The organism is Xenorhabdus yunnanensis, from assembly GCF_028598805.1.
Taxonomy (GTDB): Bacteria; Pseudomonadota; Gammaproteobacteria; order Enterobacterales; family Enterobacteriaceae; genus Xenorhabdus; species Xenorhabdus yunnanensis.
This window is the reverse complement of record NZ_JAQRFI010000004.1, coordinates 57,672-115,342: the sequence shown is the minus strand read 5'-3', so window position 1 is coordinate 115,342 and position 57,671 is coordinate 57,672. Positions and strand designations below refer to the sequence as shown.

Genomic DNA, 57,671 nt, shown 5'->3' with positions numbered 1-57,671 from the left:
AGAATAGCAAATTACGCCCATTTAAGCCGTTGGATGAGAAAAGTGAAAATTCTGGTTGATGAAAATATGCCTTATGCTGAACAACTCTTTCAGCAATTGGGCGAAGTACAGGCAATTCCCGGTCGTCCGGTACCCGAGGGAGTTTTGGAAGATGCTGATGCCTTTATGGTTCGATCTGTCACTAAAGTCAATGAATCCTTGTTGCAAGGCAGTTCGGTGAAATTTGTGGGAACTGCCACTGCGGGAATGGATCATGTTGATCAGCAGTGGTTGTCTCAGGCAGAGATTGGCTTTTCCGCCGCTCCCGGGTGTAACGCAATTGCCGTGGTTGAATATGTCTTTTCGGCGCTGATGCTATTGGCTGAGCAAGATCAGTTTCAACTCAAAGATAAAACCGTCGGTATTGTCGGTGTCGGCAATGTCGGCGGGCGCTTGGCTGTCCGACTGGCCGCTTTGGGCGTGAAGACTTTACTGTGCGATCCTCCCCGCGCAGATTGTGGTGATGAAGGGGAGTTTTGGCCTTTAGAAAAATTGGTGAAAGAAGCGGATATTCTGACTTTTCATACACCTCTTAATCAATCTGGTCCATATCAGACCTATCATTTGGCTGATGCAGAATTACTTTCTGCATTACCGGACAACCGAATTTTAATTAATGCCAGCCGCGGTGAAGTGGTTGATAATCAAGCATTACTTTCCGTATTGCAAAATGGGAAAAAATTACGTGTAGTGCTTGATGTTTGGGAACCAGAGCCTAACCTTTCTTTACCCCTGTTGGCTTTAGTTGATATTGGTACTCCTCATATTGCTGGTTATACCCTGGAAGGTAAAGCTCGTGGTACAACTCAGGTTTTTGAGGCTTATTGTGAGTTCTTGGGACAACCTCGCAAGACGGAGTTAACTGATCTATTGTCAACACCTGATTTTAGTCAGGTTACGGTGCAGGGAGAAGTGACACAAAGCGTCCTCAAGCGTTTGATGCATTTAGTGTATGATGTGCGCCGTGATGATGCACCTTTACGTCAGGTTGCGGATCAGAAGGGCGCTTTTGATCAGTTACGCAAGCACTATCCAGAACGTCGGGAATGGTCTTCCTTGATTGTGCATTGTGATTCAGAAGAAAGCGCTCAATTACTGTCCAGAATTGGATTTAATGCAAAAGTAATTTAATACAGGCAGAGCTCTGCCTGTCAGCAAAATAAGAGATGTGGAGAAAACCAACATGTCAGAAGGTTGGAATATTGCGCTTTTGGGTGCAACAGGCGCAGTAGGTGAAGCGATATTGGCGTTATTACAGGAACGTCAATTTCCGGTTGGTGAACTGCATCTTCTTGCCAGTGAACAAAGTATCGGAAAGATTCAGCGTTTTAACGGAAAAAACATTACTGTTCGTGATGTGGCAGAATTTGACTGGTCACAAGTACAACTCGCTTTTTTTGCTGCGACGATGGAAATAACAGCACAGCATATTGAAAAAGCAACAGAATCTGGTTGCCTGGTGATCGATAGCAGTGGCTTGTTTGCGGCAGAGCCAGATGTGCCTTTGGTTGTTCCTGGCGTTAACCCATACGCATTGGCTGAATATCGTAACCGTAACATCATTGCTGTGGCAGATAGTTCAACAAGTCAGGTTCTGACTGCCATTAAGCCATTGATCGATGCGGCTGGAATTGCCCGTTTACATTTGACCAATATATTGCCAGTTTCCGTCCATGGCAAAGCAGCCATTGATGAACTGGCAGGGCAGAGTGCTCGTTTATTAAATGGCATTCCGCCGGATGAAGGATTTTTCAACAAACAATTGGCTTTTAACTTACTGCCTTTATTGCCCGATGCAGAAGGTACGGTGCGTGAAGAACGTCGTATTGTCGATCAAGTTCGCAGAATATTGCAGGATGAAGGGTTGCCGGTTTCCGTAAGCTGTGTCCAGTCTTCCGTTTTCTATGGCATTGGACAGATGGTGAGTGTAGAAACACTGCGTCCGGTTGGCATAGAAGAAGCTCGCGGTGAATTTGAACGTCTTGAAGAAATTCGGGTCTCAGAAGAGAGTGATTATCCGACTCAGGTAACTGATGCTTCAGGTAGTGATGTTTTAAGCATAGGTTGTCTGCGCAATGATTACGGTATGCCAGAAATGCTGCAATTTTGGTCGGTTGCCGATAATATCCGTTTTGGGGGCGCATTAATGGCGATTGAAATCGCAGAAAAACTGATGCAGGAGCAATTTTACTAATGTCTGATACAGAGCTGAGTCAGTCTGTGCCAGAGGCAAAGAAAGTGAAAATTGCACTGGGGATTGAATATGACGGCAGTCGATATTATGGTTGGCAGCGTCAGCAAGAAGTGAAAAGTGTACAGGAATGTTTGGAAAAAGCCCTGTCGAAAGTAGCTAATGAGCCAATTTCAGTTTTCTGTGCGGGTAGAACGGATGCAGGAGTACACGCGACCGGGCAGGTAGTCCATTTTGAAACCTCGGCACAACGTAAAGATGCTGCATGGACAATGGGAGTAAATACTTATTTACCTCCAGCTATTGCGGTACGTTGGATCAAAACGGTGGATGATGAATTTCATGCTCGTTTCAGTGCAACAGCTCGCCGTTATCGTTATGTAATTTTCAATCATCGCTATCGTCCAGCGGTATTGGCGCAGGGTGTCACGCATTTTCATTATCCATTGGATGAGCAAAAAATGCATGAAGCGGCGCAGAGCTTGTTGGGAGAAAATGATTTCACTTCCTTCAGAGCGGTGCAGTGCCAGTCCAATTCACCGTGGCGCAATATGATGCATATTAATGTTAGTCGGCACGGGCATTATATTGTCGTGGACATTAAGGCGAATGCCTTCGTTCATCACATGGTACGTAATATTGTTGGCAGTTTGCTGGAGATTGGCTGCGGCAATCAGGACATTGGCTGGATGGCTGAATTATTAGCACTAAAAGACAGGACAAAAGCGGCAGCAACAGCTAAATCCGAGGGTTTATATTTAGTTGCGGTGGATTATCCTGCGTGTTTTGGTTTACCTGAACCCATTATGGGGCCACTATTTCTGGGAAATGATTTAGTTTCTGGAAAGTGATTTAATCTGACATTTTCGAATAATGACAGGGATGTTTGGTCATAACGAGGAATATTATGGAGTTTTTGACTCATTTTGTTGACTTTGCGAAATTCATTGTCGATTTTATTTTACACATTGATGCTCACTTAAAGGAATTGGTTAGGGACTATGGTAGTTGGGTATATGGCATTTTATTCCTGATCGTATTTTGCGAGACGGGTTTAGTGGTTACGCCATTTTTACCGGGAGATTCCTTGCTATTTGTGGCTGGCGCACTATCTGCGTTAGGTTCCAATGATCTTAATGTACATATCATGGCAGCCTTGATGATTACAGCCGCGATTATTGGTGATGCTGTAAACTATACCATCGGTAGAATTTTTGGTGAGAAACTATTTACCAATCCAAATTCAAAAATTTTTCGTCGTAGTTATTTAGATAAGACTCATGGGTTTTATGAAAAACATGGCGGGAAAGCAATAATTTTGGCTCGGTTTGTGCCAATTATTAGAACGTTTGCACCGTTTGTTGCAGGGATGGGGAAAATGTCTTACCGTCACTTTGCTGCTTATAATGTAATCGGTGCATTTATTTGGGTGCTATTATTCACTTATGCGGGTTATTTATTCGGTGATATGCCAATTATACAGGATAATCTGAAATTATTGATTGTTGCGATAATCTTTATTTCTATTCTGCCTGGCGTTATAGAAGTTTGGCGTCATCGCCGTGCTGCATCAAAAAAAGCGGCAGGTAGTGCAGTAGATAGCTAAACAGTAGATAGATAAACAGTAGATAGCTAAGTAGATAACCGTAAACAGGTTTGAGCAGTTTTTTATCCACACTGCAATAGCATTATGGTTTAATGGCACGTAAAACAAAAGCTGGCAGCAGCCAGGTTCAGACGGAAAGGTTCATTAATGAGCTGGATAGAAAAAATTCTAAATAAAAGCAAAATTATGCAAACTCGTAAGGCAAGCATACCTGAAGGAGTTTGGACAAAATGCGATAGTTGTGGTCAGGTACTTTATCGTGCTGAATTAGAGCGTAATCTTGAAGTGTGTCCGAAATGTGACCATCACATGCGCATTTCAGCCCGTAATAGATTGAATTCATTTTTGGATGAAGGCACTGGCACAGAATTAGGCAGTGAGCTGGAACCTAAAGATATCCTGAAATTCCGCGATACCAAAAAATACAAAGATCGCTTAACAGCGGCTCAGAAGCAGACGCAAGAAAAAGATGCGCTGATCGTGATGAAAGGTAAGCTGCATGATATGCCAGTTGTGGCAGGCTCCTTTGAATTTAATTTTATGGGCGGCTCAATGGGTTCTGTTGTTGGTGCCCGTTTTGTCCGTGCTGTTGAGCAAGCTCTGGAAGATAGCTGCCCATTCGTCTGTTTTACTTCAAGTGGTGGGGCACGTATGCAAGAAGCCCTGATGTCATTGATGCAAATGGCAAAAACCAGTGCTGCGCTGGCAAAAATGCAAGATCGTGGTTTGCCTTATATCTGCGTTCTGACCAATCCAACAATGGGTGGCGTGACGGCAAGTCTGGGAATGCTTGGTGATATCAATATTGCTGAGCCTAAGGCATTGATTGGCTTTGCCGGCCCTCGCGTAATTGAACAAACCGTGCGTGAAAAACTGCCGGAAGGTTTCCAGCGCAGTGAATTCTTATTGACGAAAGGTGCGATTGACATGATTGTACCTCGTCCAGAAATGCGTGATAAAGTTGCCAGCCTGCTTGCAATGTTGACCCACAAGCCGCAGCTGGGCACAAAAGCGGAGTCAGTAGAAGAAATTGTTATTGAATCTGCTGATGTCGAAGCTGAGATAAACATCAATCCTAATAAAGAAGATGTCTGATATTTTGCAAATTCCTCAAGCCACGTCGCCACTGATGACGTGGCTTTCCTACTTAGAGAACCTGCATACCAAAGCCATTGATATGGGGCTTGAGCGTGTAGGTAAACTTGGTCGCCAATTAGGCTTATTGAACCCTGCACCCAAAATCATCACAGTGTCAGGCACCAATGGCAAGGGGACTACTTGCCATACCCTTGAGTCTATTTTTCTGGCAGCAGGGCTTAAGGTCGGTGTGTACAGTTCCCCACATTTGGTTCGCTATACCGAAAGAGTTCGTATTCAGGGTAAAGAACTAACGGAACAAGATTTCTGTCGTGTATTCGCAGCGATTGAAGCCCAGCGTGGCGATATCTCATTAACCTATTTTGAATACGGAACATTGGCAGCATTACAGCTTTTTAAAGAAGCTGATCTTGATGTTGTGATTTTGGAAGTCGGGTTAGGCGGTCGTTTGGATGCCACCAATATCGTCGATGCTGATATTGCCGCAATCACCAGCATTGCACTGGATCATACGGATTGGCTGGGAGCTGATCGCGAACATATTGGTCGTGAAAAAGCGGGTATTTTTCGTCGTGAGCATTTTGCGGTGGTGGGGGAACATGATATGCCTCATTCAATTGCTGATGTTGTGGATGAACTGGGTGCGAAGCTCTTTCGTCGTGGTGTTGATTGGCATTTCTCACAGAATGAAAATAGCTGGAATTGGTTAAGCGGCAATCAAAAATTCAATGAATTGCCTTTACCCAATCTGCCATTGGCGAATGCAGCGACTGCGATGGGAGTGATCCACTGCTTGTTGCAGCAGGATGACAAAGTCAGCCGAGCCATTAATGAGCAGGCAATCCATGCAGGACTGAAAAATGCCCAATTACCGGGACGTTTCCAAATTGTCAGGGAAAATCCGCTAATCATTTTGGATGTGGCCCATAATTCACATGCTGCGGGCTATCTGGTGCAAAAATTGGCAGAACGGCCTCGTTCACCAGACAGTAAAATTCGTGGTGTGGTTGGCATGTTGGGAGACAAAGATATTGCGGGTACGCTTGCTTGTCTTTCTCAACAGATTGATGAATGGTACTGCGCATCATTACATGAACTGAGGGGAGCATCAGCTGAAGTATTGTCTGGGCATCTTATGCACGCCCGTACATTCTCCGACGTGGAAACAGCGTGGCGACAGGCAATAGAAGACGCATCAGTGCAAGATATCATAGTGGTTTGTGGCTCTTTCCATACTGTCGCACATGTCATGGAGACACTGGAGGAGGGCAAGGAAGATGGCCAGTAAATTTCAAAATCGCTTGGTTGGAACTTTCGTTCTTGTCGCATTGAGCGTGGTTGTTTTGCCTATAATTTTTGATGGCGATAAGAAATATAACGAAAGTAAATTTGCTTCGGTTCCTTTGGTGCCAAAATCCGATAATGGTGAGGATATTAGTTCGATTTCACCATTGACACAAAACGCGCCGCCTACACCGCCTGTAAATGCTGTGGAAGCGATGCAATTACAGGAACAAAAGTCAGATACAGACGTGTTGCCTGAGCCAACGGTGAAACCTGAAGTACCTCCCCAGCGGAAAGTGGAAACTAAACCACCAGCTAAAGTTGAACCTCGTATTGAAAATCAGCCAGAAACTAAATCGAAGTCAGCAGTACAAGCCCCTCAGGCAACAGCATATGTTGTTCAACTTGGCGCATTAAAAAATGCGGGTAAAGTTGACGAGATAGTAGCAAAGTTGCGTCTTTCGGGGCATCAGGTATATACAGTTCCTTCTTCTCCGGTACAGGGACAGCTAACACGGATCTATGTTGGGCCGAATGCATCAAGGCAAAAACTGGAATCCGTTTTATCCGAATTAAGGAAAATCACGGGGTTACAAGGACAGATCAAAAACTATAAGCCATAATCGGATTGGCGCTTTATGGGGAGCTGAAAGCTTCCTGTGATCATACCAAAAGCTCTACCATGGAGCTTAAAAGGGTTAAATATGACAGGTGATTTTCCATTGTGGAGACAGCAGTTAAAGATTGACCCATCACAGCGAATGCAGTTTATTTACCTGCCGAAAATTATTTTCAATAGAGTGATAAATCTACTACGCAAACGTTTTCGTTTTCTGTTAGAATGCGCCCGACCTGAATGTTGGGAGCCTGTTTTTGGATTAAAATATGGTCTGGATTGATTATACGATTATTGCCATCATTGGTTTCTCGGCACTGGTTAGCTTGATTCGTGGTTTTGTTCGCGAAGCGCTCTCCCTGATAACGTGGGGCTGTGCTTTCTTTGTTGCAAGCCGTTTCTATACTTATCTGGCGGCATATTTTACCCGCCTTGAAGATGAACTGGTACGTAATGGAGTAGCGATTGCTATCTTATTCATTGCAACACTGATTGTTGGTGCGATAGTAAACTATGTCATTGGTTCACTTGTTCAGCGAACAGGCCTGTCAGGTACTGATCGGGTTCTGGGGATCTGTTTTGGGGCCTTGCGCGGTGTCTTGATTGTCTCTGCTATTCTGTTTGTTGCGGACTCTTTCACGCCACTTCCCAAAAGTCAGGATTGGCAACAATCACAACTGATCCCACAATTCAGTCAAATCATCAGGTGGTTTTTTGACTACCTACAAAGTGCGTCGAGTTTCCTGCCGGAGAGATAACGCTCTCCGCTTAGCTGATGAGGAAAGGCTACATGTGCGGTATTGTCGGTATCGTCGGTTTTACACCGGTTAACCAATCGATTTATGATGCATTAACGGTGCTTCAGCACCGTGGACAAGATGCAGCAGGTATTGCAACTATTGATGGTAACAATGGGTTTCGCTTACGTAAGGCTAATGGTTTGGTCAAAGATGTGTTTGAAACACGGCACATGTTACGTTTACAGGGAACCATCGGGATTGGACATGTTCGTTATCCTACGGCGGGCAGTTCCAGTGCATCCGAAGCGCAACCTTTTTATGTAAATTCTCCTTTTGGTATCACGTTGGCGCATAATGGCAATCTGACAAACGCACATGAATTAAAAAAAATGCTGTTTGAAAATGCCCGCCGTCATGTCAACACGACCTCAGATTCTGAAATCCTACTGAATATTTTTGCTAATGAATTAACCCAATTTCCACATTTTCCATTAGCGCCTGACGATATTTTTTCGGCAGTCTCAAAAATGCACAAAAGAATTCGCGGCGCTTATGCTTGTGTTGCCATGATTATTGGGCATGGATTGGTTGCTTTTCGTGATCCACATGGCATTCGCCCTCTGGTGTTGGGCAAGAAAACACTGGAAGATGGCCGCTATGAATATATGGTGGCATCAGAAAGTGTGGCGCTGGACACATTGGGTTATGAGTTCTTGCGTGATGTGGCTTCTGGTGAGGCAATTTATATCACTGAAAACGGGCAATTGTTTACTCGCCAGTGTGCAGAAACTCCTTCATTGACCCCTTGTTTGTTCGAATTTGTTTATCTTGCTCGTCCGGATTCCTTTATTGACAAGGTTTCGGTATATAACGCACGTTTGCGGATGGGGAGGAAGTTGGGGGAAAAAATTGCCCGTGAATGGGAAGATTTGCACATTGATGTCGTCATTCCCGTACCGGAAACATCTTGTGACATCGCACTGGAAATCGCCCACATTCTGGATAAACCCTATCGTCAGGGATTTGTCAAAAATCGTTACGTCGGGCGTACTTTTATCATGCCAGGTCAGCATGAACGACGTAAATCGGTTCGTCGCAAACTGAATGCCAATCGTGCTGAATTCAGGGGTAAAAATGTCTTACTGGTGGATGATTCCATTGTGCGTGGAACCACTTCTGAACAAATTGTTGAATTGGCCCGTGAAGCAGGAGCCAAGAAAGTCTATTTTGCTTCGGCAGCACCGGAAGTTCGCTTTCCGAATGTTTATGGTATTGATATGCCGAATGCCAATGAGCTGATTGCCCACGGCCGGGAAGTGGATGAAATTCGCCAGATCATTGGTGCTGATGCTTTGATATATCAAAACCTCCAAGATCTTGTTCAGGCTGTACGGGAAGAAAACCCTGATATTGAAAAATTCGAATGCTCCGTATTCGATGGTATCTATGTCACGAAAGATATTGACCAGATTTACCTCGACTATCTGGAAAACTTGCGTAAAGACGATGCAATGAAAGTGCTTGGGCAGGGCGAAATAGAGAATCTGGAAATATATAATGAAGGATAATATTTTTATTATCATTCAGTTATAGCTAAATCAGCATAACTTGACGTAGTCTAAATACATTATAAGCAATGATACCTTGTCATTTGAATTCAGATGCTATGTCGTATTATGTTGGTTCTGCTATATAGCCAGAATCTCAGAGGAAAACATGAAAAAATTGATTGTCGGGCTGACCGGAGCAAGTGGTGCGATTTATGGTGTCAGGTTACTGCAAGTTTTGCAGCCAGTAGAAGGCATTGAAACGCATTTGGTGATCAGCCAATCAGCCCGGCAGACTCTGGCATTGGAGACGGACTATCCTCTGCGGGATGTACAGGCGTTGGCTGATGTTGTGCATGACAATCGTGATATTGCTGCATCCATTTCCTCTGGGTCCTTTAAAACATTGGGCATGGTAATTTTGCCTTGTTCGATAAAAACCCTATCAGGTATTGTGCATAGTTACACTGATGGCTTAATTACCCGTGCCGCCGATGTTGTTCTGAAAGAGAATCGCAAGTTAGTGCTGGGGGTGAGAGAAACCCCCTTGCACTTGGGGCACTTGAGGTTAATGACGCAGGCCGCAGAAATTGGGGCGGTGATAATGCCGCCTGTTCCCGCATTTTATCATCGTCCTGAACATATTCAGGATATCATCGACCAGACGGTTAATCGTGTGCTGGATCAGTTCGATATTGACTTGCCAGAAGATCTATTTAGCCGTTGGCAGGGTGCTAAACCCATTGGGTATAGCACTTAGCCTTAGCAATCTTAGATGAAAGAACATTTAATCCATTAGCGTGATTTCTATTCTATTAATCCCTTTTCCTTTGTTCTTTCTTGAAAGTTTGACCTTTCCGATTTCTTTAGTATTGGAAACATGGGTGCCGCAACATAACATTTTTATGTTACGGCATTGCCAATACCTTAGCCCATCCTCTGCCGTAAAGGTGATTTCATTTTCTTGGGAAATGAAGTTATTGACTTGCTCTTCAAGGGAAGCGAGTAATTCAGCAGTAACACTTTCTGACATTTTATAATCAGTTCTATCTTTCTCCATATTAACAAAAGAGCCTTCTACTGATAAAAAACGGCTCATTTGCCTCATAAAATATTCAACAACATGGCTTGCAGAGTGTAAGCGCATAGTTCTGAGCCGATTTTCTTCATTAATGGAGGCTATAACCTGTTGTCCTACTTCGAACCCGGAAGTATCAACATAGTGCTTTATCGGAGAAGTAAAAGACAGTTTGTTACTTTCATTTTGTTCCTCTTCAACACTAACAGCAGTCACAGCTATGCCATTGATCTCGCCCGTATCGTAATTTTGGTTTCCTGATAATGGATAAAATAACGTTTTATCTAAAACAATATAATCTTCACCAACCTCGATAACATTAGCGTTAAACGTACAGTCATAAGGAGCATCATCAAAAAGTCTTTTTGTCTGCAACATCATAGCCTCCGAAAATTAAAGCGATTATTAAAGCGAATAGAAAAAAGGAATAAGAAATGGCACAAGAATCGTGATGATGCCGCCAGAGAGTAATGCAACGGGAACGTAAGAAATACCACAGTGTTTTTCTATAATAGGAAGGGTAACATCCATTGCGGTTGCACCGGCGACACCAATTGCAATATTGCCATTCCCTATACGCGAAAGTGTCGGTATCAGAAGTAATGCAATGACTTCACGAAATAAATCACACAGGAAAGCAACAGAGCCTAGCAATGGATCATTCATTTTGGTGAAGAGAATACCTGACAGGGTATACCAACCAAAACCCGAACTTACAGCTAAACTTTGAGTAAGAGATAATGGAATAAAAAAAGAAATTAGTGCTGCGCCTATATAAGATGCTGCAATAGTAAAAAATGTCATTACGATATTGTAACGATTAAAAAATATTTCTTTCAAACTCAATCCCGACAAGGAGAGTTTCATAGCAATAACAAATATCAGAAGATATAACAATAAAGATATGACTATATCATAATCTATCTCTGGCGTTATTTTATAGTAACCAAGAAAGAAACCTATTATTACCAGACTTGCAAGTAAGATAGGGTCCTTAATATATCCCATGATATCAAAATCATCTTTTTGATTATTACTGGTTGTTACTTTATTTTTTTCATTACCGGCTGTTTTGATATGAAAAAACTTTAAAACAATCACTATAGATAAGGATGAGGCGAAAGCTATACTTATAGCATTAATACCAACATCAGTTAGCTTGCTTATAATTCCAGGTATTGCGCCAATCGTTATCCCCATTAGAATTAATAGTGAGTAAAGGCATAGGTTAGAGACAAGATCAATTAACCTTATGTTTTTATGCTTAAAAAACTTATTAAAATTGAATCCGACAACAAATGCTATCAGTATTGGCAACAGATTAGAGATGGCAATATTCATTACTTAATCCAAAAAACCAGTTGAGAAAAGATCTTCAAAATTTTCAGCTCTACGAATTTGTATAATAGAGCCACTTTTGTCCAGAATATATTCAGCAGGGCGTCGACGAAGATTGAAGTTTGAACTCATGGAGTAGCCATAAGCACCAACATCATTAATGCAAATAAGATCTCCTTTTTTTGTTTTTGGTAAAGGCCTTTCACGAGTAAATACATCTCCTGATTGGCACAGGTTTCCTACAACATCGTATTTTTCTATATCATATTGTTCTATATCATATTGTTCTATATGCTTTTCTTTGGAGCTGATGTTTTCAATGTGATGCCATGCATTATAGTAGAAACACCGAGGAAAATGGTTATATCCAGTATCTAATCCCATAAAATTTCGATTTCCGAAACTTTTCAGGGAGCATACTTTAGCAACCAGCTTACCTGCATTTGCAACAAAGAATCTGCCCGGCTCAATAATGAATTTTGTTTTATCGGATATATTAAAATTTTTTCTAAGCGAGTCCAAAGAGCTTCTTATTGAACGGAGATCATATTGTTCATAGGATTTATAATCATAACCGAAACCACCGCCAAAATTCAGATGAGAAAGGGAATCAAGTTGTATCGATAACTCCATTAAAAACTCAGCATTCTCAATATACATTTTTGTAGACATCTCACCTGATCCAGTATGAGAATGCAAGCCGCTGATTTTTATTTTCTTGGAGTTACAAATTTTCTGGGCATGGTTGATTTCTGAAGGTGATATGCCAAATTTAGACATCTCACCATTAGTAATAACTTTACTTGAGTGACCCGCACCAATCCCGGTATTTACCCGCAAAGTAATCGATTTTTCTAATGAAGATGTCTCTATATCATCTAAAGCATCAAGAGAACCAATGGACACATTTACATTTTTCTGAAAAGCAAACTCAATTTCATTTTTTGTCAGGCAATCCGCATTGTAATGTATTTTATGAGAGGGAATATTGCACCTTAATGCAAGCTCTATTTCTTCTATAGAACATGCATCAACACCAATGCCATATGAATAAATCAGTTTTACAATGTAAGGATTAGAGTTTGCTTTCATTGCATAAAGAATTTCATAATTGGAAGAGTTGAATTCCTTTTTTAATTCATTGATATTTTTGATTATTTTATTTTCACTGTATAGATAGAACGGCGTGCCATTATCTCTGGCTATTTTTTCTTCAACATTTGCTTTTTTCATTTTTAATATCCTGTTGTTGAAATTTAGATATATAGCGTTCACCTGAATCTGGAGAAATACACATTATTTTACACTTAGGGTTTTTATGTATTTCTTTTATAGCGGCGGCTACAACAGCCCCACTAGATAAACCTATATCAATAGAATCATGATATCTTGTGAGGCGACAGGCGGAGAATGCTTCTTCGTCAGAAATTGCATATATATCATCAACAGCATCTTTTTTTATTATTCCTGGAATAAAGTTAGAACCAATGCCTTCGATACTCCAAGGCACGGGGTGATATTCTACACCTGAAAAATATTGTTGATATATAGAACCAATGGGATCGGCAACAATAAATCGTGCTTGGCTTCCTTTTTCACGAAAGTATTTATGTATTCCCATCAATGTTCCGCCAGAGCCAACACCACATACTATAGCATCAGCATTTAGCCCTCCCTGAAGCCACAGTTCTGGCGCAGTGGAAGAATAGTGTGCCATAACATTTGAATAGTTAAAAAATTGGTTGCAAAAATATCTACCTTTTTGATTTGCATATCTTTTTGCAACTTCAACATAATTATCTTCTGAATTCGCTCCTGCATCTGATGGCATGATAATTATATTAGCACCATAGTATTTAAGTAAAAGTAGTTTTTCTTTACTGATCCTGTCATGGGTTACTATAGTGACTTTATACCCTTTTAAGTGACCAATCCAAGCAATTCCTATTCCTGTATTTCCTGAGGTTGCTTCGACCAACTCATCTCCTGGGGTGAGTTTTCCTGATAACTCTGCATCAGTAATTATTTTCAGTGCCACTCTATCTTTTATAGATCCCCCTGGATTATAAGATTCCAGCTTAATTCTAATATCACTATCGGGATATACAGAAGTGAGAATATTAACTACTGGGGTAGTTCCGATTAAATTTAATATCCCAACATTATTTTTCTTGCAAGTAATATTCATGTTAACTCCTCTTGGGAGCAGGTTTTTTTCACAATGATAATATATAAATAACCTTTAGTTATAAAGACATAATTTTTGTTTGCTCGCGGTATTGTTATCATCAATTAGTTATAATAACCACGTTTCTTATATAATGTGTGATTTTTAATTGTGTTTATTTATTTTTTGTTTCTTTGTTCTGTTTTTTGTCTTTTTTCTGATTTTATAAAATTACTTATAATTCTGGTGAAATAAGTAGGGAAGCTTATTTGATTGGTTTTTTAACAATAAAGTTAAATAATTAAACTAAGTGCAAGGCTGAATGATTTAATAATAAAAATCGTCAGATATATAGTTTTATTGGTCTATTAAGAAATATACCCAATGGATTTCAAGATACGTCGCGGCGGCAAGGGAGCGAATCCCCGGGAGCATAGATAACTATGTGACCGGGGTGAGTGAGCGCAGCCAACAAAGAGGCAACTTGAAAGACGAAGGGTATAGCAAGAAGGTTACAGGACATTATTTTTTGCCTTTATTACATCCTGCAAGGCTTCCTCTAGTTGAAAGTAACGGAAACCAAATCCGGCTTCTTCCAGCCTTTTCGGAATGGCTTGTTGACCACCCAAAACTAATTCCGCTGCTTCCCCCATCATTATTTTTAATACAAATTCAGGAATGCGTATGAAGGCAGGGCGGTGTAATACACTGGCAAGTGCGGAACTGAACAATTCATTATGAACAGGATAAGGAGATGTCATATTAAAGGGGCCATGTAGTTCAGGCGATATCAGTAAGTAATAGATACCATTGACCATATCATCAATGTGTATCCACGGCATATATTGCTTGCCATTGCCGATTGCTCCACCTAAACCTAACCGGAACAGTGGTAGCATTTTTTGCAGTGCACCACCTTTTGGGGCCAACACAATGCCTGTACGTAACAAGCATACGCGGGTTTTGTCGCTTCTGGCTTGTAACGCAATCTGCTCCCAACGCTCACAAAGCTGATGGGCAAACTCATTGTGAGGAGAATCATCTTCGGTAACTACTGATTGTCCCTGATCACCATAATAGCCAACGGCTGAACCGGAAATAAATACAGATGGAGGAGAGTTACTGGCTTTAATTAGCTTACTCAACTGTTCAGTGAGTTGCCAGCGGCTTTGACAAAGTATTTCTTTTTGCTTCGCTGTCCATCGCTTATTGATAATAGGTTCGCCAGCAAGATTGATAACGGCATCAAAGCCGTTCAGATCGTGCAGGTCATTTAGCGTCGCCCAACATTCAACGCGATCAGAAAACAGAGAATACACCTTTTGTGGTGAACGACTCAAAATGGTGATGGAGTGGGAGAGCGAGAGCAATTGGCAGGTCAAGCGATGACCAATCAATCCTGTTCCTCCCGTAATTAAGATACGCATAGCCACCCCCTACGACAAAAATAGATAATTGCGTACTGACTATAACAAGGGATGGCTTAAGTGGTAGCGAAATATGCTGCTATTTGTTACCAATATCAAGTTTTTTGGTGAAATATTTTTCCATTAACTGAATTTTTTACATATATCGAAGTCAGGCATCCTTATAGGCTGCTTGGGTCGCAGGGCGTCGACTGATCTTATCCAACCATTTTGCAACCGCGGGATAATCCTGCAAATCGACTTTTTGGTGTTCATGGCATTTAGCCCATGGATAAGTGGCAATATCCGCGATGCTATATTCGTTTCCTCCGAGATAGGCAGTTTTTTCCAGTCGGGTATTTAGCACCTTGTATAAACGTTTTGTTTCTTCTACATAGCGCTTAATGGCGTAAGGTACAACTTCCGGAGCATAGCGATTGAAGTGGTGATTTTGACCGAGCATTGGGCCAAAGCCAGCAACTTGCCAAAACAGCCATTGCAATTGTTCTGTACGTTCACGCAAATCTTTGCTTAATAGCTGGCCTGTTTTGTTTGCCAGATAAAATAAAATGGCCCCTGATTCGAAGATGGAGATTGGTTCACCTCCGTCGACGGGTTGATGATCGACAATAGCCGGGATCTTGTTATTGGGTGCAATGGCAAGAAATTCAGGTTTGAACTGCTCTCCAGCGCTGATATTGATGGGGTGGATTGTGTAAGGTATACCGGCTTCTTCGAGAAAGTGGGTAATTTTATAGCCATTTGGAGTTGGGGCATAATATAGATCTATCATATAATCTCCAGTAATAATAACTCATTGAAAAATATAGCGGTATTACATTACCATCGTTTGTCTGTAAAATGTCACAAATTTCTTGTGTTAGTGTTGGTGAATTTATTTCAGTCAATTATGGTAACTCTTATCTGTTTTTAGCCTCCTTAATCGGAGCATCACAGCAAAAACTGGCATGTAACTCATTGATAAAAGGTTTTTAGGATGGTGCAAGAAAAATCAGCAAGTATTGAATGGATTGACATCGTCAATGAAGACAATGAAGTGATTGCGCAGTCGACTCGTCAGCAGATGAGAGCGCAGAACTTGAGGCATCGGGCTACTTATATTGTAGTGCATGATGGTATGGGAAAAATTCTGGTTCAGCATCGTACAGAAACAAAAGACTTTTATCCGGGAAAATTGGATGCAACGGCAGGTGGTGTCGTTATGACGGGAGAAACTTTGCTTGATGCAGCTCGCCGGGAAGCCGAAGAGGAACTGGGGATTGCAGGTGTTCCTTTTGCTGAACATGGCATTTTTTATTATGAAGAGAAGAATTGTCGTATATGGGGTGGCCTGTTCAGTTGTGTTACTCATGGACCATTTGCATTGCAGGAAGACGAAGTAACCACAGTTTACTGGTTAACGCCAGAAGAAATCACAGCCCGTTGTGATGAGTTTACTTCGGATTCTTTGAAGGCACTGTCTCTTTGGTTAGCGCGTAACAAGCAGACGGAGCTATCCTAGCATTTTTCTCTTACTTCTCTATCTCCCTGGATATAAGCCCCTTTATGGGGCTTTCTGATTTTTACTTTATCGATTCTGATAAAGAGAATAATAAGTTATTAATCTGGTGCTTTGTCTCTATTTAATGATTGGCAGAAAAATCTTCCAAGATGAACTTAACATGATAACTTTCTGCTTTTTCAAACCGCACATAAGAAGGTTTGGTTTCATCATAAGTGACGATATCAAGATCTGTACCATTGTATCTAAAATAGACAGAACCTTGAGTGACTGGAACATTATGCTGATCAAAAATAACAACGGAGGTTACATATTGTTGACCATCTTTGGGAATTAAACCAACGATCTCATAGTCTCCATCTGAATAGCAATTCACGGGATCAGGGATGGTATAAGTTCGAATATTAGCTCTAAATACCTGATCAACGCCTGATTCGTTAATCAATTTTACCGCCAGTAAATCACGGTTTGTTGGTGATACAATAAACTTCGATAACCCACTAATATCATTGATATCTGGTTGACTTGTATCCCATTCACGGTAAATTTGCCCGGATTGGCTATCACTGCCATGTCGCCAAGCAAAAACGATAGAACCTGTTCCAATTTCAACAGAAAGAAACTTATCATTTAATGGTGTGCCTATTAAATTTACTTCAGTATTATTTTCCGGATATTCATAAGACGCTCCACTATAATCCTTTTTAGTATAAAATATAGCACCATTGGCTAATTTACCTTTAGACATGGTCAGTGTTTTCCTTGTTTTTAGTTAAGAAAGTGAATGGCTAAGATAAAGGACTTAATTTATATGTCAATATAATGGGTGGCTCTTATATTAAGCCTGTTATTTAAAATTTATTTATTTGATTTTATATTCTTTGTGATTAATAAATGATGCCATTTTAATTTGAAATATTTATTCTTATTGTCTTTTTATAACTGCCTTTACATTTAAATAATTAGTTAAATAAATAATTGTGTTTGAGTCTGTTTTAATGGGTTATCTAGTGCTTAAATAATTAATATAAAGTAGAATAAATATAAAGAATATTATTTTTTAAAATGAGTTAAATGCAAATTTTGGATAATAAGAGCACCCGTATAAATGGGCGCTCTTAAATATCTTAATCGTCTCTTTTGCTTGTTATTTCATCAAGCAGTGCTTTGCCGACAGATTGAATGCCGGGTTGTTGCATGATGGAAATATGAGTACCCGTGACATCAATAATGGTTAACTGTGATTGTGGAACGACTTTATCCCAGCCAAGGCTGACACTATGTTCAGTATCTGCTTCTTGCCCCGTTGCCCTGAATAGGGCGATGTGAGTACCCGCAGGGTATACCGATGGTGCATGATAGTTAGCCGCAACAGAGATATTGTGATACAGCAACAGATGTTGTCTGACATTTTCAGGAGTAATACCATTCGGTAGTAGATCGTTCTCTTGTGCCAGTATAAATAACGCATTGAAGTCACGTTTAAGCACCAGTTCATCGATTTCTTTTTGCAAATTGCCGGGGAGATTCTCAGGTAAGCTCTCCATGAAAAGGATCGTTTCATCAAAAACAAATCCAGCGTCTTTCTCTTCCTGCGTGTAGGTAGTTTCATAGCTGGCATAGGTGTCAAGAAGCCCGACAAGACAAACGGTTTCACCTTCTGTAATCAATTGGCAGGCCATTTCATAGGCAATAGATCCCCCGACAGACCAGCCAGCAAGGCAGTAAGGCCCTTGAATCTGTGCCTGACGGATACATTCAACATACCCTTTAGCCCGGTCTTTCAAGCTGATTGGGCTATTCTCTTCTTCCGGTACAACATTGGCGACGAATCCATAAATTGGCATCTCTTTGTCGTCAATATAAGGAGCGAGATCGTAAGCATAATCAATATTTCCCTCGACGGGGTGAACCAGAAACAGCGCAGGTTTGGCATTGTCTTGAAGATTATTTTCGCGATCACCTTTACGAATAGTCACTAAATTCGTCTGTTGAATGAGAGCGTTATCTGACAGAATAAATGCGACAAATTCACTGATGGTTGGATATGCAAGAAAATCGCGCATTGCAACATTAATACCCAAGGCTTGGCGCAGCCGCACAACCATTTGTAAGGTTAACAAAGAGTGACCACCCAACTCAAAGAAGTGATCATGACGCCCGACGCGCCCTACACCGAGGCACTCTTGCCACACTTCAGCCACAATATTCTCCATTTCTCCGATTGGAGCCTCATATCCTTGCGTGATGATGGCGGACTCATCCGGTGCAGGCAGAGCTTTGCGATCCAGTTTGCCGTTGGCGGACATCGGAAAGGCATCCAATATAACAAACGCGCTGGGGAGCATGTTCTCCATCAGGCGTGTGCTCAGTTGTTCGCGCAGTCGGGAAGGGGTGAGAGTAATGTCTGATTGTGGAATGACATAAGCGACCAAACGTTTGTCACCACTCTGTTCTTCTCGGGCGATAACGACCGCATCACTGACGCCTTCACAGGTTGCCAGTTGTGCTTCGATTTCTCCCAATTCAACGCGGAATCCACGGATCTTAACCTGAAAGTCATTACGTCCCAGATACTCAATCATGCCATTAGGCAGCCAGCGTCCCAGATCCCCTGTTTTGTACATGCGGGCATCTGGCTGTTTGCTGAATAGATCAGTAACAAATTTTTCTGCCGTCAAATCGGGGCGGTTTAAATAACCGCGGGCAACGCCGGCTCCACCAATATGGATTTCTCCACTCACACCAAGAGGAACAGGTTGTCCGAGCATATCCAGAATATAAATACGCGTATTGGGTAATGGGCGGCCAATCGGAATATTGTTGGTGATATCCAAAGATGATTTGTTATCCAACGTCAACGTTGTGACGATAACTGTCGTTTCCGTCGGTCCATAAGAGTTAATCCAACGGCAGGACTGCGTTTCCGGCATCGACTGCCAACTCAACAAGTGACGCAGTTCCGCTTTCTCACCGCCGACGATAATTGTATGCAGATATTGGCCGAAACCACTGCGCCCCGCCATCATCTCTTGTACCCATTGATGCCAGAAGGCAGTCGGCATATCCATGATGGTAATTTTCTGCTCATTCAACAGGTTGACAAACTCCTCATCTGGTACGCGGATATGAGCAGGGCGAAGAACCAGCGTTGCGCCGGATGCGAGGGTTGGGAATATATCCGATACCGAAGTATCAAATGCCACGGTTGCAAATTGCAGGATGCGATCACCCGCTTGAGGCTCGCTGGTCTTGCGCTGGGCATGAATAAAGTTCACCACGTTGCGGTGTTCCAGCATGACGCCTTTCGGTTGTCCTGTGGAACCGGAAGTATAAATGATATAGGCCAGATGATGTGGCTGGAGTCCTATTTTGCTGGCATCAGGGTTATGTACTGGCTGTTTCGCTACGTTATTCTGATAGATTTCATCATCCAATAGCCAGACATTCACACCTTGTATCGGCAAACGCGCCTGTAAATGTTGCTGAGTCAGCAGTAACACGGGTTGGCTGTTCGATAACTGATAAGCCAATCGTTCGACAGGATATTCTGGATCGAGTGGAACATAGCCTGCTCCTGCTTTGAGAATACCGCACATGCCAATGACCATGTCCAGACTGCGATCGGCACAGATAGCGATGCGATCATCCGGATGCACACCCGCAGTAATCAGTTGGTGCGCCAATTGGTTGGCATGGCGGTTCAGTTCCGCATAACTCAATCGTGTATTACCAAATACCAGCGCAGTGGCATCCGGCGTACGTTGCACCTGTTGTTCGAACAGTTGATGGATCAACATATCCTGCTGGTAGTCCATCGCTGTGTCGTTAAAGTCCTCCAATAATTGGCGGCGTTCTGCCAGTGGCAGGATATCGATTGATTGGATTGATTGCTCAGGGGTATGTTGCAGTGCTGCCACAATGCCTTTCAAGGCAGTATTGACATAAGCATTGATGCGCACCGGGTCAACTTTTTGGCTGCATTGTGCCGTGAGTTCAAATCCGTCATCAAAATCATCCACGTCCAGCGATAACGGGTAGTTACTACGCTCCTCACTTTCCAGCTCTTGGATGCCTTCCCAGGCAGGTGAGTCGGATTGCTCTTCATCACGTGAGCTATGGCGGAAATTGAGTAAGCTGTTAAACAATGGCAATGATGCCTGAACACCACTGCAACGCTGGGCAATTGCCAGCGGTGTCTGTTCATGATCCAGCAATTCGCTCAGGCACTGGTAGGTTTCCTGTACTGCCTGCCTAACTGTGCGCCCTTGTAATTGAATACGGACTGGCAGGGTATTGATAAACATACCGAGTACTTGGGAAGCACCCATGCCACCCTGTAACCGACCCAACAGAACCGTACCAAACACCACATCATCACGACCACAGCATTGCGCCAATACTTGTGCCCAAGCCACATGAAACACAACCGCTGAACTGATACCTTGCTGGCGGGCGCAATCGCGGATCTGCTGTGCCAATTCGTCATCCAGCGTGAAGATATTTTCCACTATTTTATCGTGTTCATCTTGTTCATCGCGGTTGTTCCCCTGTACATCAAGTAATTCGAATGGCAGGGTCGGCTCTTCCACGTCTCCCAGCAACTGCTCAAAATAGGCCTTATGTACTTCAATCGGTATCTTACGAGTTTGGGCAATAAAATTGCGGTAAGGCAGAGGAGTCGGCAGGCTCTCTTCTTCGCCCAGGATCAGTGCCTGCACTTCGCTGAAAATAATTTCCAGTGACAGATGGTCACAGACCAAATGGTGATGCAGCAAGCTCAGCCACCATAGATCAGAGTCAGGATCTTTGGCTATATGGGCTGCCAATAGTGGCGCTCTGGTAATATCCAACCGTATTGAGTCAGGATCGGTAAGACGCTGTAATTGCGTTTCAGCACTTTCTCCGACTGATAATGTGACCTCAGTAATTGGCAGCGGCGCATGACGGTAGACAACTTGCACAGGTGTCGGCAGTTCTTGCCAGTGGAAAGCGCTGCGCTGAATATCATGGCGATTAATCACCTGTTGCAGCGCCTGCAAGAAACTATCCAGCCGTATCCGACTGTCGAAGTTCATCAGAATGTTTTCGAGATAGGTATCGCCTTTTTCTTCCAGTAAATGGTGGTACAGAATACCTTCCTGCAATGGCCCAAGTGGATAAATATCCTGAACATTGGTGACACCACCCGGTACGCGGGCAACGATTTGGTTAATTTGTGCCTGAGTCAATTCCACCAGTGGCAGCATATCAGGGGTAATGATCTGGCTGTCTTCGCGGATCAGATTAGGTGGAATGGTCAGTGCATCAGCATCTTGCTCACTATTCTGATTTAAGCGGGCACTCATGGCAGCCAGTGTTGGCGCAGAGAAGACGGCGCTGACATCAATCGATAGCCCTTGCTGGCGCAATTGTTCGATCAGGCTGACGACCAGCAGTGAATGGCCGCCCAGTTCAAAGAAGTTGTCATGGCGTCCGACCTGTTCCAATTCCAAAATAGATTGCCAGACTGCCGCCAGTTTTTGTTCGATTTCTCCTTGTGGGGCTTCATATTCACGGCTGACGGTGGCAGTACGATCGGGTACAGGTAATGCTTTGCGATCCAGTTTACCGTTGGCGGACATCGGGAAGGCATCCAGCATGACAAATGCACTGGGCAGCATGTAATCCATCAGGCTGGAACTGAGTTGTTCGCGCAAGTCTGCCGGTTTCAGAGTGATGCCGGTTTGTGGGATCACATAAGCGATTAAACGTTTGTCGCCCGTATCTTCTTCACGGGCGATGACGACAGCATCGCTGACACCCTCACAGGCTGCCAGTTGCGCCTCAATTTCTCCCAGCTCAATGCGGAAGCCGCGTATCTTGACCTGAAAATCATTGCGCCCCATATATTCAATCATGCCATTGGGCAGCCAGCGCCCCAGATCGCCGGTTTTGTACATCCGGGCATCTGCTTGTTTGCTGAACAGATGTGTGCTGAATGGATCAGAAACAAATTTCTCTGCCGTCAAATCGACGCGGTTCAGATAACCACGGGCAACACCTGCGCCGGCGATGTGGATTTCTCCACTGACACCAATGGGAACGGGCTGACCATGGATATCCAGAATATAAATCCGGGTATTGGGCAACGGGCGGCCAATCGGAATATTGTCGTTGATATACGAAGCCTGTCTGTCATCTACCGTCAGTGTGGTGACAATGACCGTTGTCTCAGTCGGGCCGTAGGTGTTGATCCAACGGCAGGATTGCGTTTCCGGGCTGGACAGCCAACTCATTAAATGGCGGTATTCGGCTTTCTCGCCGCCCACAATGATGGTATGCAGGTAAGGGCTGAAACCACTGCGACCCTCCATCATTTCCTGCACCCAATGGTGCCAGAAGGCGGTTGGCATATCCATGATGGTTATTTTCTGCTCACGCAGGAAAGTGACAAAAGTGATATCCGGTATTCTGACATGAGGCGGACGCAGAACCAGTGTCGCACCCGATGCAAGGGTAGGGAAAATATCAGACACAGAGGTATCAAATGCCACGGTCGCAAATTGTAGGATGCGATCACCTAATTTGGGTTCGCTGGTCTGGCGTTGGGCATGGATAAAGTTCACCACATTACGGTGTTCCAGCATCACGCCTTTAGGCATTCCGGTAGAGCCGGAGGTATAGATGATATAAGCCAGATGGTGCGGCTCAAGACCCAGTTGGTGAACATCCGGATTATGAGCTGGTTGTTTTGCCAAGTTATTCCGGTGACCTTCATCATCCAGTAACCAAATGGATATGTTGTGTGTTGGCAAAAGCCCCTGCAAATGTTGCTGAGTGAGCAGTAATGCTGGCTTGCTGTCCGACAGTTGATAGGCCAGACGTTCGACAGGATATTCTGGATCGAGCGGAACATATCCCGCACCGGCTTTGAGAATTCCGTACATACCAATGATCATATCCAGACTGCGGTCGACACAAATTGCCACGCGATCATCTGGACGCACGCCGGATGTAATGAGCTGATGGGCCAATTGGTTGGCGTGGTGGTTCAGTTCGGCATAGCTCAGTTCGTTTTCGCCAAATACCAACGCGATGGCATCTGGTGTGCTCTCTGCCTGCTGTTCGAACAGTTGGTGAATTAAGACGTTTTGCGGATGATCGACGGCGGTATCATTAAACGTTTCCAGCAATTGAGTGCGTTCAGTCAGTGACAAAATGTCGATTGACTCAATGGCCTGTTCAGGTGCATGTTGCAGGGCAGCGACAATTCCTTCCAGAGCTGTATTCATATAGGCATTGATACGCCCCGGATTAATTTGCTGGCTGCATTGTGCAGTAAGTGAAAATCCATCATCAAAATCGTCCACATCCAGTGCCAATGGATAGTTACTGCGCTCTTCACTTTCCAGTTCGTCAATGCCTTCCCAGGCAATTGAGGCTGCTTGTTCATCTTCACGCGAATTATGGCGGAAGTTAAGCAGACTGTTAAACAGTGGCAATGGTGCCTGAATACCACTGCAACGTTGCGCAACGGCCAGAGGTGCCTGCTCATGTTCCAGAAGTGTACTTAACTGCTGATAAGTTTCCTGTACCGCCTGTTTAACGGTACGTGTCTGCAATTTAACGCGGATAGGCAAGGTATTGATAAACATACCGAGCACTTCGGAAGCACCGATCCCACCCTGTAACCGACCCAATAGAACCGTGCCGAATACGACATCGTCTCGTCCACTGCATCGCGCCAGTACTTGTGCCCACGCGACATGGAACAGTACGGCAGAACTCATGCCCAACTGACGGGCGCAATCGCGGAGATCGTGAGCCAGTTTGCTATCCAGCGTGAAGACGTTTTCCTCTATTTCATGGAGGCTGCTACCTTGTACATCAAGTAACCCGAATGGCAAGGTAGGTTCTTCCACGTCCCCCAATAATTCGCGGAAATAGTTTTGATGAACTTCCAACGGCACATTGCGGATCTGCGCGATAAAGTTTCGGTAAGGCAGTGGTATTGGCAGATTTTTGCTTTCCCCCAAAAGCAGGGTTTGTATTTCGCCGAAAATCATATCCAGTGATATGTGATCACAAACTAAATGATGATATTGCAAGGAAAGCAGCCATTTGTCAGAAGATGGATCTTTCGCAATATGAGCCGCCAGCAGTGGTGCTTTGGTAATATCCATCCGTATTGAACGGGGATCGGTGAGGCGACGTAATTGTGCTTCCGGGGATTCTGATGCCGATGTTTCAGATGCTGATGTTTCAGATAATAACGCGAGTTCAATAATTGGCAGCGGAGCATGGCGATAGACAACCTGCACTGGTTTAAGAAGCTCTTTCCAATAAACAGCACTACGCAGAATATCGTGTCGATCGATGACTTGCTGGAGTGTTTGCAAGAAATTATCCAATCGTGTCCGGCTGTCGAAAATCATCAGATGGTTATCCAGATAGAGATCACCTTCAGTTTCCAGCAAATGGTGGAATAGAATGCCTTCCTGCAATGGCCCCAATGGATAAATGTCCTGAACGTTGGGGATACCGCCTGTTACATGGGAAACAATCTGGTCTATCTGGTTTTGAGTCAATTCCACCAGCGGCAACATATCTGGCGTAATAACAGTACTGTCTTCTTTAATCAGGTTAGGTGGAACTTCCTGTATGGGGGTGGTTTGATCGCTATTATGGCTGATGAGTGCACTCATTGCGGATAATGTGGGTGCAGAGAATACCGCACTGACATCAAGGGACAAATCGTGTTGGCGTAGTTGTTCAATCAGGTTGACCACCAGCAATGAATGTCCGCCCAGCTCAAAGAAATTGTCTTGGCGCCCGACTTGTTCCAAATTCAGCAGGGATTGCCAGACTTCTGCCAGTTTCTGTTCAGTTTCTCCTTGGGGTGCTTCGTATTCACGGCTGACGATAGCAGAATGATCAGGAACCGGCAGCGCTTTGCGATCCAGTTTGCCGTTAGCGGACATCGGAAAGGCATCCAGTATGACAAATGCACTGGGCAGCATATGATCCATCAATCGGGTACTCAGTTGCTTACGTAATTCAGCAGGGCTGAGTGTAACCCCCGTTTGTGGGATCAGATAAGCGACCAGACGTTTGTCACCTATACCTTCTTCACGGGCGATGACCACGGCATCGCTGACACCTTCGCAGGCTGCCAGTTGCGTCTCAATTTCTCCCAATTCAATGCGGAAGCCGCGTATCTTGACCTGAAAATCGTTGCGCCCCATATACTCAATCATGCCATTGGGCAGCCAGCGCCCCAGATCGCCGGTTTTATACATGCGCGCATCTGATGATCTGTTGAACGGGTCAGCAACAAATTTCTCTGCTGTCAAATCGGCGCGGTTCAGGTAACCACGGGCAACACCTGCGCCGGCAATATGGATTTCGCCACTGACACCGATAGGAACGGGCTGGCCGTGGGTATCCAGAATATAAATTCGGGTATTGAGCAATGGATAACCAATCGGGATGACACCTTCGAAGTGCAGTGGATTTTTGCTGTCCAGCTTCAATGTCGTGGCAATAACGGTGGTTTCCGTCGGGCCATAAGAGTTAATCCAGCGGCAGGATTGGGTTTCCGGACTGGACAGCCAATTCATTAAATGGCGGTATTCTGCTTTTTCACCGCCGACAATGATGGTATGCAGATAGGGGCTGAAACCACTGCGACCCGCCATCATCTCCTGTACCCAGTGGTGCCAGAAGGCGGTTGGCATATCCATGATGGTGATCTTCTGCTCGCGCAAGAAGTTGACAAAAGTAATATCCGGTATTCTGACATGAGGCGGACGCAGAACCAGTGTCGCTCCCGATGCAAGGGTAGGGAAAATATCAGACACTGAGGTATCGAATGCCACGGTCGCAAATTGCAGGATGCGATCACCCAATTTAGGTTCGCTGGTTTGGTGCTGGGCGTGAATAAAATTCACCACATTGCGGTGTTCCAGCATCACGCCTTTAGGCATTCCGGTAGAGCCGGAAGTGTAGATGATATAAGCCAGATGGTGCGGCTTAAGTCCCAATTGGTTGGCGTCAGGATTATGGTCTGGCTGTTTTGCCACGCTATCCCGATTATTTTGATCATCCAGCAGCCAGACAAGGGTGTCCTGTATTGGCAAGCGTGCTTGTAAATGTTGCTGAGTCAGCAATAACACCGGTTTGCTGTCCGACAACTGGTAGGCCAAACGTTCGGCAGGGTATTCCGGATCAAGTGGAATATAGCCAGCACCCGCCTTGAGGATACCGTACATGCCAATAATCATATCCAGACTGCGATCAGCACAGATTGCAATAGGATCATCAGGGCGCACGCCGGACGCAATTAACTGATGAGCCAACTGGTTGGCATGCTGGTTCAGTTCCGCATAACTTAGCTGGTTCTCGCCAAACACTAACGCGACTGCATCCGGGGTTTTCTCTACTTGCTGTTCAAACAGTTGGTGGATCAGGAATGCTTGTGTATACGGAATTGCTTGTGTATACGGAATTGCTTGTGTATGCGGAAATATTTGTGTATGAGGGAAAGCCGTATCATTGAAATCCACCAATACTTGAGTGCGTTGTTGTGGTTGCAATAGTGGCAAACTTTCCACTAATTGCGAATCATCCTTAACCATCGCAGTCAGAAGGGTTAGCAGGTAACTGACAATGCGTTCCACGCTGGCATGATCAAACAGATCACTGGAATATTCTAAATCGCCCACTATGCCATTTTCAGTATCATTCATGGAGAGGGTCAGATCGAAATGTGAGCTGTTTTCGATCAGGTTGATTTCACTGATAGTGGCATCCGGCAACTCTATACTTTGTTGTCCCGGCGTATTATCCACTGACATCATGACCTGAAAAATCGGGCTATGGCTGAGACTGCGCGGTGGTTTCAGTGCTTCGACCAACTGTTCGAATGGCAGATCTTGATGTTCATAAGCTTTCAGGGCATGGGTTTTAATCCGGGCCAGCAAAGTGCTGACCGTTGGATTGTCATCTAATTGAACCCGCAGAGCCAGTGTGTTGACAAAAAATCCAATCAGCGGCTCCAATTCGCGGTATTGCCGATTGGCTACTGGTGTACCTATCACCAAGTCCTTCTGTCCACTGAGGCGGGAAAGCAAAGTGGCCCATCCCGCCATCAGGGTCATAAACAATGTTGTCCCGTGGCGTTGGCTGAGGCGTTTTAATCCGGCACTTAATTCTATTGGCAGGACGATATCAACATGCCCTCCCGCGTAACTTTGTTTCTCTGGACGTGGCCTGTCAGTCGGCAGTTCCAAAAGTGCGGGAGCACCCTGTAACGCATCACGCCAGAAATTCACTTGTTTTTCCAGCGTTTCTCCCTGCAACCACTCTCTTTGCCAGAGAGCATAGTCAGCATACTGGAGTGTCAGGGCGGGCAGGGGATCATTCTGCCCTTTACTGAATGCATGATAAAGCGTGGAAAGTTCGTGCATCAGGATATTGAGAGACCAGCCATCGGAAATAATATGATGCTGGGTTAATAGCAGGATATGTTCATTTTTCGCCAGCCGCAGCATACGGCCCCTGATGAGGGGGCCTTGTGCAAAATTAAATGGCTGACTGGTTTCATGCTGGACTGTTTCACCAATAATGGTTTGTTGCTCTTCCGCAGATAAATGGCTGAAATCTTCCACTGCCAGAGAGAAGCCGTTATTTGGATCGCCAATGATTTGCAGGGCCTGGCCTTCTACCACCTTGATGTTAGTACGCAGAATTTCATGACGAGCGACAATTCTGTCCAGCGCTGTTTGCAGGGCATCCAGATTCAAATAGCCTTGCAGACGCAGGCCCCCCGGAATGTGGTATGCCGTTTGTGCTGCCGGATCTAACTGCGCCAAGAACCACAATCGCTGCTGTGCCCAAGATAGGGGGAGAGTTTGCCGGTCAGTGCTTCTCGGTACAATTTGCCTTTTGTCCCCAATTTGCCCTTTTTCCCCAATCTGACTATTTTTGATGCGTTCGTTAATTTTTTTCTGGAGCACCGCTTGTCTTAATTCAAGTAGGCTTAGTTCTTTGTTACTCATTTAATTAATTATCTCCATTTAGCAGGGCACGCAGTTCATCTTCAGACAAGTGCTCCAATTCTTTTTGCAGCGATTCGATATCTTCTTGTGCGAAAAAGGTTTCGATCTGTCTTGACGCGATAAGCTCAGCGAGTTCAGAAAGTTCTGGATGAGCAAATATGTCTTGGATGGACACTTCAAGATGGAATTCATCACGCAATCTTGCCATTAACTGAATGATTGATAAGGAATTTCCTCCTAAATCAAAGAAGCTGTCATGGCGTCCTATTTGTTCTAACCCCAATAAGCCTTGTAGGATGGCGGCGATCTGCTGTTCGATTTCACCTTGAGGTGCTTCGTATTCACGGCTGGCGATGGCTGAACGATCCGGCGCTGGCAGTGCTTTGCGATCTAATTTGCCACTTCCGGTCAGCGGGAAGGATTCCAGCATGACAAACGCGTTGGGCACCATATAGCTGGCCAGATGGGTATTCAGTTGTTCGCGCAGGCTGTTGGCATCGGGCGTAAAGTCGGATTGTGGTATGACATACGCCACCAGACGTTTGTCCCCGGTTTCTTCTTCGCGGGCGATCACCACGGCATCCCTGACGCCTTCACAGGCGGCCAGTTGTGCCTCAATTTCTCCCAGCTCAATGCGGAAGCCACGTATCTTGACCTGAAAATCGTTGCGTCCCAGATATTCAATCATGCCGTTTGGCAGCCAGCGTCCCAGATCCCCCGTTTTATACATACGGGCATCTGTTTGTTCGCTGAATGGATCAGAAATAAATTTTTCTTCTGTCATCTCCGGCTTATTCAGATAACCCCGTGCAACACCCAAACCACCGATGTGAATTTCACCACTGACACCGACGGGGACAGGCTGACCGAGGGTATCCAAAATATAGATACGGGTATTGGGCAACGGGCGACCAATCGGAATGTTGTCATTGGTATACGGAACCTGCCTGTCATCTACCGTCAGTGTGGTGACAATAACCGTTGTTTCAGTCGGGCCATAGGAGTTGACCCAACGGCAGGAGTGGGTTTCCGGGCTGGACAGCCAGCTCATTAAATGACGATGCTCCGCTTTCTCACCACCCACAATGATGGTATGCAGATAGGGGCTGAAACCACTGCGACCCGCCATCATCTCCTGTACCCAGTGGTGCCAGAAGGCAGTTGGCATATCCATGATGGTGATCTTCTGCTCGCGCAAGAAGGTGACAAAGGTTGCGTCCGGTACTCTGATATGAGGCGGGCGCAGAACCAGTGTGGCTCCCGATGCAAGGGTAGGGAAAATATCAGATACCGAAGTATCAAATGCCACGGTCGCAAATTGCAGGATGCGATCACCCAATTCAGGCTCACTGGTCTGGTGCTGGGCATGAATAAAATTCACCACATTGCGGTGCTCCAGCATGACCCCTTTAGGTTGTCCGGTTGAGCCGGAAGTATAGATGATATAGGCCAGATGATGTGGCTGGAGACCTATTTGGCTGGCATCAGGGTTATGGTCGGGCTGTTTTGCCACATTAATGCGGTGAGTTTCATCATCCAGCAACCAGACAGGCATGCCTTGTGTTGGCAAAAGTTCTTGTAAGTTCGTCTGAGTCAGCAATAGCGCAGGCTGGCTGTCCGATAGCTGGTAAGCCAGTCGTTCGGCAGGGTATTCAGGATCGAGCGGAATATAACCCGCACCAGCCTTGAGGATACCGTACATGCCAATGATCATATCCAGACTGCGGTCGACACAAATGGCTACGCGATCATCAGGGCGGACGCCGGATGCAATGAGCTGATGTGCCAGTTGATTGGCGTGGTGGTTCAGTTCGGCATAACTCAATTGGCTGTCCCCAAACACCAACGCGGTGGCATCCGGTATCCGTTCCACTTGCTGTTCAAGCAACTGGTGGATTAAGACATCTTGCGGATGTTCGACAGCGGTATCGTTAAATGTTTCCAGTAATTGAGTGCGTTCTTCTGGAGACAGAATATCGAGCGATTCAATTTTCTGCTCCGGTGCATGTTGCAGGGCTGCGACAATTCCTTTTAAAGCCATATCCATATAGGCATTGATACGCGCCGGATTAATCTGCTGACTGCACTGTGCGGTGAGCGCAAATCCATCGTCAAAATCATCAATATCCAGCGACAGCGGATAGTTACTGCGTTCTTCGCCACTGAGTATCTGCATGCCTTCCCAAGCCAGCGATTCAGCTTGAGACTCATTGTGTGGGCTATGGCGGAAGTTCAGCAGGCTGTTAAACAGCGGTAATGGTGCCTGAATGCCACTGCAACGCTGGGCAACAGCCAGTGATGCCTGCTCGTGAGCGAGTAATTCACTGAGTTGCTGATGGGTTTGTTGTACAGCTTCTTTGACGGTGCGGGCCTGTAGCCGAACACGGATAGGCAGGGTATTGATAAACATACCGAGCACTTCGGAAGCCCCAACACCGCCCTGTAAACGTCCCAGCAGAACCGTACCAAATACGACATCATCCCGTCCGCTGCATCGGGCCAATACTTGTGCCCATGCGACATGGAACAGTACAGCAGAACTCATGCCCAATTGACGGGCGCAATTACGCAGATTGTGGGCGAGTTCGCTATCCAGTGTGACGGTATTTTCTACTATTGCATGAATATTTGCATTGATATGGCTTTCATCGAACTCACTTTCGTTGAGACTGATTTCATCACGATTACTGCCTTGTACATCAAGTAATCCAAACGGCAGGGTTGGCTCATCGACATCCCCGAGCTGTTCGCGGAAATAGGTTTGATGAACTTCCAGCGGCACGCTGCGGGTTTGGGCGATGAAATTACGGTAAGGCAGGGGAGCCGGCAGACTGTCATTTTCTCCCAATATCAGAGCCTGAATTTCATTGAAGATCATTCCTAATGAAATGTGGTCACAAACTAAGTGGTGGTGCAGTAAGGAGAGCAACCATTGTCCAGACTCAGGATCTTGAGCAATATGTGCCGTCAGAAGTGGGGCTTTGGTGATCACTATCCGTACCGTGCGAGGATCAGTGAGACGGCGTAATTGTGTTTCTGCGCTTTCTTGTGCTGACAGCTTGAGTTCAATAATCGGCAACGGCGCACGACGATAAACGACCTGAACAGGTTCCGGCAGTTCTTGCCAGTACACAGCACTGCGCAGGATATCGTGTCGGTCAATCACTTGTTGAAGCACGTTCAAGAAAGTATCCAGACGAGTCCGGCTGTCAAATGCCATGAGCTGACTGTCCAGATAAATATCGCCTTCTGTTTCCAGCAAATGGTGAAACAGGATGCCCGCCTGCAATGGTCCCAGAGGATAGATGTCCTGAATATTGGCAACCCCTTCAGGAACGAGGTTTACAATCTGCTCGATCTGGTTTTGTGTCAATTCTACCAGTGGCAGCATGTCTGGTGTAATAGTTTGGCTATCTTCGTGGATCAGGTTTGGCGGAACAGTCAGTTCGGTAACGCCTTGAGCCGCATTCTGATTTAAACGCGCGCTCATAGCTGCCAGTGTTGGTGCAGAGAAGACTGTGCTGACATCAAGGAATAGATCGTGCTGGCGCAGTTCCTCAATCAAATTGACCACCAGCAATGAATGTCCGCCCAGTTCAAAGAAGTTGTCATGGCGCCCTACCTGTTCCAAGCCCAGCAGGGATTGCCAGACTGTCGCCAGTTTTTGCTCGGTTTCTCCTTGTGGCGCTTCATATTCGCGGCTGACGATGGCCGACTGATCCGGTGCCGGCAGGGCTTTGCGATCCAGTTTGCCGTTGGCGGATAGTGGGAAAGCATCCAGAATCACAAATGCACTGGGCAGCATATGTTCCATCAGGCTGGTGCTCAGTTGCTCACGCAGATGGGCAGGGTTGAGTGTAACGCCTGATTGTGGAATGAGGTAAGCGACCAGACGCTTGTCACCCATGCCTTCTTCGCGGGCAATGACGACGGCGTCGCTGACACCTTCACATGCCGCCAACTGGGTTTCAATTTCGCCCAATTCAATGCGGAAGCCACGTATCTTGACCTGAAAATCGTTGCGTCCCAGATATTCAATGGTGCCATTGGGCAGCCAGCGTCCCAGATCTCCCGTTTTATACATACGGGCATCTGCTTGTTCGCTGAACGGGTCAGTAACAAATTTCTCTGCCGTCAAATCGGGTCGGTTCAGATAACCACGGGCAATGCCTGCGCCACCAATATGGATTTCGCCACTGACACCGATAGGAACGGGTTGGCCGTGAGTATCCAGAATATAAATTCGGGTATTGGGCAGAGGATAACCAATCGGGATGACACTTTCGAGGTGCAGTGGATTTTTGCTGTCCAGTTTCAGAGTTGTGGCAATAACCGTCGTTTCCGTCGGGCCATAGGAGTTAATCCAGCGGCAGGATTGGGTTTCCGGACTGGACAGCCAATTCATTAAATGACGGTATTCTGCTTTCTCGCCACCCACAATGATGGTGTGCAGATAAGGGCTGAAACCACTGCGACCCGCAATCATTTCCTGTACCCAGTGGTGCCAGAAGGCGGTAGGCATATCCATGATGGTGATCTTCTGCTCGCGCAAGAATGCCACGAATGTCATATCCGGAATTCGGACATGAGGCGGACGCAGAACCAGTGTCGCTCCCGATGCAAGGGTAGGAAAAATATCAGACACTGAGGTATCAAATGCTACGGTCGCAAATTGCAGGATACGGTCGCCCGGCTGTGGTTCGCTAGTCTGGTGCTGGGCATGGATAAAGTTCACTACGTTGCGGTGCTCCAGCATGACCCCTTTGGGTTGTCCGGTGGAGCCGGAGGTATAAATAATATAGGCCAGATGATGTGGCTGTAACCCCATCTTGTGGGCATCAGGGTTATGGCTGTGCTGTTGCGCCACGGCGTTACGATGGTTGTTATCGTCCAGTAGCAAGACAGGTATGTCCTGCACTGGCAAACGCGCCTGTAAATGATGCTGAGTCAACAACAATGCAGGCTTGCTGTCTGATAACTGATAGGCCAGTCGTTCGGCGGGATATTCCGGATCGAGGGGAATATAGCCCGCACCTGCTTTGAGGATGCCGTACATGCCAATGATCATATCCAGACTGCGATCGGCACAGATAGCGATGCGGTCATCAGGGAGAACACCAGACGCAATCAGGTGATGTGCCAGTTGGTTGGCATGACGGTTCAATTCATCGTAGCTCAGTTGGCTATCACCGAACACTAATGCGATTGCATCAGGTGTCTGTTCTGCTTGTTGCTCGAACAGTTGATGGATCAGCAGCTCTTGCGGATAAACCAGCGCTGTATCGTTGAAGTCCACCAATAATTGGTTGCGTTGTTGCGCTTGCAGCAACGGTAAATCTTCCACTCGCAGAGAATCATCTTCAACCATTGCTGTCAGCAGAGTTTGCAGATAACTTGCGAGCCGTTCAATACTGGCACGATCAAACAGATCACTGGCATATTCCAATTCACCGACCAAACCATTATCGGTATCGTTCATGGAAAGTGACAAATCGAAATGAGTACTGTTTCGGGTTGATGGCAGTTCATCCAGCACTAAATCGGATAACTCAAGGGTTTGCTGTATTGGTGTGTTATCCAGCGCGAGCATAACCTGAAATATTGGGCTATGACTCAGGCTACGCGGCGGTTGCAGCGCTTCAACCAGTTGTTCGAATGGCAAATCCTGATGCACATAGGCTTCCAGTGCATGAGCTTTTACTTGTGCCAATAACGAGCTGACTGTGGAATTATCTTCCAGTTTAACCCTGAGCGCCAGCGTATTGGCGAAGAAACCGATCAACGGTTCTAATTCGCTGTGCTGTCGGTTAGCGACAGGTGTCCCAATGATAATATCTTGTTGACCACTGATGCGGGCAAGCAAGACTGACCAAGCTGCCAGCAATGTCATGAATAATGTGGAACTGTGGCGCTGGCTCAACGCCTTTAAGCCATCACTTAATTCAGGTGAAAGAGTAAATGTGACTTGATCCCCGCGATAGCTCTGAACCGCAGGACGTGCTCTGTCTGTCGGCAATTCCAGTAAAGCAGGAGCACCTTGTAGTGCTTCTCGCCAGAAATTGACCTGTTTTTCCAACAATTCACCTTGCAGCCATTGCCGCTGCCAGAGGGCATAATCAGCATATTGCACGGTCAGCGCAGGCAGCGGATCGTCTTGTCCCTGAATGAAAGCACGATAGAGGGTTGTCAGCTCATAGATTAAGACGTTTAATGACCAGCCATCAGAAATCATGTGGTGCTGAGTCAACAGCAGAACATGTTCATCATGGGTGAGTTTCAGCAATTGGCCGCGAATTAATGGTTCCAGTGCAAAATCAAAGGGATGGTTAGTTTCAAACTGAGCGGCTTCATCAATGGCAGCCTGTTTTTCTGCCTCAGTTAACAGGCTGAAATCTTTAATGGTTAAATTGAAACCACGATCCGCATCAGCAATGATTTGCCGGGCTGTACCCTCCACCATTTTGATGGTTGTGCGCAGAATTTCATGGCGGGCGACAATTCTGTCCAGAGTAGCTTGCAGGGCGTTCAGGTTTAGCTGGCCTTTCAGGCGCAATCCCCCAGATATGTGGTACGCCGTCTGGGCGGCAGAATCTAACTGTGCCAGGAACCACAGGCGTTGTTGTGCCCAAGAGAGCGGAAGCGCTTGTTGTCGGCTGACAGGTAATATCACCTGTTGGGTTGGCTGGTGTGATGATAATGCATGGCTGGCTGTACTCAGTGATTGCGCTAAATCTGACAAGATTGGACGCGTAAACAGATCCTGTAAGTCCAATTTAGTGTTGAAAACCTGGCGTAAGCGGGAAGCCATTTGCACGGTCAGCAAAGAGTGCCCACCCAGCTCAAAGAAATTGTCATGGCGTCCCACTTGCTCCAGCCCAAGCAGGGATTGCCAGACTTCCGCCAGTTTCTGTTCGATTTCCCCTTGGGGCGCTTCGTATTCACGGCTGGCAATCGCAGTACGATCCGGTGCAGGCAGGGCTTTGCGATCTAACTTACCACTGCCGGTCAGCGGGAAAGTGTCCAATATGACAAATGCACTGGGGATCATGTGCTCCATCAGATGGATGGTCAATTGCTCACGCAGATGAGAAGGGATGAGCGTAACATCCGGCTGTGGTATCAGGTAGGCCACCAGACGTTTATCGCCGGTCGCTTCTTCACGGGCAATGACTACAACATCTTTGACGCCGTCGCAAATTGCCAGTTGCGCTTCGATTTCTCCCAATTCAATACGGAAGCCACGTATTTTGACCTGAAAATCATTGCGTCCTAAATATTCAATGTTACCGTCTGGCAGCCAGCGCCCCAGATCACCGCTTTTATACATGCGAGCATCGGGTTCTTTACTGAATGGATCGGGCACAAAGCGTTCTGCCGTCAATTCTGGACGGTTTAAGTAACCGCGTGCGACACCGTCCCCTCCAATATACATTTCTCCGCTGACGCCGATGGGGACAGGTTGCCAGAATGTATCCAGAATATAGATTTGAGTATTGGCGTTTGGGTGACCAATCGGAATGGTGTCGGTGATGGAGTAAGCATTATCACCTAAAATCAGATTTGTGGCTGTAACGGTGGTTTCAGTCGGGCCGTAAGAGTTGATCCAGCGACAGAATTGCGTATCTGGCAGAGACTGCCAACTCACTAAATGACGGTATTCTGCTTTCTCACCGCCAACAATGACCGTATTCAGGTAGGGACTGAAACCTGTGCGATCAGCTTTCATCTCCTGTACCCATTGATGCCAGAAAGCCGTCGGCACATCTATAATGGTGATCTTTTGTTGGTTTAAAAAGTCGATAAATTCTGCATCTGGTACGCGGATATGTGCAGGGCGCAGGACTAAAGTCGCGCCTGCGGCCAGAGTCGGGAAAATATCAGACACTGAGGTGTCAAATGCCATGGTCGCAAATTGCAGAATGCGATCCTCCGGCTGGGGTTGGCTGATTTGATGCTGGGCATGGATAAAGTTGACCACATTGCGGTGTTCCAGCATGACGCCTTTTGGCAGCCCGGTTGAACCAGAGGTGTAGATGATATAGGCCAGATGGTGTGGCAGAAGACCTAATTGGCTGGCATCAGGATTATGTGTCGGCTGTTGTGCCACGGTATTCAGATGATTTTCATCATCCAGTAACCAGACCGGAACTTTCGTCACCGGTAAAGTTGCCTGTAAATGTTGTTGGGTCAGCAATAACCTTGGGATGCTGTCTGACAACTGATAAGCCAGTCGTTCGGCAGGGTATTCCGGATCTAGGGGAATATAGCCCGCACCTGCTTTGAGAATACCCAACATGCCAATAATCATATCCAGACCGCGTCCGACACACAGAGCCACGCGATCATCCGGGTGTATGCCAAAGGCAATCATGCTGTGTGCCAGTTGGTTGGCACGCTGATTCAACTCCGCATAACTCAGTTGAGTATCTTGATACACCAAGGCAATCGCTTCAGGCATCAATTCTGCCTGCTGTTCAAATAGCTGATGGATCAGCTTATCCTGCGGGTAAGTAAGAGCGGTGTCGTTAAAATCTACCAACAACTGTTTGCTCTGTTGTGGTGCCATCAGCGGCAATTCAGCCACTCGTTGGTTGTCATCAGCTACCATCGCTGCCAGCAAAATGTTCAAGTGGTTGACTATGCGCTCAATCGTCGTGTGATCGAACAGATCACTGGCATATTCCAGATCACCCACTAAACCATTTTCAGTTTCATCCAGAGTTAATGTCAGATCAAAGTAAGAACTGTCTCGGATTAATGGTCGTTCCTCCAGCACTAATCCGGGCAGCTCGAAATGCCGTTGTCCCGGCGTATTATTTGTTGCCAGCATGACCTGAAAAATTGGACTATGGCTCAGGCTGCGCGGAGGTTGCAGGGTTTCGACCAATTGTTCGAAAGGCATATTCTGGTGAGCGAATGCATTGATTGCTTGTTTTTTCACTTGTGCCAACAGTTCACTGACACTGGGGTTATCATGCAATTGCACCCGTAGTGCCAATGTATTGGCAAAGAACCCGATTAAAGGGGCTAATTCAGGTTGTTGACGATTAGCGACAGGAGTACCAATCACAATATCATCCTGACCACTGATGCGGGAAAGCAACGTAGCCCATCCGGCCAATAAGGTCATGAACAAGGTGGTTCCATGACGCTGGCTGAGATCTTTTAAACCTGCCTGTAATGTTGGTGATAGCGCAATATTAACGCGTCCACCGATATAGCTCTGCTTCGCTGGGCGTGGCCGATCAGTGGGTAATTCCAGAAGGGTGGGAGCGTCTTGCAGAGTGTTGCGCCAGAAATTAACTTGTTTTTCCAGCACTTCCCCCTGTAACCAATTTTTCTGCCAGAGAACATAATCAGCATACTGAATTGTCAGGGCTGGCATTGGATCTGGCTGCCCTTGACTAAATGCGTGATAAAGTGTGGACAGTTCTTGCATAAATACACTGACTGACCAACCATCAGAGATAATATGATGCTGAGTTAATAGCAGGATATGCTGCTCTTCTGCCAGTTTGAGCAACCGTCCCCGTGCCAACGGGCCATTAACAAAATCAAAGGGATGATTTGCCTCAAGATAGGCCGCTTTTTCAATTGCAGCCTGCCGTTCTGAAGAAGATAGCTGGCTGAAATCTTCTTGTATCAGGGGAAAACCACAATCGGTATTACTAATGATTTGCTGTGCTTCGTCTTCTACCGTCACGATAGTTGTACGCAAAATTTCATGGCGTGCCACAATGCGATCCAAGGCCGCTTGCAAGGCTTTCAGATTCAGTTTGCCTTGTAGGTTCAGCCCTACTGACATATGGTATGCCGTTTGTGCGGCAGGATCTAATTGAGCCAGGAACCATAAGCGTTGTTGTGTCCAGGATAATGGCACGCCACTACCATTATCGCTCGATTGGGCACGTGCTTGGGGCGTGATTTCTGCTTTTTGAGTAGACTGGCGGGTCAGTTTTGCTGATTTGGCTAACTCAAGTAGTCTTCTGCGTTCAGCTAATGGTAGAGATGAAAGCTCGTTATTATTCATTTGATTATCACCACTCAAAACAATGTAAAGTAAAATCTAATTCATTGATTTATAAATATCTTGCAGAGACTCTGAATCGAATTGCAGTAATAGAGAGTCGATAATGCATTCTTCAAGCTGACAGAGGGTTGAATGGGAAAACAGTTGATGAATGGATAATTCAGCATCAAATGTTTTCTTGATTTGCGACTGTAGCTGTAGCACCAACAGAGAATGACCGCCCAATTCGAAGAAATTGTCATAGCGACTGACCCGATCCAATCCCAATAGTTCTTTCCAAATGGCGGCCAATTGTTCTTCGGTTTCGCCTTCTGGCGCCACATATTCACGGGTTGACATGGCTGAATGATCGGGAGCAGGCAGAGATTTGCGATCAAGTTTGCCATTTGGAGAGAGAGGAAAAGCCTCCATCATCACAAATGCGCTCGGTATCATGTAATCGGCGAGATTTTTGCTTAATTGTTCACGTAGTTGAGAGATGCCCGGTGTGCAATCCTTATTTGGGATCAAATAGGCGACCAAACGTTTATCTCCCACGCCGTTTTCACGGGCGATCACCACGGCTTCACAAATGTCAGCGCATTGGATCAGGCGGGTTTCAATCTCGCCCAGTTCAATGCGTAATCCGCGAATTTTGACTTGGAAATCGTTGCGTCCCAGATAGGCGATGCTGCCATCCGGTAGCCAGCGCCCCAGATCCCCCGTTTTGTACAGACGAGCATCAGGATCAGTACTGAATGGATCGGTCTTAAATGGATTGGTCTTAAATGGATCAGCAATAAAACGCTCAGCGGTCAATTCAGGTAAATTCAAATAACCGCGTGCCAATCCAATACCACCGATATGAATTTCACCGATTACCCCAATAGGAACGGGCTGGTTATGCTTATCAAGCAAATAGATCTGGGTATTGGCTATCGGACGGCCAATCGTTATTTGAGATTGAGTGTGATAGTTGTCCAGCTGCTCCATCAAAAGGTTGCTGGATGCCGTTGACCAGATAGTTGTTTCTGTCGGCCCGTATAGATTCCACAGGCCACTGACTTTTTCTCTTAAACGCTGTGCCAATTCGTGTGGCAGTGCTTCTCCGCCACTTAATGCTTTGATGTTTGCGCCTGTCCAGCCGGAATCGAGCAGCATTCGCCAGGAGGTGGGGGTCGCCTGTACAATTTTGATGTTATTTGCTGCGATCAACTCTTCCAATTGCTTAGGATCTTTAGCCGCCAGTGATGGTGCTAAGACAATGCGGCTGCCGATGAACAAGGGTAAGTAGAGTTCCAGCCCGGCGATATCAAAGCCAATGGTTGTGGAGGCGAGCATCGTGTCATCGGCAGTAATTTGCAGTATTTCCTGCATTGAGAGCAGCAGGTTAACCACCCCAATATGTTCTACCATAACCCCTTTGGGTAAACCCGTAGAGCCAGAAGTGTAGAGCACATAGGCCATATGACGCGATGTCAGCCCCAAACGAGCGGCCTCTAAATTGTCGTCGGATTGGCAAGTGATGTTGGCCTGAATGGTTGGATTATCCAAAAGCCAGACAGGAATTTCGGTCGCTGGCAGTTTTTCTTGCAAGCCAAGATGAGTCAGCAGGATCACAGGTTCACTGTCTGATAAAACATAGGCAAGTCTATCGGTAGGATATTCAGGGTCGAGTGGCACATAAGCAGCGCCGGCTTTTAAAACCCCCAATAGGGCAATGACCATATCCAAACTGCGTTCCATACAGATAGCAATGCGATCATCTGGATGAATACCCGCTTCGACAAGGGCGTGGGCCAGTTGGTTAGCTCGCTGATTCAACTCCATGTAACTGAGTTGAGTATTACCATACAGCAATGCTGTTGCAGCCGGGTTACGTTCCACTTGTTGTTCAATAAGTTGATGAATTAAAGCGTGTTGCGGGAAAGGTTTTTCTGTGTCGTTAAAATCATGGATGACTTGCTGACGAGTTTGTTCATCCATCAATGGTAAACGATTAACTGACAGTTGTTCATCATCCACCATTGTTTCCAGTAGGGTTAAGAGATTCTGCATAAACCGGGAGATGAATTCGGCATCAAATATTGCAGTATCATAATGAAAGGCATAACCGATTTGATCACCGACTTCCAAGACATTCATCATTAATGGAACAGGGACATCGGCATATAAAGGGTAAGGAAAAGGCCGCAACTCTGCATTTCCCCACTGTACCGTGACATTGTCATTTTCTGCCATCCAGAGTGTAGTCAAATCGCCAATGTATCTGGCTTTTTGGAATATCATGACTGTCTGGAAGACGGGATGCACTTCTGCATTGCGTTGCAATTTCAGTTGTTCCAGCACCTTGGAGAAGGGATATTTCTGATTTTCAATACCCTGACGGATGGTTTTAGTGGCTTGTGTGATGTGTTCTTGTACCGTCATATCACCGTCTATCTGGCAGCGTAAGGCGACGGGATTGATAAATTCACCAACCAATTTTCCCCAGCGGGCACGGCCTCTTCCCGGCATGATGGAACCGATAATGACGTCATCCACTTCGGTATAACGGCTCAGGAGGATTTGGTAGGCAGCCAGAAAGATAGCAAACAGGCTGTTATCATATTTTTGGGCCAGCGCTTGCAGTTTATGCGTCAGTGACTTGCCTATTATTTTATTTAAGGATACTTTTCCAGTGGTCGGCAGGGTGCTGTTTTTAGGCGGCCATTGTGATACGGCTAAATTACCTGACAGCGTATTTTGCCAGAATTGTTGTTGTTTTTTGGCACTGGCACTGTTTAACCATTTTTGCTGCCATTCCACATAATTATGGAAACGATTTTCGGGGGCGGGTTCCAGAGGTTTTGCACAAAGCAGTGCATCAAGTTCATCTAACAGTACCCAATAAGACCAGCCATCAACGGCCAGATGATCAAAGGTCAGCACCATGACGCTTTCTTGTGGATTGCATTGATACCAACTGGCGTAAACCCGAAGCGGGTGTGCTAAATCAAACGGGTGCCAGCAATCGTCTTGAACACGTTGTTTAAGAGTCTCTTCGCTAAGATGTTGGGCATCATGTATTGTGAGCGTGATTTCAGAACTGTCTGCGATGCAATAGCCCAATTCGCCGTGATATAGACCAAAACTTGCTCGCAGCATCGGGTGTCTTTCTACCAATTTATTGAGAGCTTCTTCTAGGCTCTCAGTTGTTAAGCCTTTAATGCGAGCACAAAATGCACTATTATTTTGACCTCGTTTGTCAGGATCAATTTGATATTGAAACCAGCGGCTGCTTTGAGCTTCCGATAAAGGGAATGGTTTCAATTTTTCAGGGTAATTCATTCTATAGCTCCCTTTTATGGGTACATTAAAAATAAAAACATGAGAACTGATAAAACAAAAAATCACACTCGAGTTTAAACTGATAAAAATAGCCCATGAAATAGACGGCAAGCCTATTCCTGTTAAAAAAACACTATATTTAGTACTGTTTGGTATAAATAGTTATGTATCCAGAACAAGCAGCATAAAAATAGCTGACCATTCTAATAAAAAAGAACAGTCTTATTTTTCATGTTTGCTTAATTCCATTTCATCTCTGAAAGAAATTATGTTCCTTGCAATATTAGATAATCTTACATTAAATTTTTTTATTACACATTTCTAATAGTGTTTTTCTAATGTGTCTAATTTTATTATAGGCGTTATGTGTTAAAGTTTATTGTTGATGGTGATTTTATGTTCATGTCGTAACTCAAGTTTTATTGGGTATATAAAGTGAAATAAGAGCCTAATAAAATAGACTCTTTGCTATTGAGCTTTATTTCATTTTATATTATTTAATTTCAATTTCATTGTTGTCGATTATATTTTAATCAACTATGTCATTCATCTTTAATCTTACATTGGAATTTGAAATTCATGGGGTGTAATGGTTTTTATTACTTATTTCTTTGATATGACCATCATCTAATTTGATAATACGATCGGCAATATCAAAGTAAGCATCATCATGGCTGATAATTATGACAGTTTTACCACTGGCTTTTAATTCAGGTAGTAGCTCAGTATAGAATAAGCGTTTAAATACCGGATCTTGGTCGGCGGCCCACTCATCAAATAGATAAATAGGACGGTCTTCTAAATAGGCTGACACTAATGCCAGTCGTTTCCGTTGACCCGCAGAAAGATTAGTTGTGGAAAATCCGCCATCAACGATTTTAACTTTGTGTGCCATGTTTAGTGCTTCAATATAATGTGTTGCCTTTTCGGTGACATTCGCATCGCTATTGAGTAATTGCTCAAATAGATGGTAATCAGAAAAAACAGCAGCAAAATTTTGACGATAATGCTCATTATTAGAAGACGTTACTTGTACACCGTTTAGTAAGATTGAACCAGATTCTTGTTCAAACAGACCAACAAGTAACATGGCAAGCGTTGTTTTCCCACTGCCGTTCCCACCGACAATGAAAACAATTTCGCTTTGTGATATTTTCAAACTCAATGGGCCGAGTGCGAACTGGCGATCCTCTTTATCAGTCGTGTAATGGTGAATAACATCTTTTAGTTCAAGCTCTATTGGCTGTTGGCTTTTGAATGGGCTAGGGCCTTCAATTTGCACGGACAGTACTTCTTCCAGCTGGCTATCAAGGCGACGCATTTTATTCAATGAGACTTCCGCTGCCCTCAGTTCTGGAATTGCGCCGATAACCTCACTGATCGGGCCTGATAAGAAGAGAACAAGCAGCGATACAGTAACCAGCGTTGATGGTTCTTGAGGGATCCAAATTGGAATGACAAAGACGATTAAGCCAATAATGACATAGAATGTAACCGCACTGGCGTTAATGACCCAGGCATAGCTGGTGTTTGCTTTAATACAGATCTCTTGGAATACTTTAGCTGCCGGGGCAATCACTTTATTGATAAAAAGATTGCCTTTTTGTTTATTGAGTTGCAGCTCTTTGCTGCCATCAATCAGACTTTGGAAATTAAGGTATATCTTATCTACTTGATCACGCATCTGTGTCATTAATTTCAATGGATGTTTTTCCCACAGATAAAACAGATACATTCCGATAAGACTCAATACAGCCAGAATGAGAAACAGTTGCCAAGACATCCAGGCTAAATAACTAAAACAGGCTATGATTAGGGTGACATTACCAAAAACAGCCGGTGCCAACATAAAGGAATGTACGAAAACATCGACGTCTTTAGTTAAAACTGCCAATAAACCGTGTCGCCCAAGTTTGTGTAGTTTTTTGAGTGGTGCACGTAAGATTTTGTTACTCAAACTTAGGCGCAATGAAAAAATCGTGGATTGGGCTAAATGGGATAATGTAATTTCTGATACGGTTTTAGTAATAAAAAAAATAAAACAGATACCAAAAAAACCCCAGAGGAATGTAGTTAGGTTGATCTTTTCTGTTACTCCTTGACTGATCATCCCGACTATCGAAGCACCGGCAAACCCACTAATTAATGCGCTTATTGTCGATACTAGCAGTAATACCCATGATTGACGATATAAATAAGCTATTAGAGTCATAAAAAACAAGCCATTGTCGAAGGTTATAATTAATATGAAAATTCATATGTCTGTCTACTCAATCCATTATGGTTGTTTTTTTCTTATCAAACTGCAAGCGTGATTTATAGCATGGCAATATTAATAAATATAACTGTGATAAAAATAACTCGCTATGTGAATGATAACAATACTTAATTTCATAGATAAATTATCTGAGTAATGTTTTTTAATAAATAATATAATTTATTGGGTATCTATGAATGATAGGGAAACAGAATAAGAAAGTATTTCTATAAAAGCCATGGTATCTCCTAGGGAATAAGGGCAAGTAGGGAATCGAAATTTAGGTATCCGTGTTAACAGGGTAAAGTCACCTTAATTTTCCTGAAAATTTGGCATTCTTAGATCATCAGCTACATTGTGCTATAAGGGTAAAATAGGAATGTTTTCATTTAATTATTTGATTTTTAAACATATTATTGATATTTAGTGTAAAAATTGTTAATTGCAAATACATTTTTTAGATCATGGGCATAATTGGTGCCTATGATCTATGAATAATTATTGAGCGGTAATACCCTATTTCCTTTATCTTCGATTATATACTTCTTTTTTATTTATTTTTTTATGCATAAATGATGCATAAATCTAAAGTAAATTCATTTTTATAAATTGTGAAAAACATCATAAAAGTAAATTTATTGTAATTTTATTGTGTTGACTTTGTTATGTCTCAAAGGGATTATGAGGTTAATTACTAATCAAAAGGATAAAAAAATCTTGCGATAATAATGTCATTGGAAATGTATCGAAACAATGAATTGATGATCTAAATGGAAACATTCATTAAAAATGATATTCAATGATATATAAATTTATTTTTCTTTTTATATCCTAATTATTTGAGGAAAAACGAATGCCTAACACAATTCAAAGAAATTGGTTTGACCAGTATATGGTTCCCTGTTTCTCACCAGCAAATTTTATTCCGGTCGTTGCTAAAGGTTCGCGTGTCTGGGATCAGGATAGTAAGGAATACATTGATTTCGCTGGTGGAATTGCCGTGAATTCATTAGGGCATGCCAATGATGAATTAAAGAATACATTAAGTTTTCAAATGGAAAACATCTGGCATATTGGTAATGGTTATACAAATGAACCTGTTTTAAAACTGGCTAAATCTCTGGTTGAAAATACATTCGCAGATAAAGTTTTTTTCTGTAATTCTGGTGCAGAAGCGAATGAAGCCGCATTAAAAATTGCCAGAAAATATTCTCTCGATAAATATGGAAATTATAAGAACGAGATTATTTCATTTGAAAATTCCTTCCACGGCAGAACATTATTTACTGTGACTGTAGGCGGCCAGCCTAAATACTCCCAAGACTTTGCTCCATTACCAGAACAAATTATTCACCTGCCATTCAACGATATCGGCGCTATCAAAGCTCACATATCAGAAAAAACCTGTGCTGTGATTGTTGAGCCGATTATTGGGGAAGGTGGTGTGATTCCTGCCGAGCCTGCATTTTTGAAAGCACTGCGGGAGTTATGTGATCAACATCAGGCGTTGCTGATTTTTGACGAAATCCAAACTGGTGTCGGCCGAACCGGATATTTGTATGCCTATGAGGAAACTGGCGTAGAACCCGATATTCTGACCAGTGCCAAGGGGCTTGGTGGTGGGTTCCCAATTGGTGCCATGTTGGTTAGACAACATATCGCAGAGGCTTTCCAACCAGGAACACACGGGACAACATTTGGTGGAAACCCGCTGGCAGCAGCCGTTGCCGGTAAAGTCATCGAATTGGTGAATCAGCCGGAGTTTCTTGCGGGGGTACAAGAGCGTCACCGTGAATTTATGAGACGCATGTCCGAGCTTAATCAACGTTATCAGGTATTCAGTGAATTGCGTGGGAAAGGGTTATTGCTGGGGGCTGAATTGGATAAAAAATATCAGGGCAAAGCGAAGACCCTGACCAATATCGCTGCGGAAGAAGGATTGATTGCCTTAATAGCCGGCCCTGATGTGTTGCGTTTTGCTCCTGCGTTAAATATCGAACAGCAGGATATCAACGACGGTTTCATCCGCCTTGAAAATGCCCTCAAGCGATTTGTTCAGGAATAAAAGACGATTTGAGGTGATATCATGATGCTATTTAGATCCGTTCAACATGAAGATCTGGGGGATATCCTCAATCTTTCGTCCCGTGCTGGCATTGGCCTGACGACATTGCCAAATAATCAGGAATATCTGACGGCACGGATTTCACGCAGCATTGATTCTTTCAACGATGCAAGGGGACGAGCACAACAAGGATTTTTGTTTACCTTGGAAGACACGGAAAAGCATCGTGTTGTTGGTGTCAGTGCGCTGGAAGTTGCTGTTGGGCTGGAAGAGCCTTTCTACAATTTCCGCGTACATAGATCAGTGCGGGCTTCCCGCGAATTGGGGGTTTATAATTCATTTGAAACGCTGATTGTCGGGCAGGATTATACCGGGTCCAGCGAATTGTGTACGTTGTTCCTTAACCCTGATTATCAGGGAGGAGGCAATGGCGTTTTTCTTTCCAAAAGCCGGTTTCTGTTCATTTCTGCATTCAGGCATCTTTTCCCAAAATCTATTTTTGCGGAAATGCGTGGGGTTGTGAATAACCAAGGTGAATCTCCGTTTTGGAATGCACTGGGGCAACACTTTTTCAATGTTTCTTTTGAGCAGGCGGATTATTTAACCGGGATTGGTACAAAAAATTTTATTGCGGAATTAATGCCATTCTACCCGATTTATGTCCCCCTATTATCTGAAGACGCCCGTCAGGTCATCGGTCAGGTGCATGAAAATACCGTACCTGCCCGTACCATTTTAGAAAAAGAAGGGTTCTCTTATAACGGTGCCGTCGATATTTTTGATGCCGGTGCCATCTTGGATGCGGAAATTGACAATGTACGCACAGTCAAAGCCAGCCGGCTTGTACATGTTAAAAAAATTACAGATTTTCCCCGTCCGCAGGATGGCATACCGCACATTGTTTCTAATCTGCATTTTGAGGAATTCGGAGCGTTACTTTTGAATTTTCCCCATCCCGTGGAAGGTGATGAACTGGATCTGACCTCAGCTGAGATGGACGCGCTTCATGTGAATGATGGCGATCTAATACGCTTTGTTTCTCTTTGCTCTTAAATGTTTTCACAATAAGGGCTTTCACAATTAAGGGCTTTTCATTATGAATCATCAAGCAAATTACATTGGCGGTGAATGGATAGCAGGGCAGGGATTGCCTGTCACCAAATGTTCCCCTGTTGATCAACGGGTTATATGGCAGGCAAATGGAGCATCTGCCCGTCAGGTGGATGATGCCTGCCAATCTGCCCGTAAGGCATTTCCAGAGTGGTCTAGGTTGGCGGTTGAAAAGCGTATTGCAATTATTCAAACATTCGCTGAGCTGTTAAAGCAGGAAAAAGAAAATATCGCCCGTGTGATCAGTGAAGAAACCAGTAAGCCGCTGTGGGAAACACGGACAGAAGTCCAATCCATGATGGGTAAAATTGCTATCTCCATAGAAGCATGGGAAGAGCGGACAGGGTATTCTGAAATGCCCATGCCTGATGGTAAGGCAATATTGCAGCATCGTCCTCATGGCGTCATGGCTATCTTCGGCCCCTATAATTTTCCCGGCCATTTGCCGAATGGGCATATTGTTCCTGCGTTGATCGCTGGTAATACACTCGTGTTCAAACCCAGTGAATTGACACCAATAACAGCCGAAAAAACCGTGGAGTTATGGATCAAGGCGGGGTTGCCAGTAGGCGTTCTGAATCTGGTTCAAGGGGGGAGGGAAACCGGCGGAGCGTTGCTGGACAGTCGTGAAATTGACGGTGTGTTGTTTACCGGCAGTGCAGCAACGGGATTTCACTTCCATCGTGTGCTGGCAGGTCAGCCAGAGAAAATGCTGGCGTTGGAAATGGGGGGAAACAACGCCCTGATTGTGGATGATTATGATGATATTGAGGCGGCAGTTTATACCATTATCCAATCCGCGTTTATCTCCGCAGGACAGCGCTGTACATGTGCCCGCAGGTTGCTGGTGAAACAAGGAGAGAAGGGAGATGCGTTAATCCAACGATTGCTTGATGCCGTAGGTCAGATTGTCCCAGCGCATTGGGATGCTGAGCCTCAGCCTTTTATGGGCGGTGTAATCTCTTTGGCGGCAGCGGAAAGTTTGCGGGAAGCTCAATCCAAGTTGCTGGCTTTAGGGGGGATCGCTTTGCTCACCTTAACCCAGCCTGATCCGCATTCAACGTTTATGACTCCCGGCATTATCGACATGACCAAGGTTAAAAATGTCCCCGATGAAGAATATTTCGGCCCTCTGCTGACTTTAAGGCGCTATGCCACTTTCGATGAAGCTATCTCGATTGCGAATGATACACGGTTTGGACTGGCTTCTGGGCTGATTTCTCCTGATGCCTCTTTGTTCCAGCGATTATTGCAGGAGGCGAGAGCGGGGATTGTGAATTGGAATAAGCCGCTGACGGGGGCATCGAGTAAAGCACCGTTTGGTGGTATTGGAGCATCGGGGAATCATCGCCCTAGTGCTTATTATGCCGCAGATTATTGCGCTTGGCCGATGGCATCCCTGACGGCTGACAATTTGACTCTGCCGGAAACATTGGCTCCAGGGCTTGATTTTTTTCAGTCTTGATTTCTTCCAGTCTTGATTTTTTCAGCCTTAATTTTTTTATTAATAAATAGGATGTTAGAGGTGATTATGTCGGGAATTGAAGCAAATTTTGATGGTTTGGTGGGAATGACTCACCATTATGCCGGACTATCAATGGGGAATGAGGCTTCCATGAATCATCGGGGGCAAGAGTCCAATCCCCGCAAAGCCGCACTTCAGGGATTGATGAAAATGAAAGCATTGTCTGATATGGGATTGGTGCAGGGGGTTTTGCCCCCGCAGCAACGCCCTAATCTCCCTGCCTTGCGACAGCTGGGATTTATGGGCAGTGACGAACAGGTACTCAATAAAGCAGCACAATATTCCCCATTATTGCTGTCCAATCTCAGTTCTGCTTCTTCCATGTGGGCTGCAAATGCAGCAACGGTTTCCCCTTCAACAGATAGCGCGGATCAGCGTGTCCATTTCACGGTGGCAAACTTAAATAATAAGTTGCATCGTTCTCTGGAAAGCATCACGACTTCACGTGCCCTGAAAGCGACGTTTTCTGATCAAAATTATTTCGTCCATCATGATCCTCTGCCGCAACATGCAGATTGGGGAGATGAAGGGGCTGCGAACCATAATCGTTTTTGCGATGAGTATGGCGAAGCCGGTGTTCAGTTATTTGTCTATGGACGCAAAGCATTACAGACAGGTATTGCGCCTGGGCGTTATCCCGCACGGCAGACGCTGGAGGCGAGTCAGGCAGTTGCCCGTCTGCATCAGCTTGAGAGTTCCAGAATCGTATTTGCCCAACAAAATCCTGCTGCCATTGATAGTGGTGTTTTTCATAACGATGTTATCGCAGTCAGCAACCGCAATGTGCTTTTCTATCATCAGCAGGCTTTCTTGAATCAGCAATCAGTATTGGACGAGTTAAGGGAAAAAATGGCGCAGCTTGGGCATACCTTGATTGCAATTGAAGTTCCTACAGAGCAAGTCAAAATTCAAGATGTGGTCGAATCCTACTTGTTTAACAGCCAGCTATTGAGCCAACCAGATGGCAACATGATGCTGATTTTGCCGGAAGAGTGCCGTCAAAATCACAATGTCTCGGCCTATTTACAAAAGTTGATTGCGCAAGGAAATTCTCCCATCAATAAGCTCCACTTCTTTGACTTGCGGGAAAGTATGCGTAATGGCGGTGGGCCAGCTTGTTTGCGACTCCGGGTTGTTTTGAACGAACAAGAGTTGGCGGCGGTAAATCCTGCTACCTTGATGACACCAGAACTGTATCAACGCCTGACGGTATGGGTTGAGCGGCATTATCGAGATTCTCTGTATGCGGCTGATTTAGTCGATCCGCAACTGTTAAACGAAGTCTATTCTGCCCTTGATGAACTGACACAAATCCTCAAGCTTGGTTCGATATACGAGTTTCAGCGCTAATCAGGAGATAAAATGGATTTATTGGCCTTATTGCTTGAAAATAAATTGCTTGAAAATAACTTGTGTTTTCCGCCAACAATTAAATCATCGTGGTTAGCGGAAGGCGTGTTGCAGCTATTACCGCTATCACAAGAATTACCGCTATCACAACAATTACCGCTATCACAACAATCATCTTCACCTGAAAAAGCAGCTGATACGCTGATTATCTCAGCCGGAATTCATGGTAATGAAACGGCACCTGTGGAAATCCTTATCCAGTTATTGTCACAACTGGCGCAGGGGTACTTGCCATTGCAGCAAAACCTTCTGTTGATATTCGGCAACTTACCCGCTATGCGTGAAGGGTGGCGATATATTGATAATGATCTCAACCGTATGTTTGGCGGTCGTTATCAAAACTTCCCTGTGGGGAATGAATCGAAGCGCGCAATGGAGCTGGAGTCTGTTATCCGTCAATTTTTTAATGAACCCGCAGTTATGGCATCAGCCAAGCACAGACACCTTGATCTTCATACCGCAATCCGAGGTTCCTGCCATGAGCAATTTGCTTTGTTGCCATATCAGACGCGTGAACATGCCGCTGAGTTTTTACAATGGTTGGAAGATAGTGATATTGATGCCCTGGTGTTTCATAACACGGCAGGAGGTACGTTCAGTAACTTTACCAGCGGATATTTCAATGCGGACAGTTGCACGTTGGAAATAGGTAAGGCATTGCCTTTTGGGCAAAATGAGCTGGCAAGGTTCAGTAATATTACAGCGGCTTTGCAGGATTTGATCTCTGGCCTGTCTTCAATCAAACGAGATAAACCGACACTTAAACGCTATCGCGTGGTTGATGCAATGATCAAACAACACGACAGTTTTCAGCTCAATATTCCAGAGGATACTAAAAACTTCACTGAATTAGCGGAAGGTTTTGAAATCGCTCGCCAGCAAAATCAATCTTGGAAAATCACATCTCCTGCAAACTTTATTCTGTTTCCTAATGCCCGTGTTGCTATCGGGCTACGGGCAGGCTTGTTGTTGGCGAAATTAACATAATAAATTCATAAAAAAGCAAGCCGTAGAGGTTATTGATGACGAAATCATTAAAAACGCCTGTGGAACAATCCGCAGGTGCGCAGAAACTTCATCGTGGATTAGGTAAACGTCATGTCCAGTTGATTGCAATTGGAGGTGCTATTGGTACGGGATTATTTATGGGAACAGGGAAAACCATTGCCGTATCAGGGACTTCAATTATTCTGACTTATCTTTTGATTGGCTTTTTCGCCTTTATGGTAATGAGGGCAATGGGGGAGTTGTTGCTCTCTAAATTGGATTATAGGACGTTCGCCGATTTTGTGGCTGATTATCTCGGGGATAAGGCCAGCTATTTTCTGGGATGGACCTATTGGATGAGCTGGGTTGTCAGTTGCATCGCAGATGTTGTGGTATGCGGTGGGTATATCCAGTATTGGTTCCCCAATAGTTGGCTTTGGCTAACGGCACTGTCTATTTTGGGATTAATGTGCTTATGTAACTTTTTTTCAGTGCGGCTATTTGGTGAAACGGAATTCTGGTTTGCCATGATTAAAGTCGTAGCGATAGTTGCTTTGATTATTGTTGGCATTGGCATGGTTTTTGTGGGATGGACTTCACCCAATGGCGTGACAGCTTCTGTTCGTCATTTGACGGAACCAGAAGTATTCCTGCCGAATGGGGTATTCGGGTTTCTGGCGGGTTTTCAAATTGCCATTTTCTCCTTTACAGGTGTTGAGCTGGTCGGCACTGTGACGGCTGAAACGAAAGAGCCAGAGAAAGTTTTACCGAAAGCTATTAACAGCATTCCCATTAGAGTCATTATCTTTTATGTGCTTTCCATCATGTGCATTATTGCTGTTACTTCATGGCCACATATTTCACCAGACGTGAGTCCATTTGTGACACTGTTTGCACTAGCTGGGTTGCCGGCAGCCGCCGCGGTGATAAATTTTGTCGCGCTGACTTCGGCTATGTCTTCAGCGAACAGTGGGCTATATGCCTGTACCCGAATGCTTTATGGCCTGTCGACGGAAAAGTTGGCGCATAGTAAATTTGGGCAACTTTCTATAAAAAGCGCGGTTCCTGTTTTCAGCTTGATGTTCTCGGTTATTTGCATGATATGTGGTGTATTTTTGTTGTTTATCATTCCCAATGTAATGAAATTATTTACTATTGTTACTACAGTCGCAGCCATCATGGTTATTTACAGTTGGTGTATGATATTGCTTGCTTATCTGGCTTACCGAAAGAAGCGGCCTGACTTGCATAAAAAATCCATTTATAAAATGCCGATGGGTATTCCCATGACTTGGTGTACTTTGATATTTTTTGCCTTTACGGTGGTGATTATGATATTTGATTATGACACCCGTATGGCATTATATGGTACGCCAGTGTGGTTTGTGGTATTGGAAATTTTGTGGCGCAGACGGAAAAACAAGCAACAGAGAAGTGCTCATGATGAAATAGTAAATTAGCGTTTTGCAAATAACAGGAAATAAAATAAGATGATATTTATTTTTAAGACTATTTTTCTAATAAAGAGATGTATTGAATATTTTATTGATTAATCAAATTTAATTTTAAATTATATCTATGACAATGCCTTTTTATTATATTTTGGTATTATGATGTTATGTTACCTATTACAATTTTAATAGTTTCTCTTCTAAGCCCCACCACTAGACCTTTCTCTTGCGGTAGGGCTTTATTATAAGTCACATGTGTGTAATTAATTTACTGACCGAGTCACGTTCCTCCAATTGAGTACACCTACAATTTTTGGATAAAACACAATCACAAGTGTTATGATAATTATCATTGCGGAGCCGATGACAAAATGTGATATTGAGATATCTTTAGGATTTGGTGGAACAATACCAAAACAATAGGGTAGAAAGACAACTATATTGTTTACCATGTGAAAAGCTATCGGAATTTCAAGACCGCCTGTTATCCAGGCAAGTATCCCCAAGCATACCGCAAATATCGAAATTTCAATAAGACCCAGTGAGTTGTAATTATGACTGAATGTAAAAAATGGTAGTGAGAATAAAATTGGTACAGCTACATAAGGAGTCCATGCTCCAAAGAATTGACTGAGAAACCCACGAAAAAATATCTCTTCGGATGCAGCCTGGAGAGGAATAAATATCAATACGAGGAGCAATGCACCGAGTGATAATATATCAACTTTTAACTCGGAAGCAGGATAACTATCAAAAACAAAAATTATCGCAATCGCATCTAGGATTATGAAAAAAAGTGCAATCACAGCTACAGCCCTCAAAAAAAGCCGTGTTCTGAAACGCCCTGTTACTGACAAAACAGTTTTGAACGAGCGTTTTCCCACCGTACGAACAGCTACCATGACAGCAGGAATTAGCAGGATGATAGTCATCATGCTAATGATAAAATTTAACGGTTTTCTGGGGGATATATGATCGAATGAATTATCGATACCTAAGAAGTCGGACATGTAGTCAGATATCACCATCTGTGGGTTTATTAACATCCCAAGTACAGTCCAGAGTACAAGCAAGAGCCCTGCAACCAGAAAAAATATCAATAGTTCTGCTATAGGCCTCCACCAACGATAATTGGAAGACATCTTGGCAGCTCGAAAGTAGTTTGTTCCTAAGCAACTTCTTTTTTTTAAAAGGCTCTTTATGGGGAGTTTTAAAAGTGAGACGTTGTTATCATTAGTAATTTCTTTCATAAAATATATCCCATAGATTTATATTTTCTTTATGTATAGCATCCAGAGAACAGGTCTTTCAAGTCTAAAAATTTTCATCTCTTATCTGCTCTGTATATAAACAATCAGAAATCAATATCATATGATCTTTTAGACAGTGAATTTAATCAGTAATGATGTTAGCGTTTTTTTAATGACAACAGACGACAGTTAGTACTACAGTTGTAACTATTGGTCTTTTAAGAATGATCGTTATCATTTTTTAATTTCATGTAATGAAAAGATTATGCCAGAGAGCTATTGTTAATGAATAACCAGAGGAGAATGGCATTATGGTATCAAGGTCAAAATCCTTTAATATGAATAATCCATATACTAAAGGTACGTTAAACAGTTGGAAATCCAGCCCTGATCTATCTTCATATTTTATTGACAGATTATCTCTCAATCTAAGGGAAGTTTCTCCACAAGAGGCATTAAATTCCGTTAAGCAAATTAAAATGCAAATAGAAAGAGATAAATGGCAATATGTACCTGAAAAAAATGAAAAATTGGATGAAGAACAAAAGAAATGGAATAATCGATGTTACTGTGCTGTGGATATGTTTGAAACAGGATTAAATGTAATACAAGATATAAGATTTGATTCTAAGCATGAATATAATTGTATTATTGCCTATTTTAGAGGCTCTCCTGTCGGTGTTTTAATCTTGTCTTATACTTCAGATTTATCTGACTCACCTGAAATTGTTGTTTTGGTAACGCACTGTGGTCTCAAAGGAGGCGGTGCTTTACTGATAGAATACGCAGTAAATAAATCTAAGGAATTAGGAAGAAGTGGAAAGTTGAAAATGCTTCCGCTTGGTGATGCACAAAATGTCTTTCTTAATATGGGATTTGTCGATGCCAGCTCGGGTGATATTGAGCTAAATCCGGCAGAAAGTAATAAATGGTATATTGTGCAAGGTAAATACCGTTTTCATAAAAGTTTTGGTGGTCACTTATCAGAAAGATAGGTCGCTCAGGATATATCATAAAAAATAACCCCATGCCAACAGCATGGAGCTATTTTATGCCGCTAGAAAATTATGCGTTTTCTTGCTGAGTTGACTGAATTGCCGTCAGTGCAACAGTATAAACGATATCATCAACCAGTGCGCCACGGGACAAATCGTTAACTGGCTTGCGCATGCCTTGCAGCATTGGTCCGATAGAGACCAGATCCGCAGAGCGTTGTACCGCTTTATAAGTGGTGTTACCCGTGTTCAAATCTGGGAAGATAAACACGGTAGCCTGACCAGCAACTGGTGAGTTTGGCGCTTTGGATTTCGCCACGTCGGCCATGATAGCTGCGTCGTACTGCAATGGGCCGTCGATGATCAGGTCAGGGCGTTTCTCCTGTGCCAGACGGGTCGCTTCGCGAACTTTCTCAACATCGCTGCCTGCACCAGAGTTGCCGGTAGAGTAGGAGATCATCGCAACGCGAGGTTCGATACCAAACGCTTTTGCAGAATCTGCGGATTGAATAGCGATTTCAGACAGTTGCTCAGCGGTTGGATCTGGGTTGATCGCACAGTCACCGTAAACCAATACTTGCTCTGGCAGCAACATGAAAAAAACAGAAGAAACCAGTGAGCTGTTTGGCGCAGTTTTAATTAACTGTAATGGCGGACGAATAGTGTTAGCAGTGGTATGAACCGCACCGGAAACCAGACCGTCAACTTCGTTTTGCTCCAGCATCATTGTTCCCAGAACCACGTTGTCTTCCAGCTGTTCGCGGGCAACCACTTCGGTCATGCCTTTGTTCTTGCGCAGCTCAACCAGACGTGGAACATAACGTTCACGTACTGCCGCCGGATTAACGATCTCAATCCCTGCACCCAGCTCAACACCTTGAGCCGCAGCCACACGACGGATTTCTTCTGGATCGCCCAGCAGGATACATTCTGCTATGCCACGTTCAGCACAGATAGCTGCTGCTTTGACAGTACGTGGTTCGTCACCTTCTGGCAGGACGACACGTTTGCCTGCCTGACGGGCCAGCTCGGTCAGCTGATAGCGGAATGCTGGTGGAGACAGGCGGTTCGGGCGCTCTGATGTTGCCGCCAGAGAATCGATCCACTCGTTGCTGATGTGCTGTGCAACGTAGTTCTGGATTTTTTCGATACGCTCGTGGTCATCAGCCGGAACTTCGAGGCTGAAACTTTGCAGATTCAGGGAAGTTTGCCATGTATTGGTTTTTACTGTGAAAACTGGCAGACCAGTGTTGAATGCGCGTTCGCACAGTTCACGGATAGGCTCATCAATTGAGTAACCACCGGTCAGCAATACAGCACCAACGTCAATGCCGTTCATGGCAGCCAGACACGCAGTAATCAGTACGTCAGGGCGGTCAGCAGAAGTCACCAGCAGAGAACCCGGACGGAAGTATTCCAGCATGTTAGGAATGCTGCGGGCACAGAAAGTCACGGATTTGATGCGACGGCTTTCGATGGCACCTTCATTGATGATGTCAGCTTTCAGGTGCTTGGCCATATCAATCGCACGGGTAGCGATCAGATCGAAACTCCATGGAATGCAGCCGAGAATTGGCAACGGGCTGTTTTTGAAGATGGTTTTTGGATCGATGTGCGCAATGGTCGCTTTGGTTGATTCGTCAAAAATCTCAGACAAATCTGGGCGGGTGCGGCCTTGGTCGTCAACTGGTGCATTCAGTTTGTTGACAATAACACCGATAATATTTTGATTCTTGATACCGCCGTATTCAGCGCGGCTCAGTTCAATACGCTCTTTCAGCTGTTCCGGGCTGTTAGTCCCCAATGCAGTCACGAATACGATTTCAGCATTCAGGGTCTTGGCGATTTCATAATTCAGAGATTGGGCAAACGGATGTTTGCGGGTCGGAACCAGACCTTCAATCAGAACGACTTCTGCATCTTTGGTGTTTTCGTGGTAATGCGCCACGATCTCTTCCATCAACACGTCTTTTTTGTTAGTGGTCAGCATTGATTCCACATGCGCCATATCCAGAGGTTCAGCAGTATGGATGCTGGAGTGTGAACGGATAATGGAGGTGGTTTGATCCTGAGAACCTGTGTGACGTGGTTGTGCGATAGGTTTGAAAACGCTCAGACGAACGCCTTTTTGCTCCATGGAGCGAATAACACCCAGACTGACACTGGTTAAACCAACGCTGGTGCCAGTAGGGATTAACATAATTGTACGGGACACGGAAACCTCTTTAACGGTTGCTCGTCAGTCAATAAATGTGACTCAGTGCGATATATTCAATGCTATATAAATAGATGAAACACGAACCATGAGCCAACGCGATATTTATTAAGGAAATATTTATTAAGGAAATATTAATCAATGTACTTATGGAACGTACTCATGAATACAGAACCACCAGCATTGCCGGCGGTTCTTGAAAATCATGTGGCTTAGGCGGTCAGGCGTGCTGAATCCTGAGCAATGACCAATTCTTCATTGGTTGGGATAACCAGAGCAGGACGGCTGTTATCTGTAGTGATAACACCTGATTTGCCGAAGCGAGCGGCAAGGTTACGCTCGTGGTCATATTCGAAGCCCAGCAGAGCAACTTTCTTCATGGTCAGTTCACGAA

General features: G+C 44.6%; 32 protein-coding genes (1 of these 32 only partly in view). 18 read left to right on the top strand and 14 right to left on the bottom strand.

What is annotated here, in order from left to right:
- Nucleotides 1-42: 42 nt before the first annotated feature.
- From pdxB to PSI23_RS02970, 10 genes are all read left to right on the top strand, one after another.
- Nucleotides 43-1,170: a 4-phosphoerythronate dehydrogenase PdxB gene (gene pdxB / locus PSI23_RS03015; RefSeq protein WP_273553685.1), complete on the top strand. Its 1,128-nt coding sequence runs from the start codon at nucleotides 43-45 to the stop codon at nucleotides 1,168-1,170.
- Between the two features lie 52 nt (nucleotides 1,171-1,222).
- Nucleotides 1,223-2,233, top strand: a complete 1,011-nt coding sequence (locus PSI23_RS03010; RefSeq protein WP_273553684.1) for an aspartate-semialdehyde dehydrogenase — start codon at nucleotides 1,223-1,225, stop codon at nucleotides 2,231-2,233.
- Nucleotides 2,233-3,081: a tRNA pseudouridine(38-40) synthase TruA gene (gene truA / locus PSI23_RS03005; RefSeq protein ID WP_273553683.1), complete on the top strand. Its 849-nt coding sequence runs from the start codon at nucleotides 2,233-2,235 to the stop codon at nucleotides 3,079-3,081. The genes PSI23_RS03010 and truA overlap by 1 nt, the downstream gene beginning before the upstream one ends.
- A gap of 56 nt (nucleotides 3,082-3,137) precedes the next feature.
- Nucleotides 3,138-3,836 carry a DedA family protein gene (locus PSI23_RS03000; protein WP_273553682.1) on the top strand — a complete coding sequence of 233 codons (699 nt, stop codon included), beginning with the start codon at nucleotides 3,138-3,140 and terminating at the stop codon, nucleotides 3,834-3,836.
- A gap of 147 nt (nucleotides 3,837-3,983) precedes the next feature.
- Complete coding sequence (gene accD, locus PSI23_RS02995) at nucleotides 3,984-4,931, top strand: acetyl-CoA carboxylase, carboxyltransferase subunit beta (protein WP_273553681.1); 948 nt, start codon at nucleotides 3,984-3,986, stop codon at nucleotides 4,929-4,931.
- The gene (folC, locus tag PSI23_RS02990; RefSeq protein ID WP_273553680.1) at nucleotides 4,924-6,222 is read left to right on the top strand and encodes a bifunctional tetrahydrofolate synthase/dihydrofolate synthase; all 1,299 of its coding nucleotides are present in this window, start codon (nucleotides 4,924-4,926) and stop codon (nucleotides 6,220-6,222) included. The genes accD and folC overlap by 8 nt, the downstream gene beginning before the upstream one ends.
- Complete coding sequence (gene dedD, locus PSI23_RS02985; RefSeq protein ID WP_273553679.1) at nucleotides 6,212-6,841, top strand: cell division protein DedD; 630 nt, start codon at nucleotides 6,212-6,214, stop codon at nucleotides 6,839-6,841. Before folC ends, dedD begins: the two co-directional genes overlap by 11 nt.
- 262 nt (nucleotides 6,842-7,103) lie before the next feature.
- Nucleotides 7,104-7,592: a colicin V production protein gene (gene cvpA, locus PSI23_RS02980; protein WP_273553678.1), complete on the top strand. Its 489-nt coding sequence runs from the start codon at nucleotides 7,104-7,106 to the stop codon at nucleotides 7,590-7,592.
- Nucleotides 7,593-7,624: 32 nt separating this feature from the next.
- Nucleotides 7,625-9,142, top strand: coding sequence for an amidophosphoribosyltransferase (gene purF / locus PSI23_RS02975; RefSeq protein WP_273553677.1), 1,518 nt, complete (start codon nucleotides 7,625-7,627; stop codon nucleotides 9,140-9,142).
- A gap of 148 nt (nucleotides 9,143-9,290) precedes the next feature.
- Nucleotides 9,291-9,881, top strand: coding sequence for a UbiX family flavin prenyltransferase (locus PSI23_RS02970; protein ID WP_273553676.1), 591 nt, complete (start codon nucleotides 9,291-9,293; stop codon nucleotides 9,879-9,881).
- Between the two features lie 27 nt (nucleotides 9,882-9,908).
- Here the strand turns inward: PSI23_RS02970 and PSI23_RS02965 are convergent, their stop codons facing one another.
- The 6 genes from PSI23_RS02965 to PSI23_RS02940 all read right to left on the bottom strand — a co-directional run bounded on the left by PSI23_RS02965 (nucleotide 9,909) and on the right by PSI23_RS02940 (nucleotide 15,903).
- Complete coding sequence (locus PSI23_RS02965) at nucleotides 9,909-10,580, bottom strand: alanine--tRNA ligase-related protein (RefSeq protein WP_273553675.1); 672 nt, start codon at nucleotides 10,578-10,580, stop codon at nucleotides 9,909-9,911.
- A gap of 24 nt (nucleotides 10,581-10,604) precedes the next feature.
- Nucleotides 10,605-11,540, bottom strand: coding sequence for a LysO family transporter (locus PSI23_RS02960; protein WP_273553674.1), 936 nt, complete (start codon nucleotides 11,538-11,540; stop codon nucleotides 10,605-10,607).
- A gap of 3 nt (nucleotides 11,541-11,543) precedes the next feature.
- A complete protein-coding gene (lysA, locus tag PSI23_RS02955; protein ID WP_273553673.1) occupies nucleotides 11,544-12,770 on the bottom strand; it encodes a diaminopimelate decarboxylase in 1,227 nt (408 codons plus the stop codon).
- Nucleotides 12,751-13,725 carry a PLP-dependent cysteine synthase family protein gene (locus PSI23_RS02950; RefSeq protein WP_273553672.1) on the bottom strand — a complete coding sequence of 325 codons (975 nt, stop codon included), beginning with the start codon at nucleotides 13,723-13,725 and terminating at the stop codon, nucleotides 12,751-12,753. The genes lysA and PSI23_RS02950 overlap by 20 nt, the downstream gene beginning before the upstream one ends.
- Before the next feature lie 491 nt (nucleotides 13,726-14,216).
- Nucleotides 14,217-15,131 (bottom strand): TIGR01777 family oxidoreductase, encoded by a 915-nt coding sequence (locus PSI23_RS02945; protein WP_273553671.1) that lies wholly within the window; start codon nucleotides 15,129-15,131, stop codon nucleotides 14,217-14,219.
- A gap of 151 nt (nucleotides 15,132-15,282) precedes the next feature.
- On the bottom strand, nucleotides 15,283-15,903 hold the full coding sequence (locus PSI23_RS02940; protein WP_273553670.1) for a glutathione binding-like protein: 621 nt from the start codon (nucleotides 15,901-15,903) through the stop codon (nucleotides 15,283-15,285).
- A 204-nt stretch (nucleotides 15,904-16,107) separates the two neighbouring features.
- Between PSI23_RS02940 and yfcD the strand changes: the two genes are divergently transcribed.
- Nucleotides 16,108-16,632: an NUDIX hydrolase YfcD gene (gene yfcD, locus PSI23_RS02935; RefSeq protein WP_273553669.1), complete on the top strand. Its 525-nt coding sequence runs from the start codon at nucleotides 16,108-16,110 to the stop codon at nucleotides 16,630-16,632.
- Between the two features lie 121 nt (nucleotides 16,633-16,753).
- On the opposite strand, the gene PSI23_RS02930 is transcribed toward yfcD, so the two are convergent.
- The 5 genes from PSI23_RS02930 to PSI23_RS02910 form a co-directional block, all read right to left on the bottom strand.
- A complete protein-coding gene (locus tag PSI23_RS02930; protein ID WP_273553668.1) occupies nucleotides 16,754-17,380 on the bottom strand; it encodes a beta/gamma crystallin domain-containing protein in 627 nt (208 codons plus the stop codon).
- A 379-nt stretch (nucleotides 17,381-17,759) separates the two neighbouring features.
- On the bottom strand, nucleotides 17,760-28,673 hold the full coding sequence (locus tag PSI23_RS02925; RefSeq protein WP_273553667.1) for a non-ribosomal peptide synthetase: 10,914 nt from the start codon (nucleotides 28,671-28,673) through the stop codon (nucleotides 17,760-17,762).
- Nucleotides 28,674-28,677: 4 nt separating this feature from the next.
- The gene (locus tag PSI23_RS02920; RefSeq protein WP_273553666.1) at nucleotides 28,678-38,703 is read right to left on the bottom strand and encodes a non-ribosomal peptide synthetase; all 10,026 of its coding nucleotides are present in this window, start codon (nucleotides 38,701-38,703) and stop codon (nucleotides 28,678-28,680) included.
- Nucleotides 38,704-38,739: 36 nt separating this feature from the next.
- On the bottom strand, nucleotides 38,740-42,012 hold the full coding sequence (locus tag PSI23_RS02915) for a non-ribosomal peptide synthetase (protein ID WP_273553665.1): 3,273 nt from the start codon (nucleotides 42,010-42,012) through the stop codon (nucleotides 38,740-38,742).
- 577 nt (nucleotides 42,013-42,589) lie between these two features.
- Nucleotides 42,590-44,224: a cyclic peptide export ABC transporter gene (locus PSI23_RS02910; RefSeq protein WP_273553664.1), complete on the bottom strand. Its 1,635-nt coding sequence runs from the start codon at nucleotides 44,222-44,224 to the stop codon at nucleotides 42,590-42,592.
- An 898-nt stretch (nucleotides 44,225-45,122) separates the two neighbouring features.
- On the opposite strand from PSI23_RS02910, the gene PSI23_RS02905 reads away from it, so the two are divergent.
- From PSI23_RS02905 to PSI23_RS02880, 6 genes are all read left to right on the top strand, one after another.
- The gene (locus PSI23_RS02905) at nucleotides 45,123-46,334 is read left to right on the top strand and encodes an aspartate aminotransferase family protein (RefSeq protein WP_273553663.1); all 1,212 of its coding nucleotides are present in this window, start codon (nucleotides 45,123-45,125) and stop codon (nucleotides 46,332-46,334) included.
- Nucleotides 46,335-46,358: 24 nt separating this feature from the next.
- On the top strand, nucleotides 46,359-47,387 hold the full coding sequence (gene astA, locus PSI23_RS02900; protein WP_273553737.1) for an arginine N-succinyltransferase: 1,029 nt from the start codon (nucleotides 46,359-46,361) through the stop codon (nucleotides 47,385-47,387).
- 43 nt (nucleotides 47,388-47,430) lie between these two features.
- A complete protein-coding gene (gene astD / locus PSI23_RS02895) occupies nucleotides 47,431-48,909 on the top strand; it encodes a succinylglutamate-semialdehyde dehydrogenase (RefSeq protein WP_273553662.1) in 1,479 nt (492 codons plus the stop codon).
- A gap of 66 nt (nucleotides 48,910-48,975) precedes the next feature.
- Nucleotides 48,976-50,319: an N-succinylarginine dihydrolase gene (gene astB, locus PSI23_RS02890; RefSeq protein ID WP_273553661.1), complete on the top strand. Its 1,344-nt coding sequence runs from the start codon at nucleotides 48,976-48,978 to the stop codon at nucleotides 50,317-50,319.
- A 12-nt stretch (nucleotides 50,320-50,331) separates the two neighbouring features.
- Nucleotides 50,332-51,366 carry a succinylglutamate desuccinylase gene (gene astE / locus PSI23_RS02885; protein ID WP_273553660.1) on the top strand — a complete coding sequence of 345 codons (1,035 nt, stop codon included), beginning with the start codon at nucleotides 50,332-50,334 and terminating at the stop codon, nucleotides 51,364-51,366.
- 35 nt (nucleotides 51,367-51,401) lie between these two features.
- A complete protein-coding gene (locus PSI23_RS02880) occupies nucleotides 51,402-52,826 on the top strand; it encodes an amino acid permease (protein WP_273553659.1) in 1,425 nt (474 codons plus the stop codon).
- Between the two features lie 254 nt (nucleotides 52,827-53,080).
- On the opposite strand, the gene PSI23_RS02875 is transcribed toward PSI23_RS02880, so the two are convergent.
- The gene (locus PSI23_RS02875) at nucleotides 53,081-54,067 is read right to left on the bottom strand and encodes a CPBP family intramembrane glutamic endopeptidase (protein ID WP_273553658.1); all 987 of its coding nucleotides are present in this window, start codon (nucleotides 54,065-54,067) and stop codon (nucleotides 53,081-53,083) included.
- Nucleotides 54,068-54,378: 311 nt separating this feature from the next.
- Here PSI23_RS02875 and PSI23_RS02870 point away from each other — a divergent pair, with 311 nt between their 5' ends.
- Complete coding sequence (locus tag PSI23_RS02870) at nucleotides 54,379-55,062, top strand: hypothetical protein (protein ID WP_273553657.1); 684 nt, start codon at nucleotides 54,379-54,381, stop codon at nucleotides 55,060-55,062.
- Between the two features lie 70 nt (nucleotides 55,063-55,132).
- Here the strand turns inward: PSI23_RS02870 and pta are convergent, their stop codons facing one another.
- Both pta and ackA read right to left on the bottom strand, forming a co-directional pair.
- Nucleotides 55,133-57,277 (bottom strand): phosphate acetyltransferase, encoded by a 2,145-nt coding sequence (gene pta, locus PSI23_RS02865; RefSeq protein WP_273553656.1) that lies wholly within the window; start codon nucleotides 57,275-57,277, stop codon nucleotides 55,133-55,135.
- 212 nt (nucleotides 57,278-57,489) lie between these two features.
- Nucleotides 57,490-57,671, bottom strand: the end of a protein-coding gene (gene ackA, locus PSI23_RS02860; RefSeq protein ID WP_273553655.1) for an acetate kinase. Its footprint extends 1,021 nt past the window's final position; only the last 182 of its 1,203 coding nucleotides appear in the window; its start codon lies beyond the right edge, outside the window; it ends in the stop codon at nucleotides 57,490-57,492.

Bases quoted from the DNA above. Each gene is read 5' to 3' on its own strand.
- PSI23_RS02970 (WP_273553676.1), top strand. From the start codon at position 9,291: ATGAAAAAATTGATTGTCGGGCTGACCGGAGCAAGTGGTGCGATTTAT.
- PSI23_RS02880 (WP_273553659.1), top strand. From the start codon at position 51,402: ATGACGAAATCATTAAAAACGCCTGTGGAACAATCCGCAGGTGCGCAG.
- PSI23_RS03010 (WP_273553684.1), top strand. From the start codon at position 1,223: ATGTCAGAAGGTTGGAATATTGCGCTTTTGGGTGCAACAGGCGCAGTA.
- purF (WP_273553677.1), top strand. From the start codon at position 7,625: ATGTGCGGTATTGTCGGTATCGTCGGTTTTACACCGGTTAACCAATCG.
- PSI23_RS02930 (WP_273553668.1), bottom strand. From the start codon at position 17,380: ATGTCTAAAGGTAAATTAGCCAATGGTGCTATATTTTATACTAAAAAG.
- PSI23_RS02940 (WP_273553670.1), bottom strand. From the start codon at position 15,903: ATGATAGATCTATATTATGCCCCAACTCCAAATGGCTATAAAATTACC.
- astD (WP_273553662.1), top strand. From the start codon at position 47,431: ATGAATCATCAAGCAAATTACATTGGCGGTGAATGGATAGCAGGGCAG.
- PSI23_RS02960 (WP_273553674.1), bottom strand. From the start codon at position 11,540: ATGAATATTGCCATCTCTAATCTGTTGCCAATACTGATAGCATTTGTT.
- astB (WP_273553661.1), top strand. From the start codon at position 48,976: ATGTCGGGAATTGAAGCAAATTTTGATGGTTTGGTGGGAATGACTCAC.
- PSI23_RS02925 (WP_273553667.1), bottom strand. From the start codon at position 28,673: ATGAGTAACAAAGAACTAAGCCTACTTGAATTAAGACAAGCGGTGCTC.
- truA (WP_273553683.1), top strand. From the start codon at position 2,233: ATGTCTGATACAGAGCTGAGTCAGTCTGTGCCAGAGGCAAAGAAAGTG.
- PSI23_RS03000 (WP_273553682.1), top strand. From the start codon at position 3,138: ATGGAGTTTTTGACTCATTTTGTTGACTTTGCGAAATTCATTGTCGAT.
- dedD (WP_273553679.1), top strand. From the start codon at position 6,212: ATGGCCAGTAAATTTCAAAATCGCTTGGTTGGAACTTTCGTTCTTGTC.
- astA (WP_273553737.1), top strand. From the start codon at position 46,359: ATGCTATTTAGATCCGTTCAACATGAAGATCTGGGGGATATCCTCAAT.
- astE (WP_273553660.1), top strand. From the start codon at position 50,332: ATGGATTTATTGGCCTTATTGCTTGAAAATAAATTGCTTGAAAATAAC.
- PSI23_RS02870 (WP_273553657.1), top strand. From the start codon at position 54,379: ATGGTATCAAGGTCAAAATCCTTTAATATGAATAATCCATATACTAAA.
- PSI23_RS02965 (WP_273553675.1), bottom strand. From the start codon at position 10,580: ATGATGTTGCAGACAAAAAGACTTTTTGATGATGCTCCTTATGACTGT.
- cvpA (WP_273553678.1), top strand. From the start codon at position 7,104: ATGGTCTGGATTGATTATACGATTATTGCCATCATTGGTTTCTCGGCA.
- folC (WP_273553680.1), top strand. From the start codon at position 4,924: ATGTCTGATATTTTGCAAATTCCTCAAGCCACGTCGCCACTGATGACG.
- PSI23_RS02945 (WP_273553671.1), bottom strand. From the start codon at position 15,131: ATGCGTATCTTAATTACGGGAGGAACAGGATTGATTGGTCATCGCTTG.
- lysA (WP_273553673.1), bottom strand. From the start codon at position 12,770: ATGAAAAAAGCAAATGTTGAAGAAAAAATAGCCAGAGATAATGGCACG.
- PSI23_RS02875 (WP_273553658.1), bottom strand. From the start codon at position 54,067: ATGAAAGAAATTACTAATGATAACAACGTCTCACTTTTAAAACTCCCC.
- yfcD (WP_273553669.1), top strand. From the start codon at position 16,108: ATGGTGCAAGAAAAATCAGCAAGTATTGAATGGATTGACATCGTCAAT.
- PSI23_RS02920 (WP_273553666.1), bottom strand. From the start codon at position 38,703: ATGAATAATAACGAGCTTTCATCTCTACCATTAGCTGAACGCAGAAGA.
- PSI23_RS02905 (WP_273553663.1), top strand. From the start codon at position 45,123: ATGCCTAACACAATTCAAAGAAATTGGTTTGACCAGTATATGGTTCCC.
- accD (WP_273553681.1), top strand. From the start codon at position 3,984: ATGAGCTGGATAGAAAAAATTCTAAATAAAAGCAAAATTATGCAAACT.
- PSI23_RS02915 (WP_273553665.1), bottom strand. From the start codon at position 42,012: ATGAATTACCCTGAAAAATTGAAACCATTCCCTTTATCGGAAGCTCAA.
- PSI23_RS02910 (WP_273553664.1), bottom strand. From the start codon at position 44,224: ATGACTCTAATAGCTTATTTATATCGTCAATCATGGGTATTACTGCTA.
- PSI23_RS02950 (WP_273553672.1), bottom strand. From the start codon at position 13,725: ATGAATATTACTTGCAAGAAAAATAATGTTGGGATATTAAATTTAATC.